This is a genomic window from Sphingobium sp. R-21, assembly GCF_049913335.1.
GTDB lineage: Bacteria > Pseudomonadota > Alphaproteobacteria > Sphingomonadales > Sphingomonadaceae > Sphingobium.
In genome coordinates this window covers 2,438,025-2,485,000 of sequence record NZ_CP184374.1, presented here as the reverse complement: position 1 = coordinate 2,485,000, position 46,976 = coordinate 2,438,025, and the positions used below count along the sequence as shown (strand labels likewise).

General features: G+C 64.0%; 43 protein-coding genes (1 of these 43 only partly in view). 26 read left to right on the top strand and 17 right to left on the bottom strand.

The window, feature by feature from the left end; translation table 11 throughout:
• Positions 1 to 4 precede the first annotated feature (4 nt).
• Together ACN9MX_RS11880 and ACN9MX_RS11875 are read left to right on the top strand one after the other, a co-directional pair.
• On the top strand, positions 5 to 304 hold the full coding sequence (locus tag ACN9MX_RS11880; RefSeq protein WP_363827272.1) for a hypothetical protein: 300 nt from the start codon (positions 5 to 7) through the stop codon (positions 302 to 304).
• The gene (locus ACN9MX_RS11875; protein ID WP_133654519.1) at positions 297 to 671 is read left to right on the top strand and encodes an acyl-CoA thioesterase; all 375 of its coding nucleotides are present in this window, start codon (positions 297 to 299) and stop codon (positions 669 to 671) included. The genes ACN9MX_RS11880 and ACN9MX_RS11875 overlap by 8 nt, the downstream gene beginning before the upstream one ends.
• A 94-nt stretch (positions 672 to 765) precedes the next feature.
• Here the strand turns inward: ACN9MX_RS11875 and ACN9MX_RS11870 are convergent, their stop codons facing one another.
• From ACN9MX_RS11870 to hisS, 4 genes are all read right to left on the bottom strand, one after another.
• Complete coding sequence (locus ACN9MX_RS11870) at positions 766 to 1,566, bottom strand: DUF4167 domain-containing protein (protein ID WP_363756444.1); 801 nt, start codon at positions 1,564 to 1,566, stop codon at positions 766 to 768.
• A 318-nt stretch (positions 1,567 to 1,884) separates the two neighbouring features.
• Positions 1,885 to 2,712, bottom strand: a complete 828-nt coding sequence (prmC, locus tag ACN9MX_RS11865) for a peptide chain release factor N(5)-glutamine methyltransferase (RefSeq protein ID WP_363827269.1) — start codon at positions 2,710 to 2,712, stop codon at positions 1,885 to 1,887.
• Between the two features lie 55 nt (positions 2,713 to 2,767).
• Complete coding sequence (gene prfA, locus ACN9MX_RS11860; protein ID WP_414714632.1) at positions 2,768 to 3,859, bottom strand: peptide chain release factor 1; 1,092 nt, start codon at positions 3,857 to 3,859, stop codon at positions 2,768 to 2,770.
• Positions 3,859 to 5,136, bottom strand: coding sequence for a histidine--tRNA ligase (gene hisS / locus ACN9MX_RS11855; protein WP_363827266.1), 1,278 nt, complete (start codon positions 5,134 to 5,136; stop codon positions 3,859 to 3,861). Before hisS ends, prfA begins: the two co-directional genes overlap by 1 nt.
• Positions 5,137 to 5,288: 152 nt before the next feature.
• On the opposite strand from hisS, the gene ACN9MX_RS11850 reads away from it, so the two are divergent.
• Both ACN9MX_RS11850 and ppa read left to right on the top strand, forming a co-directional pair.
• A complete protein-coding gene (locus ACN9MX_RS11850; protein ID WP_363827263.1) occupies positions 5,289 to 7,208 on the top strand; it encodes a M61 family metallopeptidase in 1,920 nt (639 codons plus the stop codon).
• Positions 7,209 to 7,251: 43 nt separating this feature from the next.
• Positions 7,252 to 7,785 carry an inorganic diphosphatase gene (gene ppa / locus ACN9MX_RS11845; RefSeq protein WP_363739777.1) on the top strand — a complete coding sequence of 178 codons (534 nt, stop codon included), beginning with the start codon at positions 7,252 to 7,254 and terminating at the stop codon, positions 7,783 to 7,785.
• A gap of 92 nt (positions 7,786 to 7,877) precedes the next feature.
• Here ppa and ACN9MX_RS11840 read toward each other — a convergent pair whose 3' ends face one another.
• Positions 7,878 to 9,341: a PLP-dependent aminotransferase family protein gene (locus tag ACN9MX_RS11840; RefSeq protein WP_363756446.1), complete on the bottom strand. Its 1,464-nt coding sequence runs from the start codon at positions 9,339 to 9,341 to the stop codon at positions 7,878 to 7,880.
• Between the two features lie 89 nt (positions 9,342 to 9,430).
• Here ACN9MX_RS11840 and ACN9MX_RS11835 point away from each other — a divergent pair, with 89 nt between their 5' ends.
• Both ACN9MX_RS11835 and ACN9MX_RS11830 read left to right on the top strand, forming a co-directional pair.
• Positions 9,431 to 10,033, top strand: coding sequence for a YczE/YyaS/YitT family protein (locus ACN9MX_RS11835; RefSeq protein ID WP_363827260.1), 603 nt, complete (start codon positions 9,431 to 9,433; stop codon positions 10,031 to 10,033).
• Between the two features lie 127 nt (positions 10,034 to 10,160).
• A complete protein-coding gene (locus ACN9MX_RS11830) occupies positions 10,161 to 10,667 on the top strand; it encodes a DUF1993 domain-containing protein (RefSeq protein WP_363827257.1) in 507 nt (168 codons plus the stop codon).
• A 25-nt stretch (positions 10,668 to 10,692) separates the two neighbouring features.
• On the opposite strand, the gene ACN9MX_RS11825 is transcribed toward ACN9MX_RS11830, so the two are convergent.
• On the bottom strand, positions 10,693 to 11,175 hold the full coding sequence (locus ACN9MX_RS11825; RefSeq protein ID WP_363739769.1) for a hypothetical protein: 483 nt from the start codon (positions 11,173 to 11,175) through the stop codon (positions 10,693 to 10,695).
• 85 nt (positions 11,176 to 11,260) lie between these two features.
• Here ACN9MX_RS11825 and gyrB point away from each other — a divergent pair, with 85 nt between their 5' ends.
• The 3 genes from gyrB to ACN9MX_RS11810 are packed head-to-tail and all read left to right on the top strand — an operon-like array spanning position 11,261 to position 14,853.
• A complete protein-coding gene (gyrB, locus tag ACN9MX_RS11820) occupies positions 11,261 to 13,768 on the top strand; it encodes a DNA topoisomerase (ATP-hydrolyzing) subunit B (protein WP_363827254.1) in 2,508 nt (835 codons plus the stop codon).
• A 4-nt stretch (positions 13,769 to 13,772) separates the two neighbouring features.
• Positions 13,773 to 14,327 carry a DNA-3-methyladenine glycosylase I gene (locus tag ACN9MX_RS11815; protein WP_363827252.1) on the top strand — a complete coding sequence of 185 codons (555 nt, stop codon included), beginning with the start codon at positions 13,773 to 13,775 and terminating at the stop codon, positions 14,325 to 14,327.
• 19 nt (positions 14,328 to 14,346) lie between these two features.
• Entirely contained in the window at positions 14,347 to 14,853 is a 507-nt protein-coding gene (locus ACN9MX_RS11810; RefSeq protein ID WP_363827289.1) for a membrane-like protein, read from the top strand.
• A gap of 156 nt (positions 14,854 to 15,009) precedes the next feature.
• On the opposite strand, the gene ACN9MX_RS11805 is transcribed toward ACN9MX_RS11810, so the two are convergent.
• Complete coding sequence (locus ACN9MX_RS11805) at positions 15,010 to 15,741, bottom strand: hypothetical protein (protein ID WP_363739763.1); 732 nt, start codon at positions 15,739 to 15,741, stop codon at positions 15,010 to 15,012.
• Positions 15,742 to 15,970: 229 nt separating this feature from the next.
• On the opposite strand from ACN9MX_RS11805, the gene ACN9MX_RS11800 reads away from it, so the two are divergent.
• From ACN9MX_RS11800 to ACN9MX_RS11775, 6 genes are all read left to right on the top strand, one after another.
• Entirely contained in the window at positions 15,971 to 16,420 is a 450-nt protein-coding gene (locus ACN9MX_RS11800) for a DUF3576 domain-containing protein (RefSeq protein WP_363739802.1), read from the top strand.
• A 111-nt stretch (positions 16,421 to 16,531) separates the two neighbouring features.
• The gene (gene leuS, locus ACN9MX_RS11795) at positions 16,532 to 19,048 is read left to right on the top strand and encodes a leucine--tRNA ligase (RefSeq protein ID WP_426387034.1); all 2,517 of its coding nucleotides are present in this window, start codon (positions 16,532 to 16,534) and stop codon (positions 19,046 to 19,048) included.
• A 103-nt stretch (positions 19,049 to 19,151) separates the two neighbouring features.
• Positions 19,152 to 19,646 carry an LPS assembly lipoprotein LptE gene (gene lptE, locus ACN9MX_RS11790; RefSeq protein ID WP_363739759.1) on the top strand — a complete coding sequence of 165 codons (495 nt, stop codon included), beginning with the start codon at positions 19,152 to 19,154 and terminating at the stop codon, positions 19,644 to 19,646.
• Positions 19,643 to 20,680 carry a DNA polymerase III subunit delta gene (holA, locus tag ACN9MX_RS11785; RefSeq protein ID WP_133654504.1) on the top strand — a complete coding sequence of 346 codons (1,038 nt, stop codon included), beginning with the start codon at positions 19,643 to 19,645 and terminating at the stop codon, positions 20,678 to 20,680. Before lptE ends, holA begins: the two co-directional genes overlap by 4 nt.
• Before the next feature lie 97 nt (positions 20,681 to 20,777).
• On the top strand, positions 20,778 to 21,182 hold the full coding sequence (msrB, locus tag ACN9MX_RS11780; protein WP_133654503.1) for a peptide-methionine (R)-S-oxide reductase MsrB: 405 nt from the start codon (positions 20,778 to 20,780) through the stop codon (positions 21,180 to 21,182).
• A gap of 171 nt (positions 21,183 to 21,353) precedes the next feature.
• Positions 21,354 to 23,444, top strand: coding sequence for a transglycosylase domain-containing protein (locus ACN9MX_RS11775; RefSeq protein ID WP_363827246.1), 2,091 nt, complete (start codon positions 21,354 to 21,356; stop codon positions 23,442 to 23,444).
• An 80-nt stretch (positions 23,445 to 23,524) separates the two neighbouring features.
• Here ACN9MX_RS11775 and ACN9MX_RS11770 read toward each other — a convergent pair whose 3' ends face one another.
• Positions 23,525 to 24,529, bottom strand: a complete 1,005-nt coding sequence (locus ACN9MX_RS11770; RefSeq protein WP_363827243.1) for an aspartyl protease family protein — start codon at positions 24,527 to 24,529, stop codon at positions 23,525 to 23,527.
• Positions 24,530 to 24,786: 257 nt separating this feature from the next.
• On the opposite strand from ACN9MX_RS11770, the gene rho reads away from it, so the two are divergent.
• Positions 24,787 to 26,043, top strand: coding sequence for a transcription termination factor Rho (gene rho, locus ACN9MX_RS11765; RefSeq protein WP_133654500.1), 1,257 nt, complete (start codon positions 24,787 to 24,789; stop codon positions 26,041 to 26,043).
• Positions 26,044 to 26,164: 121 nt separating this feature from the next.
• Positions 26,165 to 26,884 carry a YjbE family putative metal transport protein gene (locus tag ACN9MX_RS11760; protein WP_363739800.1) on the top strand — a complete coding sequence of 240 codons (720 nt, stop codon included), beginning with the start codon at positions 26,165 to 26,167 and terminating at the stop codon, positions 26,882 to 26,884.
• Between the two features lie 59 nt (positions 26,885 to 26,943).
• Here ACN9MX_RS11760 and ACN9MX_RS11755 read toward each other — a convergent pair whose 3' ends face one another.
• Both ACN9MX_RS11755 and ACN9MX_RS11750 read right to left on the bottom strand, forming a co-directional pair.
• Entirely contained in the window at positions 26,944 to 27,912 is a 969-nt protein-coding gene (locus tag ACN9MX_RS11755) for a quinone oxidoreductase family protein (RefSeq protein ID WP_363756460.1), read from the bottom strand.
• 13 nt (positions 27,913 to 27,925) lie between these two features.
• Entirely contained in the window at positions 27,926 to 28,624 is a 699-nt protein-coding gene (locus ACN9MX_RS11750; RefSeq protein WP_133654499.1) for a dienelactone hydrolase family protein, read from the bottom strand.
• 149 nt (positions 28,625 to 28,773) lie between these two features.
• On the opposite strand from ACN9MX_RS11750, the gene ACN9MX_RS11745 reads away from it, so the two are divergent.
• The 7 genes from ACN9MX_RS11745 to pepN all read left to right on the top strand — a co-directional run bounded on the left by ACN9MX_RS11745 (position 28,774) and on the right by pepN (position 37,261).
• Complete coding sequence (locus tag ACN9MX_RS11745) at positions 28,774 to 29,034, top strand: DUF6489 family protein (protein ID WP_133654498.1); 261 nt, start codon at positions 28,774 to 28,776, stop codon at positions 29,032 to 29,034.
• A gap of 19 nt (positions 29,035 to 29,053) precedes the next feature.
• Positions 29,054 to 30,337, top strand: coding sequence for a tRNA uridine-5-carboxymethylaminomethyl(34) synthesis GTPase MnmE (gene mnmE, locus ACN9MX_RS11740; RefSeq protein WP_363827286.1), 1,284 nt, complete (start codon positions 29,054 to 29,056; stop codon positions 30,335 to 30,337).
• 58 nt (positions 30,338 to 30,395) lie between these two features.
• Positions 30,396 to 32,246 carry a tRNA uridine-5-carboxymethylaminomethyl(34) synthesis enzyme MnmG gene (gene mnmG / locus ACN9MX_RS11735; protein ID WP_363827239.1) on the top strand — a complete coding sequence of 617 codons (1,851 nt, stop codon included), beginning with the start codon at positions 30,396 to 30,398 and terminating at the stop codon, positions 32,244 to 32,246.
• Entirely contained in the window at positions 32,243 to 32,881 is a 639-nt protein-coding gene (gene rsmG, locus ACN9MX_RS11730; protein ID WP_363827236.1) for a 16S rRNA (guanine(527)-N(7))-methyltransferase RsmG, read from the top strand. Before mnmG ends, rsmG begins: the two co-directional genes overlap by 4 nt.
• A complete protein-coding gene (locus ACN9MX_RS11725) occupies positions 32,878 to 33,660 on the top strand; it encodes a ParA family protein (protein WP_363739742.1) in 783 nt (260 codons plus the stop codon). Before rsmG ends, ACN9MX_RS11725 begins: the two co-directional genes overlap by 4 nt.
• A 14-nt stretch (positions 33,661 to 33,674) precedes the next feature.
• Positions 33,675 to 34,577, top strand: coding sequence for a ParB/RepB/Spo0J family partition protein (locus ACN9MX_RS11720; protein ID WP_414714633.1), 903 nt, complete (start codon positions 33,675 to 33,677; stop codon positions 34,575 to 34,577).
• An 86-nt stretch (positions 34,578 to 34,663) separates the two neighbouring features.
• A complete protein-coding gene (pepN, locus tag ACN9MX_RS11715; protein ID WP_363827234.1) occupies positions 34,664 to 37,261 on the top strand; it encodes an aminopeptidase N in 2,598 nt (865 codons plus the stop codon).
• A gap of 9 nt (positions 37,262 to 37,270) precedes the next feature.
• Here pepN and ACN9MX_RS11710 read toward each other — a convergent pair whose 3' ends face one another.
• From ACN9MX_RS11710 to ACN9MX_RS11695, 4 genes are read right to left on the bottom strand one after another with little or no spacing between them, the layout of a single operon-like run.
• Positions 37,271 to 37,885, bottom strand: coding sequence for an ABC-type transport auxiliary lipoprotein family protein (locus ACN9MX_RS11710; protein WP_426387033.1), 615 nt, complete (start codon positions 37,883 to 37,885; stop codon positions 37,271 to 37,273).
• 7 nt (positions 37,886 to 37,892) lie between these two features.
• Entirely contained in the window at positions 37,893 to 38,855 is a 963-nt protein-coding gene (locus tag ACN9MX_RS11705; protein WP_363739739.1) for an MlaD family protein, read from the bottom strand.
• A 3-nt stretch (positions 38,856 to 38,858) separates the two neighbouring features.
• A complete protein-coding gene (locus tag ACN9MX_RS11700) occupies positions 38,859 to 39,707 on the bottom strand; it encodes an ABC transporter ATP-binding protein (protein ID WP_363739738.1) in 849 nt (282 codons plus the stop codon).
• Positions 39,707 to 40,816 carry an MlaE family lipid ABC transporter permease subunit gene (locus ACN9MX_RS11695; RefSeq protein WP_363739796.1) on the bottom strand — a complete coding sequence of 370 codons (1,110 nt, stop codon included), beginning with the start codon at positions 40,814 to 40,816 and terminating at the stop codon, positions 39,707 to 39,709. The genes ACN9MX_RS11700 and ACN9MX_RS11695 overlap by 1 nt, the downstream gene beginning before the upstream one ends.
• 99 nt (positions 40,817 to 40,915) lie before the next feature.
• Here ACN9MX_RS11695 and ACN9MX_RS11690 point away from each other — a divergent pair, with 99 nt between their 5' ends.
• Positions 40,916 to 41,590 carry an HAD family hydrolase gene (locus tag ACN9MX_RS11690; protein WP_363739736.1) on the top strand — a complete coding sequence of 225 codons (675 nt, stop codon included), beginning with the start codon at positions 40,916 to 40,918 and terminating at the stop codon, positions 41,588 to 41,590.
• Between the two features lie 21 nt (positions 41,591 to 41,611).
• Here ACN9MX_RS11690 and ACN9MX_RS11685 read toward each other — a convergent pair whose 3' ends face one another.
• Positions 41,612 to 42,553, bottom strand: coding sequence for a 2-hydroxyacid dehydrogenase (locus ACN9MX_RS11685; RefSeq protein ID WP_363827233.1), 942 nt, complete (start codon positions 42,551 to 42,553; stop codon positions 41,612 to 41,614).
• Entirely contained in the window at positions 42,550 to 43,887 is a 1,338-nt protein-coding gene (locus tag ACN9MX_RS11680) for a cystathionine gamma-synthase family protein (RefSeq protein WP_363739733.1), read from the bottom strand. The genes ACN9MX_RS11685 and ACN9MX_RS11680 overlap by 4 nt, the downstream gene beginning before the upstream one ends.
• A 226-nt stretch (positions 43,888 to 44,113) precedes the next feature.
• On the opposite strand from ACN9MX_RS11680, the gene ACN9MX_RS11675 reads away from it, so the two are divergent.
• Positions 44,114 to 46,525, top strand: a complete 2,412-nt coding sequence (locus ACN9MX_RS11675; protein WP_363827283.1) for a ligase-associated DNA damage response DEXH box helicase — start codon at positions 44,114 to 44,116, stop codon at positions 46,523 to 46,525.
• 63 nt (positions 46,526 to 46,588) lie between these two features.
• Here ACN9MX_RS11675 and ACN9MX_RS11670 read toward each other — a convergent pair whose 3' ends face one another.
• Positions 46,589 to 46,976, bottom strand: partial view of a thiamine phosphate synthase gene (locus ACN9MX_RS11670; protein WP_363827227.1) — the 3' portion only. 173 nt of this gene lie beyond the right edge of the window; 388 of the gene's 561 nt are visible here — the last part of the coding sequence; the start codon falls outside the window, past its right edge; its stop codon occupies positions 46,589 to 46,591.

Genomic DNA, 46,976 nt, shown 5'->3' with positions numbered 1-46,976 from the left:
AGGGATGACGCGCAAACAAGGCCTTGATGATCCAGAGATCGCCAGGATCGCATGGGGACGATACCGGCGGCTCATGGGATGGATGACGCTGGGCGGTGCGCTGTGCGTGGGCGCGGCGCTGCTTTTGCTGCATATGTGGGCCGGTCCCATGCCGATCCACATGATCATCGCGACAGTATTGGGCGTCTGGTTGACGTTCATGCTGGGCACCGGCCTGATGGCCCTGGCGTTTCTGTCCAGCGGAACGGGGCATGACGAACAGGTGATTGACCGGATGAAAGAAGAGGGGCCAACCGATGACTGACGAAAGAGGCGAAGTGGTGTTGCGGGTGGTGCCTCACATCACCGACATCAATGCCAATGGGCATATTTTCGGCGGTTGGGTGCTCAGCCAGATGGACATAGCGGGCGGCATCGTCGCCACGCGAATCGCACAAGGGCCCGTCGCAACGGTAGCGATTGAGAGCATGACCTTCATCGCCCCGATCCTGCTGGGGGATATCGTATCGGTCTATGCCCAGGAGGAAAGGCGGGGGCGGACGTCCGTCGCCATCCGCATCGACGTCATCGCGACGCGGGGACGACAGGGAATGAAGGTCGAACTGACGAGCGGACTGTTCACCTTCGTCGCCCTGGATGGAAATCACCGGCCGCGTCCGCTGCCGGCCTGATCTCCAAGGCTGCACCGGAAGCAAAAGGGGGACAGCGCGACGGCACTGTCCCCCTTTTTGGTCTCATTTCCGCCCGATCAGGCAGGAGCGAGCCTTATTCGGCCGCCTCCGCCGCGGGCCGGGCACGGCGGGTCCGCTTGCGCGGTGTTTCCGCAGCAGGCTCCGCATCATTGTCGGCGCGAGCGATCGAGGGCGGCAAAACCGCCAGATCCAAACCGCCCTGGCCTTCTTCCTTTGCCGCCGCCTTGCGGGGGCGACCGCGACGCGCGCGCGGCGCCTCTGCCTCGGGCTGCGGTTCAGAAGCGGGTTCAGCCGCGCGGAACGGTTCAGGCGCCACTTCCGGCTGCCGCTGTTCCACGCTTTCCTCGAACGGCGCTTCTTCTACCGATGGACGCTCCCGGCGCCGTTCGTTGCGGTCGTTCCGGTCGTTGCGTTCATTGCGATCGCGGCGACCCCGGTCGTTCCGCCCCTCGCGATAATCGCGCTGCTCGTCCCGACGGCGATCGAAATCCTGCCCGCGGTCGCTCGCCTGATCGGCGCGCATATCCTCGCCCGCTTCCTCGCCGACATCGAAATCGTCGAAACCATCGTCGAAATTATCGTCCCGGGGACGGAACCGCTGCTGCTGCTCCTCCTGACGGGCGCGATTGTCGGCCAGCACGCGGAAATAATGGTCGGCAAATTGCAGATAATATTCCGCATTCACCCGATCGCCCGTCATCTGGGCATCGCGCGCCATATTCCTGTATTTTTCAAGAAGCTGGGCCGCATTGCCGCGAGCGCGGTTGTCGATCCGGTTGCCACTGTCACCGCCGCCCCGATTGCCACCGTTGGGCCGGCCATTATTGTTGTTCCGGCCGCGATTCCGGCGACCGGCCTGCCTGTTGTTGATCAAGAGCTGATCCTTGCGTTCACTTTGCCATCATTCACGGAAAAACACTGTTCTGTCGCCATCCTTCAACACGGCCTGGCCATCAGGCCGGATAAGGCTCCGCCAGGCAGGGGCCGAGCGATCGGCCTATGCCCTTGACCTGCCAGAGGCGCTTGCGCAGCAGCGCCATCGTGACTTTGAAGGAGCGGGAAAACGGCCTTTTCTTGTCGCGGCCCCACGGGGCAGATCCTCAGGATAGTGCCGTCCCTAAGCTCCATGTAGTGGCTTCCCGGCCATAAACCAAGCAATTTTCGCTTGTGCCGGCGCAAATCCTTTGCGCGGTCAGGCGGATCGCCCCAGGGTCGCGACCAGGCAGCGGTCATGGCCGGCCAGATCGTGGCGGACCGCAACGCTAAGTCCTTGATCAGCAAGCAGGGCAGAGACGCTGTGCCGCTGATCATAGCCGATCTCGATCGCGGCCATCCCGTCCCGCGCCAGCAGCCGGGGCAGCATCGGCGCGATCCGGCGATAGTCGTCCAGACCCTCCGCGCCCGCGAAAAGCGCGCTTTCAGGTTCATGCAGGACATCGCCCGACAGCGCGACGTCGCGGGCGATATAGGGCGGATTGATGAGGATCAGGTCGAACGGGCCGTCCATTCCCTCCGCCCAGTCACCCTGGCGGAAATCGGCCCGTGGGCTGAGGCCCAGATTGTCGGCATTGCACCTGGCAACCGCCAGCGCAGCGGGAGAAATGTCGATGCCCACGCCGCTTGCCTGCGGCCATTGGCTGAGCGCGGCGAGCAGCAGCGCACCGGAGCCGGTACCGAGATCAAGAATGCGGGCGGGGCTTCGCGCGCCGAAATGCCCGATCGCGGCCTCGATCAGCGTCTCGCTGTCGGGGCGCGGGATGAGGACATCGGGCGTGACGTGCAGGCTGATCGTCCAGAAATCGCGCACCCCGGTGATATAGGCGATCGGTTCGCCGGTCAGCCGCCGCTGGAGCAGCAATTCGAAAGCGGGTGGGACGCTGAGGTCGCGCTGCCGCATCAGCAGTTCGTTGCGATCGATCTCCAGCGCGTGGGCCAGAAGCAGTTCGGCATCGAGCCGCGGGGTGGCGCTGATGGAGGAGAGGCGCTCGGTTGCTTCTCGCAGGGCGGGGGCAGCCCCCATGTTCGTCATTTCCACGATCGCGGGAAAAACGCATGTCGCTTGGCGGAGCGCAGCGTCACGCCACGCCGTCCAACTGGGCGAGACGCGCGGCTTCATCCTCTGCCACCAGGGCGTCGATGACCTCCGACAGGCCCGGTCCTTCCAGGATTTCCGGCAAGCGGTGCAGTGTCAGGTTGATGCGGTGGTCCGTCACCCGTCCCTGCGGGAAATTATAGGTGCGGATGCGTTCGGAACGGTCGCCGGAACCGACCATCGCCTTGCGCGCGCCGGCCTGTTCGCTCTGGGCGCGTTCACGCTCCATCTCGTATAGGCGGGCGCGCAGCACCTGCATCGCCTTCGCCTTGTTCTTGTGCTGGGACCGCTCGTCCTGCTGCGTCACGACGATGCCGGAGGGCAAGTGCGTGATCCGCACTGCGGAATCGGTGGTGTTGACGTGCTGGCCGCCCGCGCCCGATGCGCGATAGATGTCGATCTTGAGGTCACCGTCAGCGATCTGGACGTCGACATCTTCCGGTTCCGGCAGCACGGCGACGGTCGCGGCCGAGGTGTGGATGCGCCCGCCGCTTTCGGTGGCGGGGACGCGCTGGACGCGGTGGACGCCGCTTTCGAATTTCAGCTTGGCGAACACGCCGATGCCGGTGACGCTGGCAACCACTTCCTTGAACCCCCCGACTTCGGAGGCGTTGGCGGAGATCATCTCCATCTTCCAGCCCTGCGCGTCGGCATAGCGCTGATACATGCGGAACAGGTCGCCCGCGAACAGCGCGGCTTCGTCTCCGCCAGTGCCTGCGCGGATTTCCAGCATGGCCGGACGGGCGTCGGCGGCATCCCTGGGCAGAAGCTGGAGCGCAAGGGCACGCTCGGCGTCGGGAAGCTTGCCCTTGATGAGCTGCATCTCCTCCTGCGCCATTTCGCGCATCAGCGGATCGGCGTCCGCATCCTCGCCGCCCGCCATATATTCAAGCGCGCTCAATTCCTGGCGCAGGCGACGGACCTCATGGGCAGCCTTGGCCACCGGCTCGATCTCGGCATATTCCTTGGACAGCCGCACGAACTCTTCCGGTGCGAGGTCGGCACGCGTCATCGACGCCTGCACCTCGTCCCGGCGCGCCTCGATCTGCGCGATGCGTTCGGCGGAGATGTGCATCAGAGCGCCGTCAGCTTCCCTATCAGGGCGTCCAAGGCAACGGCTTCCTGCTCGCCTGTGCCGAGATTGCGTAAAGCCGCCTCGCCCCGCGCCAGTTCATCATCGCCCAGAATCACGGCCCAGGCCGCACCCGATGCATTGGCCCGCTGCATCCGCTTCTTCATATTGCCGCGATAGCCCATGTCGCACGCGACGCCGGCGCGGCGCAGATCCGCAATGATGCCGGTGGCCCTGATCTCCGCGGCTTCGCCCATGGGGATGACCGCGACGGCCGGTCCGGCGATCTCCGGCGCATCCACCAGCATAGCCAGCCGCTCGATCCCCGCCGCCCATCCGACCGCCGGGGTCGAGGGGCCACCGAGATTCTCGATCAGCCCGTCATAGCGCCCGCCGCCCAGCACCGTGCCCTGCGCACCAAGACGATCGGTGATGAATTCAAACGCGGTATGACGGTAATAATCGAGGCCGCGCACCAGCCGGGCATTGCGCTCCCACGCCACGCCTGCCGCGTCGAGGCCCGCCGTCACCTTCTCGAAGAAGCTGCGCGCTTCGTCGGTCAGATAGGCGTCGATGTCCGGCGCGCTGTCCGCCACCGGCCGGTCGCGAGGATCCTTGCTGTCGAGGATGCGCAGCGGATTACGGTGCAGGCGATCGATGCTCTCTTCCGACAATTCGCCGCGATGCGCCTCGAAATGGGCGATCAGCGCGGCGCGCCAGGCTTCACGGCTCGGCCCGTCGCCGAGCGTGTTGAGATTGAGCGTCACGCCTTCCGACACGCCCAGCTCACGCAGCAACTGGTCGGCCAGCACCAGCAGTTCCACGTCCGCGCCCGGCTCGCCTGCGCCGATGATCTCCGCATCAAGCTGGTGGAACTGGCGGAACCGGCCCTTTTGCGGGCGTTCGTAACGGAACAGCGGACCGTGGGTCGCCACTTTAAGCGGCGCATATTGCTGCCAGCCTTCGGTGATATAGGCGCGGGAGATGCCGGCCGTGAATTCGGGGCGCAGCGTGATGCTGTCGCCGCCGCGATCCTCGAACGTGTACATTTCCTTGGAAACGACGTCCGTGCTTTCGCCCAGAGAGCGGGCGAACACCGCCGTCGATTCGAACACGGGCACTTCCACCCGCTGGAAGCCGTAGAGCCTGCGTACCCGGTCGAAGGTCGCGACCACATGGGCGAAACGTTCCTGGAACGCTTCGCTCGTGCCGCCCAGCATGTCCTGCGTGCCGCGCACCGGATTAGGGGTCTTTGGGCGCGGGGTTTCGATCTTGGCCATGGGGCAGCGCCTTTAACGATAAAGACGCATCAAGGAAACGCGCTTTTTTGTCGTAAAATATGTCAAGTAGAGTTGGGGGTGGACGAGAGCGGAATGGCTCGCCATTCTGTTGTTATACGGTCGTTCGACCGAGCGCTTTTTCGGAGATGTTCATGATCCGCAGCCTTGCTGCCGCCCTTTTCCTTTCCACGGCGATCGCAACCCCGCTCATCGCGCAGGATGCGATCCGCTCCAAACCCACGGCGCTGCCGGTCGACAATGCCGCGCCGACGCCCAAAGATGCGCCCTATCCGGGCGGCGCCATCCGGCTGGAGGTCGACGCCACCGACACGGTGCAGCGCATCTTCCGCGTCAAGGAAACCATCCCCGTCGTCCAGGGCGGGCCCATGACGTTGTTGATGCCGCAATGGCTGCCCGGCAATCACGCGCCGCGCGGGCAGATCGAGAAGCTGGACGGCCTCAGCTTCACCGCCGACGGCAAGCCGCTGGCATGGAAGCGCGACCCGCTCAACGTCTTCGGCTTCGTGATCGACGTTCCGCAGGGGACGAAACAGGTCGTCGCCTCCTTCCAGTTCCTTTCCGCCACCCAGCCCAATCAGGGCCGCGTCGTCGTCACGCCCAAGATGCTCAACATTCAGTGGGAGTCGGTGTCGCTCTATCCGGCGGGTTATTATACCCGCCAGATCCCGATCCAGGCGACCGTCACCTATCCCGATGGCTGGCAGGCAGCGACCGCGCTGCGCGGCAGGAAGACCGGATCGACCGTCGCCTATGAGACGATCGATTATGAAGCCTTGCAGGATTCGCCGGTGTTCGCCGGCCTCTATTTCAAGCCCGTCGACCTTGGCCATAATGTGACGCTCAACATCGTCGCGGACGATGCCGACGAGCTGGATGCCAAGCCCGACCAGATCGCCAAGCACAAGAAGCTGGTCGATGAAGCGGGCGCCCTTTTCGGTACCTATCATTTCGACCATTATGACTTCCTGTTCGCCATCACCGACGAAATGGGCGGCATCGGGCTGGAGCATCACCGCTCCTCCGAAAATCAGGTGGAACCGGGCTATTTCAAGAAATGGGGCGATGGCGATGCGCTGCTGGACCGCAACCTGCTGCCGCATGAATTCACCCATAGCTGGGACGGCAAGTTCCGCCGCCCCGACCTGCTGTGGACGCCCGATTTCAACGTGCCGATGCAGGACAATCTGCTCTGGGTCTATGAAGGGCAGACGCAATTCTGGGGCTATGTGCTCGGCGCCCGTTCGGGTCTGTTCAGCAAGCAGGAAACGCTCGACGCCTATGCCCATATCGCGGCCAGGCTGGACACGGCGCGGGGCCGCGAATGGCGGCCGATGGAAGACACCACCCATGACCCCATCATCTCCGCCCGGCGTCCCAAGGGTTGGTCGAGCTGGCAACGGTCGGAGGATTATTACAATGAGGGCCTGATGATCTGGCTGGAGGCGGACGCGATCATCCGCCAGCAGACCAGGGGCGCCAGGGGCCTCGACGATTTCGCCAGGGCTTTTTTCGGCATCAATCCCGGCGACTGGGGGCAGGTCGTCTATAATCGCGGGGATGTGATCAAGACGCTCAACGCGGTCGCGCCCTATGACTGGGCCGGTTTCTTCCAGAAATATGTCGACAGCACCACCAGGGAAACGCCCAAGGGCGGCTTCACCCTGGGCGGTTACAAGCTGGTCTATGGCGACACGCCGGGCGCCATCACGAAGGCGGCCGAAGGGTCGGGCAAGTTCACCGACCAGAGCTTCGGCATCGGCCTGATCGTCAAGAATGACGGGGAGATCAGCAATGTCGTCTGGGACAGCCCGGCCTTCAAGGCAGGCCTTGCCATCGGTTCCAGGATCGTCGCGATCAATGGCGACGAATATTCGGGCGACGTTTTCAAGGCGGCGATCAAGGCCGGAAAGCCGCTGCAGATCATACTTAAGCAGGACAAATATTATCGCACTTTGACCCTCGCATATTCAGGCGGCCTGCGCTATCCGCGCCTCGAAAAGACAGGAGAGGGTGAAGGCAGCCTGGACCGGCTGCTGAAACCGAAAACATAATCACCCGTAGCGCCAACGCGTATCGAAAAAGGCTTGAAGTCCCATGAATATCGAACTGATCCCGGTCGGCGACGATCCGCCCAACAGCCTGAATGTCATCATCGAGGTTCCGGTCGGCGGCGAGCCCGTCAAATATGAGTTCGACAAGGCTTCCGGCGCGCTGTTCGTGGACCGCATCCTGCATACGCCGATGCGCTATCCGGCCAATTACGGCTTCGTGCCGCACACCCTGTCGCCCGACGGCGATCCGCTGGACGCGCTGGTCATCGCCCGCTCGCCCTTCGTGCCCGGCTCGGTCGTGCGCGCCCGTCCCATCGCCGTGCTGAACCTGGAAGATGAAGCCGGCGGTGACGAGAAGCTGGTCTGCGTGCCCGACAACAAGACTTTTCCCTATTACCACAATGTGGGTGAAAAGGACGATCTGCCCGGCATCGTGATGGAGCAGATCGAACATTTCTTCACCCACTACAAGGATCTGGAAAAGCAGAAATGGGTGCGGATCGGCACCTGGGGCGGCGCGGAAGACGCCCGCCGCATCACGCTGGAGGCGATTGAACGCTACAAGGCGGGCAAATAAGCCGACTGGCTGCAGCTTCTGCGAAAAAAGGGCCGCGCGGACATTCCGCGCGGCCCTTTTTCCATATGTCCAGGGGAGGCGGTGATCTCAGGTCAGATGAGCCGATCCGCCTCCAGCGCGGCGGCCACCGAATCACGACCGCGCGGCGTGCGGGCATGAAGCCGCGCATCGGCTTCGGCCAACCGCTCCACGCCCATCGTCAACTGCTCCTCCGGCAGGGTGAAGGGCAGGCGCAGAAAGCGCTCGAATGCCCCGCTCACGCCAAAGCGCGGCCCCGGCGCGACACGCACCCCGTGGCTCTCGGCAATGGCGGCCAGCGCCGTCGCCTCCCCCCGCGGCAGTTCCGCCCATAGCGACAGGCCGCCGGCGGGGGATTCGGCACGCCAATGCGGCAGGTGCCGCTCGATCAGAGCCAGCAGATGGTCCCGGCGTCCGCGCAGCATCGCCGCCCGTGGACCAAGTCCTTCATCACCGTCGATCAAATGCGCGACGGCAAGCTGTTCCACCACCGGGCTGGCCATGTCCATCGTCGTGCGCAGGCGGCCCAGCGCCGCCACGGTCTGAGGATCGGCGCGAATCCACCCGACGCGCAATCCACCCCAGAAGATCTTGCTGGCAGAGCCCAGGGTGATGACCTGCCGTCCCGAAGGATCATGCACGGCGACCGGCGGCGGCGGCATATTGTCCAGGCCCATTGCCGCCATGGTCTCGTCGATGATCAGCGGCATGTGGCTGCGCGTCGCCGCCGCCACCAATGCGCGGCGGGTGGCCGGGTCCATGCTGCGCCCGGTCGGATTGTGGAAATCCGCGATGATATAGGCGAAACGCGGGCTGGTCTGGCGAAAGGCCGCCTCCATCGCGTCGATGTCCCATCCCTGCGCCGGCAGGCCGACCGGCACCGGCACGACATGGGCGCGCTGCAGGGCCTGGATCGCATTATGATAGGTTGGATGGTCGATCACCGCCCGGTCCCCCGGCCCCGCCAGCCAGTGCAGCAGCAGCGAAAGTCCCTGCTGTGCACCATTGGTGACGATGATCTGGTCGGGACTGGTCGGGCATCCGCGCCGCTCATAATAGGCCGCGATCGCCCGGCGCAACGGCGGCAGGCCCAAAGGATCATAGCCCAGTTCGCCCAGAAAGGCGGGCAAGGCCTCCACCGCCAATTGACAGGCGCGACCAACGCCAGGCGCAGCCGGCAGTGCGGCATGGGTCCAGTTCAGTATATCCACACCATCGGTCAGTTCGATCTCCGGCAGGGCCTGTTCCATCCGGCCGGGCGGCAGGCGCGTGACGCTCCCCGATCCCTGCCGGCTTTCAAGGAAGCCCTCGTCGCGGAGCCGGTCGAAGGCGGCGGCAATGGTCGTGCGGCTCAGCCCCAGCGCGGCGGCCAGTTCCCGTTCGCCGGGAAGACGGACGTTCAGGCCGACGCGCCCGTCCAGCACCAGCATCCGCAGCGCCTGCGCCAATTGGCGATAGGCCGGTTCGGCGCTGCCCTCTGCACGCCAGGCACCCAGCAGGCGAAGCAGGGAAGGGGGCCGCAGAAGAGAAGTGGACATGGCAAAGGCTTCCGATCCAGAGAACGAAGAGGCCAGTTATCCGATAATGGCTGTTTTGTAAAAGGCCATTTTGCTCGATGTGAAAAGCCATGATGATGCCGCGCCGCCTTTTCCAGCTTTTCTGGGGCCTCAACCTTTATGGCTTTGCCATGGCCGTGATGCTGCGCGCCAATCTCGGCCTTGATCCCTGGGATGTGCTGCATCAGGGGCTCGCGTCGCGGCTCGGCCTGAGCTTCGGCATGACGGTCAATCTGGTCGGCGCGGCGGTCCTGCTGTTGTGGTGGCCGTTGCGCCAGCGGCCGGGCCTGGGCACCCTCTGCAACATAGCGGTGATCGGGACGGCCGTGGACCTCAGCCTCATGATCCTGCCGACGCCGGACGGCTATGCCATGCGCTGCATCTGGCTGGCGTCGGGGATCGTCCTCAATGGCATTGCGGGTGGCGCCTATATCGGCGCGGGGCTGGGACCGGGACCGCGCGACGGATTGATGACCGGCTTCTGCCGCCGGACGGGATGGCCGGTCAAATGGGTGCGCACCAGCATCGAAATCGGCGTGCTGGCGATCGGATGGCTGATGGGCGGCACGGTTGGGCTCGGGACTTTGCTCTATGCGGCGACGATCGGCTGGATCGTCCACCATGCCCTGCCCTTCTTCACCATCGCGCCGCGGGAAGCGCCCGTCCTCCTCTGAACCCTTTGCCCCCTGACCGGCCGGCACGGAGACCCGCCGGCCGGTCCTTTTATTTCACCTGGGTATCGACAGCGGCACCAGCCGCCATATCTATGGCATCCTATCGGCACGATATGAGGAGAGCCTAGTGGCCACCGATCTATATGATCTGACCGTTCCCGCCTTCATCCGGGGTCTGCGCAACCTGTCCGCGATCCTGGACAAGGCCGCCGCCTATGCCCAGGAAAAGGGAATCGATCCGCTGACCCTGACCAGCGCGAGGCTGATCGAGGACATGGCGCCCCTCACCGCCCAGGTCCAATTCGCCAGCGACAGCGCCAAGGGCGCGATCATCCGCATCGGCCAACTTGACCCGCTGCCCATGCCCGACACCGAACAGAGCTTTGCCGAGTTGCAGCAGCGGATCGCCAAGACGATCGCTTTCCTCGAATCCGTGCCTCGCGAACGCATCGACGGGCAGGAGGATGCGCAGGTCGTGCTCAAGACCCCACGCGGCGATTTCCCCTTCACCGGCCGCAACCATGCGTTGGGCTTTGCGCTACCCAATTTCTATTTTCATGTGACAACCGCCTATGCCCTGCTGCGCCAGGCGGACGTGCCTCTGGGCAAGCTGGACTATCTGGGCGGCATCTAGGCGCAGAACCTCGACGCTCTCTTCCCTAGCCCGCGATCAGCCGGATCGCGGCGCTCGACACCCAGCCGCTGGGGCAGGGGCCGTCATAGGGCTGCTTGCGATCCGCCGGTTCAGCGACGCCGCAATCGATCGGCGCCGTCGCATTGTCGGCCGGGGGTTCGGGAGCCAGCACGATCCCCAGCCACTTCTGGTCGAGGCTGCGGGTGCAGATCCAGGCGCGGCTGCCCTCCGCCATCCGGGCGGTTTCCCGGGCGTCGGCAAAGGGCGCGGCACGCACCGACGCGCCCCTGGCGCCGACGCGCACCGCCTGGCCCATGGCGCCGCAGGCGTCGAGGCGCGGACCGTCCTCTCCGATGGTCACGGGGCGGACGAGATGCGATTCCAGCCGGGTATCGGGCATCTCGTCCCGCGGCGCACCCGCCAGGGAACTGTTGGGCAGTTCCTCCAGCACGTCGCTGCTCTTGGAGCAGGCGGCAAGCATCAGGGCCAGGGCTAGGATCATGCGCATAGGCGCGTGATAGACCTTGCTTCGGGCAGGCGATAGCCGCCATGTTTCGCTTTAGTTTGCTGGACCTTTTCCCTATATGCTCGGCATGAGCGAGGAAATTCAGAACAGCCCCAACAACAACGCCTATGGCGCCGACAGCATCAAGGTCCTGAAAGGTCTGGACGCCGTTCGCAAACGCCCGGGCATGTATATCGGCGACACCGACGACGGCTCGGGCCTGCACCACATGGTGTTCGAGGTCAGCGACAATGCAATAGACGAGGCGCTGGCCGGCCATTGCGACCGCATCCTCATCACGCTCAATCCCGACGGTTCAGTCAGCGTCGAGGATAATGGCCGCGGGATCCCCACCGACATCCACAAGGAAGAGGGCGTGTCGGCGGCAGAGGTGATCATGACCCAGCTCCACGCTGGCGGGAAGTTCGAGAATACCTCGGACGACAATGCCTACAAGGTGTCGGGCGGCCTGCATGGCGTCGGCGTTTCCGTGGTGAACGCGCTCAGCGAATATCTTGACCTCCATATCTGGCGGGACGGCAAGGAGCATTATATGCGCTTTGCCTATGGCGACGCCGTCGCTCCGCTCAAGGTGATCGGCGACGCGCCAGAAGGCAAGAAGGGCACGCGCGTGACCTTCCTTCCCTCGACCGAGAAAGTGCCCGGCGACGGCGGCACCTTCAAGAACCACACCGAATTCGATTTCGAGAAGCTGGAGCATCGCTATCGCGAACTCGCCTTCCTCAATTCGGGCGTGCGGCTGTTCCTGGTCGATGCACGGCATGAGGAGAAGAAAGAGATCGAGCTGTTCTATGAGGGCGGCATCGCGGCCTTCGTAAAGTGGCTGGACCGCAACAAGCAGCCGCTGATGCCCGATCCCATCGCCATTTCGGGCAGCCGCGACGACGTCACCATCGACGTCGCGCTGGAATGGAACGACAGCTATTATGAAAATGTCCTCTGTTTCACGAACAACATTCCGCAGCGGGACGGCGGCACGCACCTTGCCGCGTTCCGCGCGGCGTTGACGCGGACGCTCAACAATTATGCGGACAAATCGGGGCTGCTGAAAAAGGAAAAGGTCTCGCTGACCGGCGAAGACATGCGGGAGGGGCTTACCGCCATCGTGTCGGTGAAGCTGCCGGACCCCAAATTCTCCTCGCAGACCAAGGACAAGCTGGTTTCGTCCGAAGTGCGCCAGCCGCTGGAAAGCCTGATGGCGGACAAGATGGCGGAGTGGCTGGAAGAAAACCCGCAGCATGGCCGCCTGATCGTGCAGAAGGTGATCGACGCCGCCGCCGCGCGCGAAGCCGCGAAGAAGGCGCGTGAACTCACCCGGCGTAAGGGCGTGATGGACATCGCGTCCCTGCCCGGCAAGCTGGCCGACTGTCAGGAGCGCGACCCCGCCAAGTCCGAACTCTTCCTGGTGGAGGGTGACTCGGCCGGCGGTTCGGCCAAGCAGGGACGAAACCGCCATAATCAGGCGATCCTGCCGCTGAAGGGCAAGATCCTGAACGTCGAGCGCGCCCGTTTCGACCGGATGCTGTCGTCCAAGGAGGTGGGCACGCTGATCCAGGCGATGGGCACGGGCATCCGCGATGATTTCAACCTGGAAAAGCTGCGCTACCACAAGATCGTCATCATGACCGACGCCGACGTCGATGGCGCGCACATCCGCACGCTGCTGCTGACCTTCTTCTACCGCCAGATGCCGCAGATCATCGAGGCGGGCCATCTCTATATCGCCCAGCCGCCCCTGTACAAGGCGACGCGGGGCCGGTCGGAGGTCTACCTCAAGAACGAAGCCGCGCTGGAACAGTATCTGGTCGACAATGGCGTTGAATCCATGGCGCTGGAAACGACCGGCGGCATGCGCTCAGGCGAAGACCTGCGCCACCTGATCGAACATGGCCGGCGGATGCGGGCGGTTATGCGTTATGTCCCGCGGCGCTACAATCCCGCAATCATCGAGGCGCTGGCGATCAACGCCGCGCTTGATCCGGAACTCAGCCAGGAGGCGCAGGCCGATCGCCTGGCCAACACCGTCCGCTGGATGGACGCGCAGGACGATGAAGGCAGGTGGAGCGGCCGGATCGCGGAGGAGGGCGGCTTTCATTTCGAGCGGCTGTGGCGCGGCGTCACCGACCACCATATGATCGAGGCAGGCTTCATCGGTTCGGCCGAAGCGCGCAAGCTGCACGCCATCGCGACCGAGGAAGCGGACAGCTATCGCACCGCCAGCCGGCTGGTCACGGCCAAGGCGGCAGCCGCCGCCGAGGATGCTGGAGAGGACGAACTACCGGTCGCGACCAAGGGTTCGACTGCGGTCACCCGACCCAGCGAATTGCTGGAGGCAATCCTCGCCGCCGGGCGCAAGGGACTGGCGATCCAGCGATATAAGGGCCTGGGCGAAATGAATGCGGAACAGCTTTGGGAAACCACGCTGGACCCCGATAATCGCTCCATGCTGCGGGTGGAGGTCGAGCAGGCTGACGTGGCCGACGAAATCTTCACCCGGCTGATGGGCGATGTGGTGGAACCGCGGCGCGAGTTCATCCAGGACAATGCGCTGAACGTCGCCAATCTGGACGTCTGATCCGATGGAGCAGGTCCGTTGCGGTTGGGCCGGGACGGACCCGCTCTATTGCGCCTATCATGACAGCGAATGGGGCGTTCCGGAACGCGATCCGCGGATGCTCTGGGAAACGCTCATGCTGGAGGGCTTCCAGGCGGGGCTGAGCTGGATCACCATATTGCGCAAGCGGGAAAGCTTTCGCGTTGCCTTTGCAGGCTTCGACCCAGACAGGGTCGCGGCATTCGGCGAGGATGATGTCGATCGGCTGATGGCCGACCCCGGCATCGTCCGGGCCCGCGCGAAGATCGAGGCGACGATCACGGGCGCTCGGATCTTCTGCGCGATGCGGGATGGGGGCGAGGATTTCTCGACCTATGCCTGGGGGTTCGTCGACGGCCAGCCGATCCGGAATGATGGCTTGACCTTCCCGGCCAGGACCGATCTTTCAGAGGCGATTTCCAGGGATCTCAAGCAGCGGGGCTTCAAATTTGTGGGGCCCACCATCGTTTATGCGTGGATGCAGGCGATCGGGATGGTGAACGATCATGCGCTGGATTGCTTCCGGCGGAATGAGGTCTGAAAAAGGCATGAGGCGGTTGCTGCCATTGGCCCTGGCCGTTGCGCTGGCGGGATGTGGCAAGGATGAGATGCCCGCGGCCAATGTCGCGCAATCTCATGCCTCCACACCAATCACCATGCCTGACCCGGCGCCGAACCAAGTTTCTGAGAATATTCCACAAAAGGTTCCACGTGGAACAGATGGAAGCGCGCCGGCCAACTCAGCGGAAGACTCTGCGGACGTCAGGCGTCCTGCGGAAAATGGCTATCGCGCTATCGGAACCGAGCCTTTCTGGGCGGTGACGGTGAAGGGCTCCACCGCCTTGCTGGAACGGCCCGACAAGGCGCCGGCCCGCTATGCGATATCGCGGAACGACGACGGGCGCGCCGTGCGGTTTATGGGCGAGGGTTTTTCGATGACCGTCACCGAAGGACCATGCAGCGATGGCATGAGCGATGCGGTCTGGTCTGACCGCGTAGCGCTCGCTTTCGGCGAAGGGACGCTGAATGGCTGTGGTGGCACACGCTATGATCAGGGTGAACCCTGAAGGCGCATCTTTGCCGATCGGCATGGGGAGCCCCGCCTGTCCTGCCCGAATGGAAGGGCGAGGTGCCAGAGGCCGGAACATAGTTCGGCTTAACCGGAATGAACAGCGGACACGGCAAAAGTCAGGGAAGGCAGGATACTGCCCATCCTGATCTTTTTAGAATTTGAAGATCGTGCCCAGATAAACGGCCTGCGCGTCCTGCCGATCATCGGTCATGGGCGTCAGCCGCCCGGCGAAGCTGTTATTATAGCGCACGCCCGCCGTGACGTTCAGGTTGCGCGTCAGCGAATAGGAGCTCGCCAGGTCCAGCGAATAATCCTTGTCCGCACTGGGGTTGCGGATCGTCGCGGCGGGTTCGCGGCGGCTCTCGATCAGCACCTTCGTGCTGAAACGATCCTTGCGCTCCTGATCCAGCGAGAAATTCCTGGCGCCTGCCATCGGCTCGACGGCGACCGGGTCCAGCTCCTTGCGACCGACGGTTTCGGGCAGGGCGAACTTGCGCCAGTTATGCGCGCTGTTGAGGCTGAAGGCGACCGGCGCGATATTCACCGCATCGATCGTCCGGCTAACCGCGACACGATCGTTCAGGTCGGCGGCACGGACCATGACGGTCACCGAACGCTGCCCGCTCAGCGATCCGCTGGTGGGGGTAAAGCGGAAATTCTGGCGACTCGCGGAGGCGGCGATCTTCGCATAAGCGGCCGCCAGGCGCGAATCCTTGGTCGTCGGTGTGAAGGAAGAAATACTGCCCAATGCGCCCAGCGAAACCGGGATTTCGGCGCGCATCCGCACGAGGTCGGTCGCGGCGCCGATCGCAGGAGACAGCATGAAGCCGGCCACGGCAACTGCCGAGCCTGCCAACGCCATATGTCCCCTTTTCAGGCCCATGATCCGAATCTCTTCCCCGCCGACTAGTTTTCTATCGTCCTTCATATAAGGAAGGCGCTGTAATTGGTAGAGCGCTACCCGTTTTTTGTCCGAGCTGTTGCACGGAACACACAGGACTCATTCCGGTTGCGCGGCGGGCCGTTGCCGCCATGTCCCGGAGTCCCCCTTGCCCATTGCCGCCGGTCCTCTATAGAAGCGAGGCATTTACTCGTTTGATGGGACAATAATGATGGTCCGCCGCTTTTCTTCGCGCCTTTCCTCCGGTCTGCTGCTGGCCGCACTCCTGCCGCTCGCCGCGTGCGGAGGCGGCGCCAAGGACCGCCCCAAGGCGGATCTCGCCGCATCGAAGGTGACGACCATCGGCGTCAACGCCTATCTGTGGCGCGCGAGCCTCGACACCCTGTCCTTCATGCCGATGGTGCAGACGGATTCGAACGGCGGCGTGATCGTCACCGACTGGTACGCCAATCCCAACAGCCCCAATGAACGGATGAAGCTGACCGTCTCGATCCTCGACCAAGATCTGCGCGCCGACGCGCTGCGCATCGCCGCCAGCCGTCAGGTCAGCCAGGGCGGCCAATGGGTCGACGCGCCAGTGCAGGCGGCGACGGTGCAGAAGCTGGAAGAGATCATCCTGACCAAGGCGCGCGACCTGCGCCGCATGGCGATCGCGGGCTGACCGCAACTTATATTCCATTCGGGCCGAGCCTGTCCAAGCCCTGTGCGTTTCTTCGGAATTACGGCCCTTCGACAGGCTCGGGGCGAACGGCAGTTGAGTTAAGGATCATCCATGCAAAGGCGCTTCAACCCGCTTGAGGCCGATGCCCGCTGGCAGGCCGTCTGGGACGAGAAGCAGACGTTCAGGGCGTCCGACAGCAGCGACAAGCCGCGTTCCTATGTGCTGGAGATGTTCCCCTATCCCTCCGGGCGCATCCATATCGGCCATGTCCGCAATTATTCGATGGGCGATGTGCTGGCGCGTTTCCGCCGGATGACGGGGCATGAGGTGCTCCACCCGATGGGCTGGGACGCCTTTGGCATGCCAGCTGAAAACGCCGCGATGGAGAAGAAGGTGCATCCGGGCGCCTGGACCCGCTCCAACATCGCGACGATGCGCGCGCAGCTCAAGAAGCTGGGCTTCGCGCTGGACTGGAGCCGGGAACTGGCGACATGCGAGCCGGATTATTACGGCCAGGAACAGGCGCTGTTCCTCGACATGCTCGAAGCCGGCCTGGTCTATCGCAAGGAATCCGCCGTCAACTGGGATCCGGTCGACATGACCGTGCTGGCGAACGAGCAGGTTATCGACGGCAAGGGCTGGCGGTCCGGCGCCCCGGTCGAAAAGCGCAAGCTGTCCCAATGGTTCCTCAAGATCACACAGTTCGCGGATGATCTGCTGGCCGGCCTCAAGACGCTCGACCAGTGGCCCGACAAGGTGAAGCTGATGCAGGAAAACTGGATCGGCAAGTCGGTGGGATTGCAGTTCCGCTTCAAGCTGGATGCGCCAGTGGGTGGAATCGGGGAGCTGGAGGTTTTCTCGACCCGGCCTGACACGATCTTCGGCGCCAGCTTTGCGGCCGTCGCAGCGGATCACCCGATCGCATTGGCGCTGGCGGAAAAGGATGCGGTGCTCGCCGCCTTCGCGGAGGAATGCCGCCAGACCGGCACGGCCGCTGCCGAGATCGAAACCCAGGAGAAGAAGGGATACGACACCGGCCTGTCGGTGATCCACCCCTTCACCGGGCACAAGCTGCCGCTGTTCGTGGCGAATTTCGTGCTGATGGACTATGGCACCGGCGCCGTCATGGCGGTTCCGGCCCATGACCAGCGCGATCTCGACTTCGCGCGCAAATATATGCTGCCGGTCGAGCGCGTCGTCGCGGCCGAGGGCGATGAGCAGAAGGGCATTGGCGAGGAGGCCTATGTCGGCCCCGGCAGACTGGTGAATTCCGGCTTCCTCGACGGCCTGGGCGTCGAGGAAGCGAAGGCGGAAGTGATCCGCCGCGCCGAAGAGGGCGGCTGGGGCACCGGCACCACCGTCTTCCGGCTGAGGGACTGGGGCGTTTCGCGCCAGCGTTATTGGGGCACGCCGATCCCGGTCATCCATTGCGAGGATTGCGGTCCCGTGGGCGTGCCCAAGGACCAGCTTCCCGTGGTGCTGCCCGAGGATGTCGGCTTCGACGTTCCGGGCAATCCGCTGGACCGGCATCCGACCTGGAAGCATGTCGATTGCCCCCGATGCGGCAAGGCGGCGCAGCGTGAGACCGACACGCTGGACACCTTCGCGGATTCAAGCTGGTATTTCATCCGCTTCGCCAGCCAGCCGAAGGACAGGCCGTTCGACCGGGAAACCGTGGAGAAGTGGCTCCCCGTCGGCCAATATATCGGCGGCGTGGAACATGCGATCCTGCACCTGCTCTATGCGCGCTTCTGGACCCGCGCGCTCCAGCATATGGGGCAGTTGGGCTTTGCCGAACCCTTCACCGGCCTCTTCACCCAGGGCATGGTGACGCATGAGACCTACAAATCGCCCGACGGCGCCTGGCTCGCCCCGCAGGATGTGGAGCGGCAGGGCGACAAGGTCGTGATGATCGACGGCGGCGCCTCCGTTACGGTCGGCCGTGTCGAGAAAATGTCCAAGTCGAAGAAGAATGTCGTCGATCCCGATGACATCATCGCCCAATATGGCGCCGACGCGGTCCGCTGGTTCATGCTGTCCGACAGCCCGCCGGAGCGCGACCTGCCCTGGACCGAAGCCGGCATCGAAGGCTCCTGGCGCTTCGTCAACCGCCTGTGGCGCCTGTTCGGGGAGGCCGACAAGGTCGCCGACGGAGCGGACAAGGCGCTGGACCGCAAGCTGCACCAGACCATCGACGGCGTGGCGAAGGATATCGAGGCACTGTCCTTCAACAAGGCGGTGGCGAAAATCTACGAACTCACCAATGCGGTCGAAAAGGCGAAGCCATCGGCCAGCCGCAGCGCGGCGATCCGGGCGCTGGCCCTGCTGGTCGCGCCGATGACGCCACATCTCGCCGAGGAGGCGTGGGCGGACATGGGCGAGGAGGGACTGATCGCGGAAGCCGGCTGGCCCGCCGTCGATCCCGCGCTGCTGGTGGAGGATGAGGTCACCATCGCCTGTCAGGTCATGGGCAAGCTGCGCGACACCATCACCGTGCCCAAGGGCACGGCGAAGGAGGAACTGGAGCGCCTCGCCCTGGCCGCGCCCAATGTGGTGAGGACTCTGGACGGTGCTACGCCGAAGAAGGTGATTGTGGTGCCGGACCGTCTGGTGAATCTGGTCGTCTGAACTCCAGGCATCGGTTCGGGCCCCGCCTGTCGAAGCCCTGCGCTTCTCCCTGGGAGAGCACAGCCCTTCGACAAGCCCGGGGCCAACGGGTATAGGATTGCGCATGAAGCCTTTATTGCCGCTGCTCTTGCTTGCCTCCCTCTCCGCCTGCGGGTTGCGTCCCGTCTATGGCGGAGGCAGCCATGGCGCGGTTGCGCAGGCGCTGGGCCATGTCGAGGTGCAGCCGATCCAGGGCAAGGGCGGCTGGCTGGTGCGCAACGCGCTGAACGACCGGCTGGCGGCGATGACCGGCACCGGACCCAGCTACAAGCTGGTGGTGAAGCTGGACGATGACATCAGTGGCTTCGGCCTGCGTTCCGACGCCGCCGTCACGCGTGAGCGGCGGACCCTGCGCGCGCGCTACCAGCTTATCGACGGCGCCACCGGCGCGCAGGTTCTGGACGATACCGCCGGATCGGACGTTGGCATTGACGTCGTCTCCAGCGAATATGCGACGATCGCGGCGGAAGACACGGCGCTCGAACGGCTGTCCCAGACCATCGCGGACCAGATCATTGCCCGGCTCGCCCGTTTCGCAACGCGGGACAGGTCGCGTTGAAGGCCAATCGGGGCCAGATCGAAAAGGCGCTCGACGCAGCAGGCCAGGGGTCGGCCGCCGACTGCCGCTTCTTCCTGCTCTATGGCCCCGACGAAGCGGGTAGCACGGCACTCGCCCGACGGCTGGAGCGCTCCATGGGGCCGGACGCCGAGCGGATCGACCTGGACGGGCAGACGCTGCGCGACGATCCGGCGCGGCTGGCGGATGAAGCGGCGTCCTTCTCCATGTTCGGGGACAAGCGCTGGATCCGCATCACGGGCATGGGGGAGGAATCGCTGCCTGCCCTCAACGCCCTGCTGGAGGCGGAGGCGGCCGGCAATCCCGTCATTGCCATAGCAGGCGCGCTCAAGGGCACCTCGAAGCTGCTCAAGCTCGTGCTGGACCACAAGCAGACCATGGCCTTCATCTCCTACCAACCCGACGCGCGGGAGGCGGAGCAGATCGCCATCGCGATCGCGCGGGAAGGGGGGCTGCGCCTTTCGTCCGAACTGGGTCGCCGCATCGCGGACTTGGCCAATGGCGACCGCGCATTGATGGCGGGCGAGGTGGAGAAGCTGATCCTCTATCTCGATGCCGCCCCGGATCGCCCGCGCGAGGCGACGGAGGAGGCGCTGAACGCGCTTTCCGCCGATAATCCCGACAGCGACGCCGGGCCGCTGGTGAACGCGGTCCTGGGCGGCGACCTGCGCGGCATGCATCGCGAACTGGGGCGCCTGGCGGAGGCGGGGACGGCGATGGCGGCCGTGCTGCGCCCGCTGCTGACCCGCGCCATGCTGCTTGCCAACATCCGCGCCGACTTCGATGACAGCGGCAGGCTGGAAGGCGCGATAGAGGCGGCGGGCAAGGCGGTGTTCTGGAAGGAAAAGGGCGTCGTCACGCGCCAGGTCCGCATATGGGACGCCGGCGGTATCGCCCGCGTCATCCAGCGCCTCGCCCAGGCCGAACGGGCGAGCCGGTCCGGCAGGGGCCTGGGCGATCTCATGGTCCGCCACGAACTGCTCGCCATCGCCCGCCAGGCAGCGCGGGATCGGTAGGATCTGTCATGTCCCCGGGAAGGCAGGAACATGACGGCGCTGCGCGAAGCCTTCCTAAGCGCTTGATCGGACGGCCACCGACCGCCATATTGCCGGCATGGACAAGCTCAACCTGACCGACGCCGAATGGCGCGAGCGCCTTTCCCCCGAACAATATCATATCCTGCGGGAGGGCGGCACGGAACGGGCCTTCACCGGCAAATATAACGGCAACAAGGCCGATGGCCGCTATTTCTGCGCCGGCTGCGGCACAGAATTGTTCGATGCCGAGGAAAAATATGACAGCGGATCGGGCTGGCCCAGCTTCACCGCCCCCGTCGATATCGACGCGGTGGACGAAATCCGCGACAACAGCCATGGCATGATCCGCACCGAGGTCCGCTGCGCAAAATGCGGCGGGCATCTGGGCCATGTCTTTCCCGACGGGCCGGGCGTCAACGGCCTGCGCTATTGCATGAACAGCGCGTCGCTGGATTTCCAGCCGCGTGACGACGCCGAATAACGGTTCATCGCCGGTACAGCGGACTTTCTCTTGAAACCCTGGGCGATTCTGGTCGATGGCATCACTGGCGGCCGGCAAATCGCGGAAAACACAAAGACGCTGGAGATTTTGCGCGGCCTGCACGGCTTTTCCACTGGCCGCCTTTCCGTTTAGCGCATATCCGGGCGAACCATGGCACGATCAGGCAAGAGCAGCGAACCGCGGGGCAGAGTGAAGACATGGCTGGTGCGGGGTCTGAAGATCGGCCTTGTCGGCGGCCTCAGCGCGCTTGTCGCGATCGTGGTGGCGGTGGTGATCGCCTATCAGTCGCTGCCCGACTATGAATCGCTGAAATCCTCGCCCAATGGCCAGATGATCCGCGTCCACGCCGCCGACGGCAGCGTCATCGTCTCCCTGGGCCCCAGCTTCGGCCGCTGGCTGAGCTACGATCAGATCCCGACGGTGATGGTCGATGCCATGGTCTCGACCGAGGACAAGCGCTTTTATCTTCATCCCGGCGTCGATCCCATCGGCATGGCCCGTGCCGCCTGGGTAGCGCTGGAACGTCGCGGCAGCGGGCGGCGCTGGCAGGGCGCGTCCACCATCACCCAGCAGGTGACGCGCAACATCTTCCTCAACAACAGCTACAGCTGGGGCCGCAAGGTCCGGGAGATGGTCCTGGCCCTCGCGCTGGAGCGCAAATTCTCCAAGCGGCAGATCCTCGAGCTTTACCTCAACAAGGTCTATTTCGGCGGCGGCGCCTATGGCATCGACGCTGCCAGCCGGAAATTCTTCGGCCATCCCGCCACCAGCCTCGACCTTCCCGAAGCCGCGATCGTCGCCGGTCTGGTGAAGGCACCCTCCAGCTATTCCCCGACCGCCGACGCCGACGCCGCCAGGGGCCGGGCGGGCGTGGTGCTGGAACTGATGGAGGAAAACGGCAAGATCAGCGCGGCGGAGCGCGCCAATGCCGGCCTGGAAGCCGTCAAGATGGCCCCAGAACCGCCGCAGAACAGCGTTCGCTACTTCACCGACTGGGCACTGCCCCAGCTCGACACGCTGATCGACGAACCCAATGAGCCGCTGGAGGTCTATACCACCATCGACCTCGGCATGCAGAAGGCCGCGACCGCTGCGATCCAGGCCAATGTGCCTACGGGAACGCAGGGCGCCCTGGTCTCGCTGGACCGCGATGGCGCGGTACGGGCGATGGTCGGCGGACTGGACTATGTGAGTTCCAACTACAACCGCGCCACCACCGCGACGCGCCAGCCGGGGTCGGCGTGGAAGATCTTCGTCTACATGGCCGCGCTGGAGGCGGGCTATACGCCCGATACCGGTATCACCGACAGTCCGGTCGACATCAACGGGTGGAAACCGCGCAACAGCAACGGCCGCTTCTCCGGCGACATCGATATCCGCACCGCCTTCGCCTATTCGGTCAACACCGTGGCGGCGAAGCTGGGCGTGGAGGTGGGCTTCCCCACCGTGGCGGACATGGCGCGGCGCTTTGGCATCACCACGCCGATCAACACCCATCCCTCCATGGTGCTGGGCACGTCGGACGTGCGCCTGATCGACATGACTCGCGCCTTCGCCTCGATCGCGCGCAAGGGCGTGGCCGTGACTCCCTATGGCATCACCAGGGTGACGACCTCCGAAGGCCGCGTCCTCTACGAGCATCAGGATGACACCAGCCGGGTACTGGTCGCGCCCTGGGTCGCGGCGGGCATGACCGACCTGATGCAGACCGCCGTCAGCACCGGCACCGGCAGGGCGGCGCAGATCGGCCGCCCCGTCGCCGGCAAGACCGGCACCACCAGCAGCAACAAGGACGGGTGGTTCCTGGGCTTTTCCAGCGGCATCACCACCGGGGTCTGGATGGGCCGCGACGATGCGCACGCCGTCGGCGTTCTCCAGGGCGGCCGGGCACCCGCGCGTGCCTTTGCCGACTATATGAAGGTCGCCGTCGCGAAACGCCCGGTCGAACAGTTCGAAACCCAGGTGACTTTGCCCGAATGGCAGCTCGAACCGGATAACGAGGCCTATTATGGCCAACCCGACGGCGGGACCGAAGGCGGCATGATGGTCGATGAAAACGGATTGCCGATCGAGCGGGGACAACAGCCGCCCCAGGATGAGGCCCAGCCTGAAGACGGCCAGCAGGCCGCGCCCAATCCCGCCGACCGCCCGCAGCCGCCCCGTTTGGACCAGCAGTGGATCGACAATGTGCTGGGCCGCAACCGGCAGCAGCAGCAGCAACAACGCCAGAATGCGCCCTGATTGCGGCGCGGCATGCGTCTGCAAGGCCAGGGTTGCGCTACCGTAAAAAGCACCCCTGGGCGGTTTTCGGGGAAATCGCTCTAGCCTGCGGCCCTCTGCGCCGTCGCAAAGCGTTTCTGGTCGAGCAGCCCCGTGTCCGGCAGCAGGAAGTCGACCTTCCCCCGCCCGAAATCGATCGCGACCCGGTCGAACAACTTCAGCGCGTCGATGCCGAGCAGCAGCGCAGGCTTGTCCTGAAGCTCCAGTTCCGCGAAGGGCTGGGCATCGGCGAACATCACCGGCATCGCCCTGAGCATGACTTGCCCCATCCGCACCCGTTCGATCAGTCCCGCCTGGCCGAACAACGTCTCCCCGGTCACGCTGGTCAACGACACCAGCTTCAGCGGAGGCGCCTTCTTCTTGCGCAGCAGCCTGTTCATCAGCGCCATGTTGCCGACGCTGATCGATGTGCCGGTGTCGAGGATGATGCTGACCTTCATTCCGTTCACGTCGGAATCGAGCAGGATCAACTGCCCCTTTCGCCGCCGCGCCTCGACCACGATGACGTTGGGATCGCGCAAGCTCCGCTGGCTGCTGCTGATTTCCATCCGTCCTGTGCGAAAATTCATCAGCAGCCGCTTGGCATGGAGGCCGTCCAGACCCAGAAGGCCGGCAGCGCCGATATGCTCCCCCTCCAGCACGGGCGCCTCGATATCGTCCACTACGGTCTTGCCGAAGACCAGGCGCGGAACCGAAACGGTGTCCACCTCGGCCCGGCCGGTCATGCTGATCACCGTCACCCGCTCCCGCAGGGGCAGGGCGAGCCGTTCGGCCAAAGCGCGGGAAATGACCGTGCGTTGCGATCCGGTATCGACGACGAAGTTCCACGGACCCCTGCCGTCGATCTGGATGGGGATGGTGATGCGCGCGTCGTCGCTCGCAACGGTGCGGATCACGGCCGGCGGATCATCCGGGTCCAGAGCAGGACGGTCCTGCGCAACTGGGGCAGGACTGATGGCAGGAGGAGGACTCATGGGGGCAGGGCTGGCAAGCGCAGGACTGGCGATCACCATCGCCATGCCCAGAGCGGCGCGCCAGCGTCCCATCTCCCGTTCCTCCTTATTTTATCCCTGTATAGCATGGCCGCGCCGGTTCCGCCCATCCCATTTCATTGGCGGCAGGGCGCATATTCCCAATTTACCGCTCGCCCATGGCTCAGCCACCTTGACTTGGGCCATGTCGGATCGCTAAACGCCAAACATTCTATCCCGCCCGTCCGGCGCGGGTTCTCCCGAGTCATGAGCCGGGTCAGCCTTCCCCAATTTTACTTCCTCTGTTTCTCATTCCATCGGACTTCACGCGAATGCACCTCAAGGATCTCAAGAAAAAAGCGCCCGCCGAACTCGTGACCATGGCGGAGGAGCTGGGCGTCGAAGGCGCGTCGACCCTGCGCAAGCAGGACCTGATGTTCGCCATCCTCAAGGTCGAGGCCGATAATGGCGAACAGATCATGGGCGAGGGCACGATCGAGGTGCTGCCCGATGGCTTCGGCTTCTTGCGCAGCCCGGAGGCGAATTTCCTGGCCGGCCCGGACGACATCTATGTCTCGCCCAACCAGGTCCGCAAATTCGGCCTGCGCACCGGCGACACGGTCGAGGGCGAAATCCGCGCGCCCAAGGATGGCGAGCGTTATTTCGCGCTGACCAAGCTCATCTCGGTCAATTTCGACGATCCCGAAGTCGTCCGCCATCGCGTCAATTTCGACAATCTGACGCCGCTCTATCCGACCCAGAAGCTGGTTCTGGACACGCTCGACCCGACGATCAAGGACAAGTCGGCCCGGGTCATCGACATCGTTTCGCCGCAGGGCAAGGGCCAGCGCGCCCTGATCGTGGCGCCGCCGCGCACCGGCAAGACCGTCCTGCTCCAGAACATCGCCAAGGCGATCACCGACAACCATCCCGAAGTCTTCCTGATCGTCCTCCTGATCGACGAGCGTCCGGAAGAAGTCACCGACATGCAGCGCAGCGTGAAGGGGGAGGTCGTTTCCTCGACCTTCGACGAACCGGCACAGCGCCATGTCCAGGTCGCCGAAATGGTGATCGAGAAGGCCAAGCGTCTCGTGGAACACAAGAAGGACGTGGTGATCCTGCTCGACTCGATCACGCGTCTGGGCCGCGCCTACAACACCGTCGTGCCCTCGTCGGGCAAGGTGCTGACCGGCGGCGTGGATGCCAATGCGCTCCAGCGCCCCAAGCGCTTCTTCGGCGCCGCGCGCAATATCGAGGAGGGCGGCTCGCTCTCCATCATCGCCACCGCGCTGATCGACACCGGCAGCCGCATGGACGAAGTCATCTTCGAAGAGTTCAAGGGCACCGGCAACTCGGAAATCGTGCTGGACCGCAAGGTGGCGGACAAGCGCATCTTCCCGGCGCTCGACGTCGGCAAGTCGGGCACCCGCAAGGAAGAGTTGCTGGTCGACAAGGCCAAGCTCAGCAAGATGTGGGTGCTGCGCCGTATCCTGATGCAGATGGGCACCGTCGATGCGATGGAATTCCTGCTCGACAAGATGAAGGATTCCAAGACCAACGAGGATTTCTTCGACTCGATGAACCAGTAAGGGGCAGGGCGGTTGTGTCCCTGACGGACGCAGGTCGCCTTCGCTTCAAGCGCCATGTTTTTGGGGCCGTCGGACTTCGGTCTGGCGGCTCCGCTATTTTCAGGGGAACTGTCAGGCCGTGATGATCGACCTAATCGCAACCGCCGCAGCCGCGGCTCAGGGGATCGGCTCACCCGCCGATATCTGGGCCCATATCGTCAACGACTTCAGCAATATCGGCTCGCCCGCCGCGCTGGCGGCGTTCGGACAGGTGCTGATGATCGACGTGCTGCTGGCCGGGGACAATGCGATCGTCGTCGGCGCGCTGGCGGCGGGCCTCCCTGCGGAACAGCGCAAGAAGGTCATATTGATCGGCATCATCGCCGCGCTGGTCCTGCGCATCGGCTTCGCGCTGGTGGTGACGCAGCTGATGCAGATCGTCGGCCTGATCCTGGCGGGCGGGCTGCTGCTGCTCTGGGTCGCGTTCAAGATGTGGCGGGAACTGCACCCGAAACGGGGCGGCGACACCGCCGATACGAGCGACGACGACATATCCGGCCTGCGTCCTGCCAAAAGCTTTGCGGGCGCGGCCTGGGCAGTCGCGGTCGCGGACGTTTCCATGAGCCTCGACAATGTGCTGGCCGTGGCAGGCGCGGCGCGCGACCATCCGGGCATCCTGATCATCGGGCTTGTTCTTTCCGTGGCCCTGATGGGCATCGCGGCCAATATCATCGCCAAATATATCGAGCGTTTCCGCTGGATCGCCTATCTGGGCCTCGCCGTGATCATCTATGTCGCGATCAAGATGATCTATGACGGCTTCGTGGACCATCAGGTCGGCATATTGACGCTGTTCGCATAGTGCAGGCCGATCTGATCGGATCAGATCGGCCTACAGCTTGATCTTGCCGTGATGTCCCATCATGGGATCAGGACAGTGCTTCCCCTGGTTTGCCGCGCCTCCAGCGCGCGGTGCGCCTCTGCTGCATCGGCCAGGGCAAAACGCTGGCCGATGACGGTGTTCACCACCCCGCGCGCCATGCGGTCGAACAGTCTTTCGGCGGTTCGCGCCAACTCCTGGGGCGTAGCGACATAGTCATACAATGTAGGCCGCGTGACATAGAGCGACCCGCCCCGGCTGAGTTCCAGCAGGCTGATCGGCGGGACAGCGCCTGAAGCATTGCCATAGCTGACCATCATGCCGCGCCGCCTGAGAGAGGCGATGGACGCCGCCCAGCTATCCTTGCCCACGCCGTCATAGACAATATCGACGCCGCGCCCGCCGGTAAGCTCCCGCACGACGGACGCCAGGCCTTCAAGGGGTCCGGAGAGGCTGTGATCGGCTTCCACCGTCGCCGCCTTTTCCGGCGAACCGCAATGGGCGATCACGATCACGCCCTTGTCGCGCAGCCACGGCACCAGCACGGAGCCGACGCCGCCTGCCGCCGCATGAACCAGCGCGAACTGCCCTGGCTGCAGGGGCAGGATGTCCTCCGCCAGAAAGCAGCTGGTCATGCCCTTCAGCATCATGGCCGCCGCGTCCTGCGTCGTGACAACGTCCGGGATCCTGACCGCTTGGTCGGCCCTGACCATGCGGTGCGTGGCATAGGCGCCCAGTCCCACGGCACATCCCACCTTGTCCCCGACGGCAAAGCCGACCACCCCGGGGCCGATGGCGGCGACATGCCCCGCCCCTTCGGCCCCCAGGGGAGTTGGCAGCGGCGCGGAATAGAGGCCGCTGCGATAATAGGTGTCGATGAAGTTCAACCCCACGGCATCCTGCGCGATCAGCAATTCGCCTTCCCCCGGCAATCCGGGATCGAACGCCTCCCGCGCGATCACGTCTGGCCCGCCATGGCTGCGCGCCACCATCCGCCATGCCTGCGTCATGCCGGAATCCGATTCAGAGATGAGCGGCGAAGAAATCAGCGGTTCGACCGTCGGCCAGTTCCGCCGCCGCTTCATTGCGGCGCGCGCCCATTTCGGCGGCGAAACCATGATCCAGCCCTTCATAATCATGCAGGATCACATGGCGGTTGTCCTTCAGCCCTTCGTGCATCTTCTGCTGGACCTCGGGCGGGACAAAGCCGTCGGCAGTGGGGATATGCATCAGCACCGGCTTGCCTATGGCATGCTGTTCATTCAGCAACCCGTCAATGCCGACGCCATAATAGGCGACAAAGGCATCGCCGTCCGTACGGCAGGCCGACATGAACGCCAACCGTCCGCCCAGGCAATAGCCGACCAGACCGACCTTGGCATCTTGTCCCAGTTCCGCGCGGGCGGCCTTGATCGTCGCCTCAATGTCCCGAATGCCTTGATTCTGGTCGAATTTCTGGAAAAGGCCAAAGGCCGCCTGAAGATCCTCCGGAATATCGGCGTCGAGTTCGATATGCGGCTCCTCCCGCCAGAACAGGTCAGGCGCCAAAGCGAGATAGCCGGCCGCCGCCCAGCTATCGCATTTGCGGCGAATGCCTTCATTCACGCCGAAAATCTCCTGGATCACCACGATTGCGGCCTTGGGGGTTCCTTCCGGCCGGGCAACATAGACATCGAACCGGGCATCGCCCTCCAGCGTGGAAACGGGTGTGAATGCTGCCATGGGAAAATCCTTCCAATTCGTTCCGGGCCGCCATAATGGCGCTTGCAGGGCGAAGCGCAACCACCTCTGCCGTCAAAAAATTTGCGTTGCGCGCCCTTGTTGCGGCATGAGGCGTTGTAAAGGGCGGCCGCAGCAAGAGGTAGCAAGATATGAAGGTGAGCGTTGATGTCGACTGCACTCCTGCGGAGGCTCGGGCTTTCCTGGGGCTGCCGGATGTGACCCCCATTCACGAGAAATATGTAAAGACGATGCTGGACAGTTTCGATGGCGTAGCGAATGTCGAGCAGATGGAGACGCTGTTCAAAAGCTTTTCGCCACTTGGCGACGCCGGCATGCGCCTGTTCAAGCAGATGATGGACATTGGCCTGTCAGGAATGGCCGGTCAGAATGGCGACAAAAAGTCCGGCTGACCGATCTGCGACGGCGCCTGTGACGGACACCATCTATGCCCTGTCCAGCGGCGCTCCGCCCGCGGGCATCGGCGTCATCCGGATCAGCGGCCCCGCGGCGGGACAGGCGCTGCAGAGCATCGCCGGTCAGTTGCCGCCGCCCAGAAGGGCACGCCTGTCCTCCCTCCACGACCCGCGCGACGGCGCATTGCTCGACCGGGCGCTGACGCTGTGGTTTCCGGGGCCGAACACCGCTACCGGAGAAGATCTGGCCGAATTGCATTGCCATGGCGGCCGCGCCGTCATCGCAGCCGTGGAGGACGCACTGGGTTCCCTGGCAACATTGCGCCGCGCCGAAGCGGGGGAGTTCACGCGGCGGGCCTTCACCAATGGCCGCATGGACCTAAACGCCGTGGAGGGCCTCGCCGACCTCCTCGCGGCAGAGACGCAGCAGCAGCGGCGGACGGCTCTCCTGATGGCGGAAGGTCATTTTTCGCAGCATGTGGAGGGCTGGCGACAGACATTGCTGAACCTTTCCGCAATGACCGAAGCGGCGCTTGATTTTTCCGACGAAGATGATGTCCCGGAAGAGAATATCGACCTGCAAATCCGCCGCGATATCAGTAATTTGGCATTGGACGTCGAAGCCGTGCTCGCATCCCCCTCTGCGGAAAGATTGCGCGACGGCGTTCGCGTGGTTCTGGCCGGTCCGCCCAATGCAGGGAAATCGACCCTGCTCAACCGCCTTGTAGGGCGCGATGCTGCCATTGTTTCCGACGTGGCGGGAACCACGCGCGACCGGATCGAGGTGCCTGCTGCTCTTGGCGGCAGCGCCTTTCTCTTCACCGACACGGCGGGCCTGCGCGATCGCACCAGCGACGCCATAGAGGCCATCGGCATGGACCGTGCGCGTGACGCACTGGCGGCGGCCGACATCATTCTCTGGCTCGGGCCGGCAGCGGATATCCCTCGGCCGGATGCGATAGTGATCGCCGCCCAATGCGATCGTACCAAGGGGGAGGATCGTCCTGGCCTTGAGCTGTCCGCTGTGACGGGGGAGGGGATGGATGCTCTGATATCCATTTTGCTGGACCGCGCCGCTGCTCTCTTGCCGGGTGAGGGGGATTACGCACTGCATCGGCGACAGCGCGATGCAGCGGCGTTGTTGCATGCGCATCTGACGCAGGCATATGGATCGGATGATCTGCTGATCGTGGCGGAGGAGTTGCGGCAGGCGCGCACGGCTATTGACCAGCTAACGGGGCGGGCCGGCACAGAAGACATGCTTGACCGCCTGTTCGCCGGCTTCTGCATCGGAAAATAGCCATGTTCCACGTGGAACAGTTTTGACCGGAGCGCCCCAATTCTGTTAAGGGGCGCGCATGCGAACAAGCTATGACGTGATCGTGGTCGGCGGCGGCCATGCGGGCTGCGAAGCGGCGAGCGCTGCGGCGCGAAAGGGCGCGTCCGTCGCCCTGCTGACCTTTGACAAGGCCACGGTCGGCGCCATGTCCTGCAACCCCGCCATCGGGGGCCTCGGCAAAGGCCATCTGGTGCGAGAGGTCGATGCGCTGGACGGGCTGATCGCCCGCGCTGCCGACGCCGCCGCGATCCACTATCGCATGCTCAACAGCAGCAAAGGCGCAGCAGTCCAGGGGCCGCGCATCCAGGCGGACCGCAAGCGCTATCGCGCCGAAATTCATCGACTGCTCGCCGCTCAGCCGGGACTTCATATTGTCGAGGGTGAGGCAGTCGGACTGCTGCTGACCATGGGCGCGATTGCGGGCCTGAGCCTCGCCGATGGAAGCACGCTTCATGCTCCCACAGTCGTGCTCGCGACCGGCACATTTCTGGGCGGCAAATTATTCCGTGGTGAAGAGGCGCTGACCGGCGGCCGCACAGGGGAGAGGGCGGCAACGGCCTTGGGAGTTCAGCTTCGCGCCCTGGACCTGCCAATCGGAAGGCTGAAGACAGGGACGCCGCCACGGCTGGATGGCCGGACCATCGATTGGGCCCGGCTGGAGGCGCAGCCATCGGATAGCGAAGGCTGGACTATGTCGGCCCTGTCAGCATCCCGCACATTGCCGCAACTCAGTTGCGCGATCACGCGCACCAATGACCGGACGCACGCAATCATCCGGGACGGTCTGGGTCGCTCGCCCCTGTTCAGCGGAGCGATCGAGGGGCGGGGTCCACGCTATTGCCCCTCCATCGAGGATAAGGTGACCCGCTTCGGCGACCGCGACGGACACCAGATATTTCTCGAACCGGAGGGGCTCGACGATCATCTCGTCTATCCCAACGGCATCAGCACTTCGCTGCCCGCCGATGTGCAACTGGAAATGGTAAGATCCATGACCGGACTGGAAAGGGCCGAGATCGTGGTGCCGGGCTATGCCGTGGAATATGACCATATTGATCCGCGCGCCCTGGACGCAACGTTGGAAGTTCACGCCATTTCAGGTCTCTTCTGCGCGGGGCAGATCAACGGCACGACCGGATATGAGGAAGCAGCGGCGCAGGGACTGATTGCCGGGATCAATGCGGCGGCCAAGGCGATGGCGGATGAACCGCTCATCCTCGATCGGGCAAGCAGTTATATTGGCGTAATGATCGACGATCTCGTCCTGCAGGGCGTCACCGAACCCTATCGCATGCTGACCGCCCGGGCCGAATATCGCCTGCGGCTGCGCGCCGACAATGCGGGAACCCGGCTGTCGAAAATCGGGTTCCGCCATTCCGTTTTGGGGCCGGAACGCTCAGCCCATTATATTCGGCGCGACCAGGACCGTGCCGCGGTGAACGAGGAACTGAGCCGTTCCTTTTCGGCAACGGAGATGGCGAAGTCCGGCGCGACGGTCCGGCAGGATGGCGCACGCAGGACCTTGTTCGAATGGGCACGTTTTCCGGAAGTCGGGCGCGCCCTGCTTTTCGATCTCGCACCCGTTCTGTCCCGAATAGCGCCTGACCTGCGCGACGAGATATTGGAGGACGCGCATTATGCGCCCTATCTCGAAAGGCAGGAGGCCGAGATAGCGGAAATGCGCCGCAATGAACGAGTGGTCATCCCGGCGGATTTTGATTTCGCCTCCATCGGCGGCCTGTCGACGGAAATGATCGAGCGGCTCAACCTTGCTCGCCCGGACACGCTGGCCGCCGCCGGGCGCATCCGCGGGATCACGCCTGCAGCCCTGGCAGCCGTTCTTGTTCACATCAGGCGGCGCGCCGCGTGACGGAAGAGGAAGCACGGCAATGGCTGCAAGTGCGTTTCGATGTTTCACGTGAAACATGGCAGCGCCTCGAACGCTATGTGGCCATCCTTCTGGAGGAGATGGGTCGCCAAAATCTCATTGCAGAATCGACCCGCCCCCAGATCTGGTCCCGCCATGTCGCTGATTCAGCACAATTGATTCCGCTCGCCGGGAACTGGCAGGGTCCGTGGGTCGACCTGGGATCGGGCGCCGGCCTGCCGGGCGTTGTCGTCGCCATCCTTTCCCAGACTCCCGTCCAGATGGTGGAATCCCGGCGCAAGCGGATCGACTTCCTCAATTCGGTCATCCAGGCCCTCGATCTTCCGAATGCGAGCGTCTTTGGCGGCCGCGTGGAAGCCGTGCCGCCCATGACGGCAGCGGTCATCAGCGCCCGTGCCTATGCGCCCTTACCCAAACTTATCGACTCGGCGGCACATCTGGCTGGCGAAAAAACGATATGGGTGCTGCCAAAAGGACGAAATGCGCAGAATGAACTGGAGGCCGCGACTCGATCATGGCAAGGTGTGTTCCACGTGGAACGCAGCGTGACCGATGCCGATAGTGCCATCATCGTCGCGCAGGCGATCCGATCCGCCAGGAGGAAAGCCCGAGGATGATCTGTATTGCGATAGCCAATCAGAAGGGGGGCGTCGGGAAGACCACCACCGCCATCAATCTGGCCACCGGGCTGGCCGCTACTGGACTGCGCGTCCTGCTGGTCGACCTTGATCCTCAGGGCAATGCATCGACCGGGCTTGGCGTCAATCAGGCCGATCGTGTCCAATCCAGCTACGACCTGCTGGTCGGCAATTGCGCGCTGGAAGATGCGATTATCAGCACCCGCGTGCCCAAGCTCGACATCGTCCCTGCCACGCAGGACCTTTCCGGCGCGGAAATCGAGTTGATCGAATATGAGGAGCGGACGCATCGTCTGGAACGGGTGCTCACAGAAGCACAACCAGGCCGCTGGGACATCTGCCTGATCGATTGCCCGCCATCGCTCGGCCTGCTGACCATCAACGCGATGGTCGCGGCGCAATCGCTGCTCGTCCCGTTGCAATGTGAGTTCTTCGCTTTGGAGGGACTGTCCCAGCTTCTTCAGACCGTCGAACGCATTCGTGGTCGTTTCAATCCCGGCCTGTCGATCATGGGCGTTGCGCTCACCATGTATGACCGACGCAATCGCCTGACAGATCAGGTGGCCGACGATGTGCGGGCATGCCTTGGCGACCTGGTATTTTCCACGGTCATCCCGCGCAATGTCCGATTGTCGGAGGCGCCCAGCCATGGCGTACCGGCGTTGATCTACGATTTCCGCTGCTCGGGATCGGAAGCCTATATGCGTCTGGCGCGTGAATTGATCGCGCGCCTGCCCCGGCAGGAGGTTGCTGCTTGAATAACGACAATGCAATGAAGTCGGCGAAGCGTCCCCATGGTCTTGGTCGCGGACTGTCCGCCCTGCTCGGCGATGTGGCGCGGGAAGAGCCTGTCGCGCCGACCTCTGTGATGCCGCCCTCCACCAAGGCGATCCAGAGCATTGAAGTGGCGCTTATACAGCCGCATCCGGAACAGCCCCGTCGCCATTTCGACGAAGGGGCGTTGCAGGAACTGGCCGAAAGCATCGGCAAGCGCGGCGTGATTCAACCGATCATCGTCCGTCCCCATGGCGGCGGCTTTCAGATCGTCGCGGGGGAACGCCGGTGGCGCGCCGCGCAGCGCGCTCAGCTTCATCGCATCCCCGCCATTGTGCGCGATTTCGACGAAGCAGAGACGCTGGAAATCGCGCTGATCGAGAATATCCAGCGCGAAGACCTGAACCCCATCGAGGAAGCGGAGGCCTATCGCAAGCTGATCGCCGAGTTTCAGCACAGCCAGGAAGCGCTCGGGCGCCTGGTCGGCAAGTCGCGCAGCCATGTCGCAAATCTGATGCGCCTGCTGGATCTGCCCCGGCCCGTCCAGCAGCAGGTGATCGAACAGAAACTCAGTATGGGCCATGCCCGCGCGCTCATCGGCGCGCCCGATTGCGAAAATCTTGCGCGCACCGTCGAAACCAGGGGCCTGTCCGTTCGCGATACCGAACAACTCGTCCGCCGCGCGAAGAAGGGCGATGACGCCCCCGGTCGCAGGCGTGGCGTCGCCATCAAGGAAAATGATCCGGACATCGCGGCGCTGGAACAGCATCTCGCCGACATATTGGGCGTAAAGGTCGATATAGACTATGCGCAGGGCGGCAGCGGCATACTCTCGCTGCATTATTCCACGCTCGACCAACTGGACATGCTATGTCAGCGCCTCTCGGGCGAGCGCATCTGACAGCCCGGTAAAAAGAACCGGTGCGCAGCCGCATTTAGCTGCGGCGGCCACTGGTCTTTTCGCCTTCAACTGCCTAGCCTGATCGCATGGCAGACAATTCATCCTCTCTCACAATAGCCCATGTCACCCGTCGTGAGGACTATCGGCCGCCGGACTGGCTGGTGCCTGAAATCGCGCTGGATTTCGACCTGGATGCCGCGTCCACGCGCGTCCATGCGACATTGTCGGTCACGCGGAACGGCGATCACGACCAGCCGCTGAAATTGGATGGCGACGGCCTCCTGCCGCTTGAAATCAGGGTCGACGGCGCGGTTCTTGCGACCAACCAGTGGTCCATGGAGGGCGGGACGCTGGTCATCGCACTTTCCGGTCCCTCCCATATCGTTGAAACGTTCGTGGAGATCGCCCCCCAGGACAACAGCAAGCTGATGGGGCTTTACGCCAGCGGCGGCCTGCTTTGCACCCAATGTGAGGCCGAGGGTTTCCGGCGCATCACCTTCTTTCCTGATCGGCCCGACATTCTGTCGCGCTATTCGGTGCGAATGGCGGCGGACAAGACGCTCTATCCGGTTCTGCTCGCCAATGGCGATCCGGTGGAGCAGGGGGAACTGCCCGATGGCCGGCACTGGGCCCGCTGGAACGATCCCTTTCCAAAGCCCTGCTACCTGTTCGCGCTGGTCGCGGGCGACCTGGCCTGCAATTCCGACCATTTCATCACGATGAGCGGGCGGGAAGTGCGGCTGGGCATCTGGGTCAGGGAAGCCGACCTGCCCCGCACCGCCCATGCCATGCAGGCGCTCAAGAACAGCATGGCATGGGACGAGCGGGTCTATGGCCGGGAATATGATCTGGACGTGTTCAACATCGTCGCCGTAGCCGATTTCAACTTCGGCGCGATGGAGAACAAGGGCCTCAACATCTTCAATTCGCGTTACATATTGGCCGATCCGGAAACCGCGACCGACATCGACTATGATGGTGTGGAAGGCGTTGTGGCGCATGAATATTTCCACAACTGGTCGGGCAATCGCGTCACGTGCCGCGACTGGTTCCAGCTCAGCCTGAAGGAAGGCTTCACCGTCTTTCGCGACCAGAATTTCTCCGCCGACATGGGGTCGCATGCGGTCAAGCGGATCGAGGACGTCCGTATCCTGCGCGCCGCGCAGTTCCAGGAGGACAGCGGACCGCTCGCCCATCCGGTTCGGCCAGAATCCTACATGGAAATCAGCAACTTCTACACTGCGACCATCTACAACAAGGGCGCGGAACTGATCCGCATGATGGCGCTGATGCTGGGGCCGGAGCGTTTTCGTGCCGGAACCGACCTCTACTTCAACCGGCATGACGGGGAAGCCGCAACCTGCGAGGATTTCGTCCTGGCTATGGAGGAGGGGGGTGAGATCGACCTCAGCCAGTTCCGCCTCTGGTATCAGCAGGCCGGCACGCCGCATGTCCGCGCCTTGCTCCACCATGATCCCGCTGCCCAGACCGTAACCTTGCTACTCGAACAAACGGTTCCACCGACTCCAGGGCAGCCCGAAAAGCGGCCCATGGCCATCCCTCTCCGCACCGCCCTTTTCGACCCGGAAACCGGCCGGAACCGGGGTGACGAGCTGCTGATGCTGAGGGAGACGCGCCAGAGCTTCACTTTCGAGGGCTGGACGACAGCGCCGATCCTGTCCATCAATCGCGGCTTTTCCGCGCCGGTCATTGTCGAAACCAACCGCAGCCAGGCCGATCTTGCCTTCCTGTCTGCTCATGACGACGATCCCTTCGCCCGGTACGAGGCCATGCAGCAACTGATGGTCAATGTGCTGGTCGGCCGCATTGGCGGGCAGGCGGTCGATGAAGAGGCGGTGATCGCCGCGATCCGCAACACCGCCGACGACCCGCTGCTGGACCCAGCCTTCGTCGCGGAGGCGATCCGCCTCCCAAGCGAAGCCTATCTGGGCGACCAGATGGCGGTGGTCGATCCCGACGCGATCCACGTCGCGCGCGATGCGCTGCAAAGGCGCATAGGTACCGAACTGGAGCCGCTCTGGCGCGACATTCACGCCAGGACCAAGGCCAATGCCTTCGCCCTGTCGTCAACCGCCAAGGGCGCGAGGAAGCTGCGTAACACGGCTCTTCTCTATCTGGCGGCTTCCGGTGCGACGGATGGTCCGGCTGTCGCCTTCGGCCAGTTCAGCGAGGCCGACAACATGACCGAACGGCAGGCGGCGCTCGCGACATTGGCGAACGGCACCAGCGCGGAACGGGAAGCAGCGCTCGACATCTTCTACAACCGCTACCGCGACGATGCGCTGACGCTCGACAAATGGTTCCAGACGCAGGCCTTCGCCTTCCATCCGGACACGGTCGACCTGGTCGAGGAACTGGGCAGGCACAGGGACTTCACCCTGACCAATCCCAACCGGGTAAGGGCGCTTTATGGTGCCTTCGCGGGCAACCAATGGGCCTTTCACCACCGTTCGGGCAAGGGCTACCGCTTGATCGCGGACTGCATCATCGCGCTCGACAAGCTCAATCCACAGACCGCCGCGCGCCTGGTGCCGCCGCTGGGGCGCTGGAAGCGCTTCGATGAAGGACGTTCGGCGCTCATGCGGGCGGAATTGCAGCGTATCCTGCTCCAACCCGGCCTCTCAAAGGACGTGACGGAACAGGTCAGCAAGAGCCTGGAGTAACGGAGATCCCTACCGCCCCGAAGCCTCCAGCCAGGCCGCGACATCGGCTGCGACCTTGTTGGCGGCGGCATTGAGGGGCGCTCCGACGCTGTTCGCGTCTATCTTGCCCCCGACCGGGGCCGTTGCGGTGAAGCGCTGCTTGGCGATGGCCGTGCCACCCGGTCCGGTCAGCATGGCGTCATAGGTCACGACCGCGCTGTTGCTCGCCTCATCCACGCCGAAATCGACCAGTTCGCCCATCAATCGCTGCCCGGCATCGGCGGAATATTGGCCGGGGTCGAGCACGATGCGATTGCTCGTCGCGGCGATGGTCTCGGCCAGCAGCTTCTGGAACAGATGGCGCGGCGTGTCGGCCCATTGCACCTTGGTCACATAGGCGACCGACGTAGGCGAGGTGATCACCGGAACACGCACCGTGTCCAGCATCTTGGGCGCTTCGGGATCGGCCACGGTGATGGCCGCGGCCGAAGACGCGCTGCGCAGCGTACCCGGCGCCACCTTCTGGGCGGCGTTCAGCGACAGCAGCCGCTCCGGCGGCTTGCCGCCGAAGGACACGCAACCGGCCAGCATGAGAGCACCGAGGGCCACCGGCATCAGGCCAAGTTTCCTGTGAAACATCATCATGTCCCTCTTATCGCTTGTAATCGGGCAATTTGGGCGATCCGACGATCGATCCCGCACCCTGCTGATCCAGTTTTTCGGCCACGCCCCGGAAGGAGCGCGACATTTCGCGCAGATCGCGAACGAGCTGGTTCACCTCCGGCATGGTCTGATTGCTGAAGGCGCGAACGCCCGGCTGCGCCTCTGCAATGGTCTTGTCGAGTGTGTCGATGCTGTGCGTCGCGGACTGGATGCTCTTGCGCAGGTCCGCCAGCAGCGGGCGGCCCTCATCATTCACCATGGCGTCAGTAGAAGCGGCCAGCTTGCCGATCTGCTCGGCCGCTATACCGGTGCGCTGCACGGCAATCCGGGCTTCGGCAAGGGTCGCCGCGATTTCCGGGCTGCGATCAGCCAGCGAGCCGGAAATCCGCTCCACATTGGCCAGGATGCTGGCGATCGATTGCTGGTTCTTGTCGTTCAGCAATTCCGTCAGCCGCTCGGTCAGGGTCGATAGCCGCTCGAGCAATTGCGGCGCATTGTTGAGCAGTTCGCCGAGCGCTCCCGGCTTGGTCGGGATCACCGGCACGCCGTCGGGGCAGGAGGCGAGGGGGTTTTCTGCCGGGCAGGTGATCGGCCGCGCGCCCTTGACCGCACCGTCCAGCACGATTTCCGACACGCCGGTAAAGCCCACCCCGGCAATGGTCGCGGTCGTCCCCTGCAGGACCGGCGTCCCTTCCTTCACCGAAATGCGCACCTTCACGAAGCCGGGATCACGCTTCCACAGTTCGATCTTCTCCACCTGTCCGGAGGGGACGCCGGAATAATTGACGCTCGATCCCTTTGCGAGGCCGTTCACCGACTGTTTGAAGAAGATGTCATATTCCATATTGTCGCCCTGGGAGAGGCGCGAGAACCAGAAAGCCGCGATCATGATCGCCGCCAGCAACAGCAGCGTGACCGTGCCCACCAGCACATGGTTGGAGCGGGTTTCCATATCCTATCGCCTCTTGTCCTTTTCGCGGGCAACCGCCGCCGTCGCGGCGCGCCCGCGCGGGCCGTTGAAATATTCCTGGATCCACGGGTGATCGGTGGCCAGCAGTTCGTCGATGGTGCCGACCGCCGTCACCTTCCTGTCGGCCAGCACCGCTACCCGGTCGCAGATCGAATAGAGCGTGTCGAGATCATGGGTAATGAGGAAGACCGTAAGTCCCAGCGTCTGCTGCAATTTTCGCGTCTGATTGTCGAACGCCGCGGCGCCGATCGGGTCCAGCCCGGCGGTGGGTTCGTCGAGGAACAGCAGATCCGGGTCCAGCGCCAGGGCTCGGGCCAGACCCGCGCGCTTCTTCATGCCACCCGATAGCTCGGCGGGATATTTGGGGCCGGCCTCAGCCGGCAGGCCGGTCATGCGAATCTTGTAGGCGGCAATCTCGTCCCGGAGCGTTGCACCGATATTCGGATAATATTCGCGAATCGGCACCTCGACATTTTCCGCCACGGTCAGCGTGGAGAACAGCGCGCCACCCTGAAAAAGCACGCCCCAGCGCTTGCGGATGGCCAGGGCTTCGTCATCCAGCCGACCGATCATGGATTCGCCGAAAACATGCACCTCGCCCTCGTCAGGCGTCTGGAGGCCGATGATGGATCGCATCAACACCGACTTACCCGTGCCCGATCCGCCGACCACGCCCAATATCTCGCCCTTGCGCACGTCGAGGTTCAGCCCCTCATGCACGACCTGATCGCCGAAGCTGTTGCGGAGATTGCGGACCGATATGGCGATGTCGTCACGCTCCAGCGCCTTTTCGACCCGCTCTTCTTCCGCGCTTATCGCTTCTTCGGGCGTCATCAGTTCCAGCCTACCCAGGTGAAGAAGACAGCGAAGAAGGAGTCGAGAACGATGACGAGGAAGATCGCCTGTACCACTGCCGCTGTCGTGCGCAGACCCACTTCCTCGGCATTGCCCTTTACCTGCATGCCCTGGAAACAGCCCGCCAGCGCGATGATGACCCCGAAGACGGGCGCCTTGATCAGGCCCACCCACAGGTCATGGATCGGCACCACCTCCCGCAGGCGCTGGACAAAGGTGATGGGCGGAATGTCGAGCGACACCGCACAGAGGAAGCCGCCGCCGATGATGGCGACGATGGACGAATAGAAACCCAGAAGCGGCATCATCACCACGACGGCCAGGGTCCGCGGCAGCACCAGCGCCTCCATGGGCGACACGCCGATGGTCCGCATGGCGTCCACTTCCTCGGTGAGCTTCATCGTCCCCAATTGCGCGGCGAAGGCTGAGCCGGAACGGCCCGCGACCATGATCGCCGTCATCAGCACGCCGAGTTCGCGGAAGGTGAGGCGGCCGACCAGGTTGATCGTCAGCATCTCCATGCCGAACTGGCGAAGCTGTACCGAGCCCTGCTGGGCAATGACGATGCCGATCAGGAAGCTCATGAGGCCGATGATGCCCAGCGCCGAGACGCCGACCACCTCGAAACGCTGGACCACCGCATTGATGCGGAAGCGTCTGGGATGACGGATGACGTTCCAGGTCGCGACCAGCGTGCCGCCGAAAAAGCCGAGCAGGCCGAGCAGGGTGCTGCCGGCATTGACCACAGCCTCACCGATCTGGCCCACGACCCGCTGCCAGGGCGGCACATAATCCGGTCGGATGTTTACCGGCTCGTCGACGCGGCCGACCGCCGCGATCAGCCTTTCCGCATCGCACCTGTCGCCTGTGATCCTGCAGTTCCAGCGCTTGATCGTGCGGTACAATATCCAGGCGCCGATCGTGTCCATATGCTCCACGTCGGACAGGTCGATGATGTCGACCGGCCCCTCCACGGCATCCAGCCGCTCGGGCAGATGGTGAAGACAGGCAATGGACAGATTGCCCGAAAGCCGAATGACCGTCTCGCCGTCGCGGACTTCCTGGGCAAGATCAGCGGCTTTGTTCATCAAGGCGGAGATGTGGTCCATTATCGGTTGCACGGCAAGCCGAAACGGCCCATCCGCACGGTCAAACGAAGGGACGCCCTAAAAAGTTTCGGACATGGCATGACGCACAGGCTTGCAATCTACGATATGGACCGGACGGTGACGTTCAGCGGCACCTATACCGGCTTTCTGCTTCATGTCGCCAAACGCATGGCGCCTTGGCGTCTGGCCTTGTTTCCAGCCGTGATCCTGCTGATGCTGGCCTATGTTCTGAAACTGATCACGCGTCAGCGACTGAAGGAACTGAATCAGGCGCTGATGATCGGCCCCAATGTCGAGCGTGCCCGGCTGATGCCCCATGTGGAAAGCTATGCGGCGAAGGTGATCGCGCATAATGTCCGTGCCGGTGCCCTGGCGCAGATCGCGAAGGACAGGGCGGATGGGTATCGGCTGGTGCTGGCCACGGCCTCCTATCGCCTTTATGTCGAACCGATCGCCCGCAGGCTGGGGTTCGACGCGGTGATCGCGACCGATCATCTGAGCCAGGATCTGCGCTATGTCCGCGCCAGGATCGCAGGCGAGAATTGCTATGACACGGGCAAGCTGCGGATGATCAAGGCGTGGATGGCAGCCGAGGCGATCGACCGCACGCAGGCGCATATCCGCGCCTATTCCGATCACGTCTCCGATGCGCCGATGCTGGAGTTCGCTGACTTGGCCATCGCCTCCAACCCTCATAAGCCGCTGGCGAAACTGGCGGCGGAACGGGGGTGGAAGCGGGTGGACTGGGCATAAGGGAAACCACGGGCGCCGCGATTATCGCTGCGCCTCCAGGACGGGTGAAACCAGCGGCTCCCCCGAAAAAAGCGCGGCAAGGTTCGCCAGCAGCAAATCCGTCATGCGTCCGACCGCCTCGCGGGTAGCGCCGCCCATATGCGGCGTCAGCACGACATTGGGCAATTCGGCCCAGCGCGCTGCCGGCGTGGGCTCTCTCTCGAACACGTCCAGCGCTGCCCCGCCAAGCCGTCCATCGCCCAGCGCCGCGATCAACGCATCCTCGTCCACCAACTGTCCCCGCGCGACATTCACCAGCAGCCCGTGCGGCCCCAATGCATCCATCACGCCCGCATCGATCATCCCGCGATTTTCCTCCGTCGCCCTGGCGGTGATCACCATGACGTCACTGTCGCGAGCGAGCACCTTCAGGTTCTCCGCCCTTGGCCAGGGCAGTTGCGGCTTTTCCCGCGGGCCCCACCAACCCACGTGCATACGCAACAGGTCGGCTCGCTCTGCCAGGGCGATGCCGATGCTGCCCATGCCGACGATCCCGATCCGCGCGCCCCCCATCGATCGGGTGAGCCTCTTCGTCCCCGCCGTCCATTGACCCGAACGCACCTGCCGGTCGCCCGCCAGTATCTGCCGCCTGTGCGCAAGGATCAGGCCCAGGGCATGATCCGCCACATCGGCCGCATTGGCGTCCGCCCCGTGGGTGACGGCCACGCCTCGCGCCCGCGCCCAATCAAGGTCGACCCCGTCATAGCCCACGGTGAAGCAGGCAATCAGCCGCAGCGCCGCCATCTGCTCCAGCATCGCGGGGTCAAGCCGGTATTCACCCGCCGTCACCAGCACTTCGGCTTCCGCCAGCCGCGCCCGCCCGCTCTCCTCCCACAGGGCCAAGGCCTCATAGCGGGGGGAAAGCGCATCCAGCAGCGGCGCCAACAGCGGCTGCCCCACCAGGATCAACGGCGTGGCCGTCATCCGCCGATCCCCTCCACCGCCCGCAAAGCCTGCGCGAAATCCGCGATCAGGTCGTCCGCATCCTCGCAGCCTATGGAGATGCGCACCATATTGTCACCAATCCCCAGCGCCTTCTTCCTTTCGGCGGGCACGGAGAGATGCGTCATGGCCGCCGGATGACTGGCCAGCGTTTCGGTTCCGCCCAGGCTGACGGCGAGCTTCGCGATCTTGAGCGCATCCAGGAAAGCAAAGGCCTCCGCCTCGCCCCCTTTCAGATAGAGCGAGAAGGTCGATCCCGCTCCCGTGCAGTGCCGGCGATAAATGTCCGCCTGCCGTTCCGTTTCGGGGAAGCCGAGATAGACGACCTTCTCCACCTGGGGCTGGTCCTTCAGCCAGGCGCAGACCTTCGCCGCATTCTCGCCCGCCCGGCCCATGCGCAGTTCCAGCGTCTCAAGGCTGCGCAGCAACATCCAGGCCGAATGCGGGTCCAGGATCGTGCCGATGGTGTTCCGCATCAACCGGATCATATTGATCAGCGCATTGGACCCCAGCACGCCGCCGGCGACCAGATCGCTATGCCCGCCCGCATATTTGGTGAGGCTGTAGATGACGAGATCGGCACCATGGCTCAGCGGATGCAGCCAGAGCGGCCCCAGAAATGTGTTGTCGATGGCGATGGGCGGGCGATATTCTTCGCCTGCGAAGGAAAAGTCGCGCCGCGCAACTACCGCCTCCAGATCGACGAGAACATTGGTCGGGTTGGCCGGACTTTCCAGATAGATCAGCGCCACGCGGCCCAACGCCCTGGCCCTCTCGATCACCGCGCCGATCTCCTCCTCCGTCGCGCCCGCCGGAAAGTCCAGCCACTGCACGCCGAATTTGCCGAGGATGCGGCCGATCAGCGATTCGGTCGCGGCATAGAGCGGTGCGGAATGCACGATCACATCGCCCGGCTGCACCAGCGCAAGCAGGGTGGTCGCGATCGCGGACATGCCGCTGGAAAACAGCAGGGCATCCTCCGCCTCTTCCCAGACCGACAGTCGGTCCTCGGCGATTTCCTGGTTCGGCCCGTTAAAGCGCGAATAGACGAGACCCTCGGCGCCACCGGGTCGGATTCCCGTTACACCTTCAAAATGCCGCTTGCCGGCCGCCGCGCTTTCGAAAGCGAAGGTGGACGTCAGGAAGATCGGCGGCTTCAGCGAGCCCTCGGACAGGGTCGGATCATAGCCATGGCCCATCATCAAGGTTGCGGGCTTCAGTTTGCGACCCTCGATCTCCATGATCGGTTGCTTGGGTCGGCGGCGGTTATGGGTAGGTTCCGCCCCAGTGAGGTCGGCTTCGGTTTCGCCGGTCATCGATGATCTCCTGCATGTCTGCGGCATCTGCTGCGCCGCTGTGATGAGGAGGAGTGTAACGCCTTTCGGGGGTGGGGAGCCAGAGCCGATTTGTTAGATTATTTCATGGAACCAAACTTAAATTACGGGCCACATGGTGCTCGGCAAAGGGGGAGCAGGGGAGCGTTCACGGCAAGGCCGCGTTGAACGGGATGACGTTCCTGTGTTCCCATCCTACATGTTCCTCATGAACCAACGCCTGTCCGAACCGCTGGAGCGATGGTTCGCCGCACGAGGGTGGACGCCCCGCCGCCACCAGCTCGACATGCTGACTGCGGCCCGATCCGGCGCTCACGCGCTGCTGGTGGCGCCTACCGGCGCGGGCAAGACGCTGGCCGGTTTCCTGCCGACCCTTTCCGACCTAATCGAGAATCCGACGGAGGGTCTCCATACCCTCTATGTCTCGCCGCTCAAGGCATTGGCGGTGGATGTGCGCCGCAATCTCCTGACGCCCATAGAGGAGATGGGCCTGCCAATCCGCGTGGAGACCCGCACGGGCGACACGCCGTCCGACCGCAAGGCACGCCAGCGCGCCCGCCCGCCGCAGATCCTGCTCACCACGCCGGAGTCGCTTTCGCTGCTGCTGAGCTATCCCGACAGCTTCCTCATGTTCGCGAACCTGAAGACGGTAATCATCGATGAGGTTCACGCCTTCGCCACCCAGAAGCGGGGTGACATCCTCAATCTTTCCCTCTCCCGCCTCCAGAGCATCAATCCCGGCCTTCGCCGCGTCGCGCTGTCCGCCACCGTCGCGGATGTCGATGCCTATCGGGCCTGGCTGGCGCCCGATGGCGATATTGGCACCGTCACCCCGGTCATGGGCGAAGCGGGCGCCGACCCCCATGTCACCATCCTCATTCCCGAAGGACGCATTCCCTGGTCCGGTCATTCCGGCAAATATGCCGCACGGCAGGTGATGGAAGAGATCGAGCGCCGCGCCACGACATTGGTCTTCTGCAACACTCGCGGCCTGGCGGAACTGATCTTCCAGGAACTCTGGTCGGTGAACGAGGCGAACCTGCCCATCGCCATTCATCATGGCAGCCTTTCCATCGAGGCGCGGCGCAAGGTGGAGGCAGCGATGGCAGCCGGCAAGCTGCGCGCGCTCGTCGCCACGGCCTCGCTCGATCTGGGCGTCGATTGGGGCAATGTGGATTGTGTCATCCAGATGGGCGCGCCGAAGGGCAGTTCGCGCCTGCTCCAGCGCATCGGCCGGGCCAATCACCGTCTCGACATGGCGTCGGAAGCCATACTCATTCCCGGTAACCGCTTCGAATATCTGGAAGCCCGCGCCGCTCTGGATGCGGTGGAGTCGGGCGAACGAGACGCCGATGATTTTCGTCCGGGCAGCCTCGATGTCCTTGCCCAGCATGTGATGGGCCTTGCCTGCGCCGCGCCGTTCCGCGCGGAAGAGTTGCTGGCGGAAGTGCGATCGGCCACGCCCTATAGTGCGTTAACGGACGAAGCCTTCGCCAATGTCCTTCATTTTATCGAGGGCGGCGGCTATGCCCTGCGCGCCTATGACCGCTTCAAGCGGCTGACACTCGGTCCCGACGGCCTGTGGCGCGTCTCCCATCCCCGCTTCATCCAGCAGCACCGCCTCAACGCCGGCATCATCGTCGACCAGCCCGCGCTGGCCGTCCGCTTCGCCAATGGACGCAAGCTCGGCACGGTGGAGGAGGGGTTTGCCGCCGCCCTGAGCCCCGGCGACTGCTTCTTCTTTTCCGGGACGGCGCTGGAGGTGGTGCGCATGGACAGCGCCGACCTTATCGTCCGCGCCACGTCGAAGCGGGCGCGAATCCCCAGTTGGGGCGGCACCCGCATGGCCATGTCCACACGACTGGCCGACCGGGTGCGCCACTTCCTGGCCGAACCGGGCCAATGGTCGCGCTTTCCTGACGATGTGCGCGAATGGCTGGAAGTTCAGAAATATCGCTCTGCCTTGCCGGAACCGGGACAATTGCTGGTCGAGACCTTCCCGCATGAGGGCCGCCACTATCTGGTCTGCTACAGTTTCGAGGGCTGGAACGCGCACCAGTCGCTGGGCATGCTGCTGACGCGCCGCATGGATGCGCAAGGTTTGATGCCCATGGGCTTCGTCTCCAACGACTATGCGCTCGCCGTCTATGGGTTGAAGCCGATCACGGATCCGCAAAGCCTGTTTTCAGCCGACATCCTCGATCATGAATTCATCGAGTGGGTGGAACAATCCAGCCTGCTCAAGCGCGCCTTTCGGGACGTGGCCGTCATTGCCGGCCTGATCGAACGCCAGCACCCCGGCAAGCGCAAGACGGGGCGGCAGGTCACTTTCTCGACCGACCTCATCTACGACGTGCTGCGCAAATACCAGCCCGACCATCTGCTGTTGAAGGCCGCTTGGGCCGATGCGCGGGCGCGGATGACCGATGTGGGCCGATTGGGCGACCTGATCGACCGCGCTTCGGCCACCATGCTGCATATCGATCTCGACCGGGTAAGCCCGCTTGCTGTCCCGGTGCTGATCCTCATCGGACGCGAGCAGGTCGCGCAGCATGAGGTGGAGGACGCCCTGCTGATCGAAGCGGAAGCATTGGTGGCGGAGGCGATGCGTACGGACTGAAGGGACGAAGATCCCCGGTCACGACTGCATTCCTCCATTGGCTTGAGTGCGCCTTCACGGTTGTCAAAGCGACAGGCCGTCGATCGCCGCCCAGCCGGATGCACCGATGCCCGTCAACATCCCTTGATGTGCCGCGCGCACTCCACCCAGGGCGACCACCGGCATGGGGGCCAGTCGGGCCAGAGCCGCGAATCCCTTTCGCCCCAATATGGGTGAGCCGGGGTGGGAGCGCGTCGGGAAAAGTGGCGAGAGAAGGACGAAATCCGCCGAAAAATGCGCCGCTTGCACCATCTCCCGCCGGTCATGCACCGGTCTGCTGTGGAGCAGCGGCTTTGCCGCCCGGCGCCGGTCACGTCCATGCCAGCCATCGGCGTCCCAGGCCTGCGCCTGTATCGCCGTGCCGCCCAGCATCAGCACCAGTCGCCGGCTTCGGGCTATTTGGGCGATCCGG

What these genes read in the sequence shown, in the direction of transcription:
- ACN9MX_RS11750 (WP_133654499.1), bottom strand. Translation starts at nt 28,624, where the DNA reads ATGGCAGCATTCACACCCGTTTCCACGCTGGAGGGCGATGCCCGGTTC.
- ACN9MX_RS11690 (WP_363739736.1), top strand. Translation starts at nt 40,916, where the DNA reads ATGACGCACAGGCTTGCAATCTACGATATGGACCGGACGGTGACGTTC.
- hisS (WP_363827266.1), bottom strand. Translation starts at nt 5,136, where the DNA reads ATGGCCAAGATCGAAACCCCGCGCCCAAAGACCCCTAATCCGGTGCGC.
- ACN9MX_RS11705 (WP_363739739.1), bottom strand. Translation starts at nt 38,855, where the DNA reads ATGGAAACCCGCTCCAACCATGTGCTGGTGGGCACGGTCACGCTGCTG.
- lptE (WP_363739759.1), top strand. Translation starts at nt 19,152, where the DNA reads ATGAAGCCTTTATTGCCGCTGCTCTTGCTTGCCTCCCTCTCCGCCTGC.
- mnmG (WP_363827239.1), top strand. Translation starts at nt 30,396, where the DNA reads ATGCGAACAAGCTATGACGTGATCGTGGTCGGCGGCGGCCATGCGGGC.
- ACN9MX_RS11880 (WP_363827272.1), top strand. Translation starts at nt 5, where the DNA reads ATGACGCGCAAACAAGGCCTTGATGATCCAGAGATCGCCAGGATCGCA.
- ACN9MX_RS11695 (WP_363739796.1), bottom strand. Translation starts at nt 40,816, where the DNA reads ATGAACAAAGCCGCTGATCTTGCCCAGGAAGTCCGCGACGGCGAGACG.
- ACN9MX_RS11770 (WP_363827243.1), bottom strand. Translation starts at nt 24,529, where the DNA reads ATGGGACGCTGGCGCGCCGCTCTGGGCATGGCGATGGTGATCGCCAGT.
- ACN9MX_RS11835 (WP_363827260.1), top strand. Translation starts at nt 9,431, where the DNA reads ATGATGATGCCGCGCCGCCTTTTCCAGCTTTTCTGGGGCCTCAACCTT.
- leuS (WP_426387034.1), top strand. Translation starts at nt 16,532, where the DNA reads ATGCAAAGGCGCTTCAACCCGCTTGAGGCCGATGCCCGCTGGCAGGCC.
- gyrB (WP_363827254.1), top strand. Translation starts at nt 11,261, where the DNA reads ATGAGCGAGGAAATTCAGAACAGCCCCAACAACAACGCCTATGGCGCC.
- ACN9MX_RS11675 (WP_363827283.1), top strand. Translation starts at nt 44,114, where the DNA reads ATGAACCAACGCCTGTCCGAACCGCTGGAGCGATGGTTCGCCGCACGA.
- ACN9MX_RS11760 (WP_363739800.1), top strand. Translation starts at nt 26,165, where the DNA reads ATGATCGACCTAATCGCAACCGCCGCAGCCGCGGCTCAGGGGATCGGC.
- ACN9MX_RS11755 (WP_363756460.1), bottom strand. Translation starts at nt 27,912, where the DNA reads ATGACGCAGGCATGGCGGATGGTGGCGCGCAGCCATGGCGGGCCAGAC.
- ppa (WP_363739777.1), top strand. Translation starts at nt 7,252, where the DNA reads ATGAATATCGAACTGATCCCGGTCGGCGACGATCCGCCCAACAGCCTG.
- ACN9MX_RS11725 (WP_363739742.1), top strand. Translation starts at nt 32,878, where the DNA reads ATGATCTGTATTGCGATAGCCAATCAGAAGGGGGGCGTCGGGAAGACC.
- ACN9MX_RS11775 (WP_363827246.1), top strand. Translation starts at nt 21,354, where the DNA reads ATGGCACGATCAGGCAAGAGCAGCGAACCGCGGGGCAGAGTGAAGACA.
- prfA (WP_414714632.1), bottom strand. Translation starts at nt 3,859, where the DNA reads ATGCACATCTCCGCCGAACGCATCGCGCAGATCGAGGCGCGCCGGGAC.
- ACN9MX_RS11710 (WP_426387033.1), bottom strand. Translation starts at nt 37,885, where the DNA reads ATGATGATGTTTCACAGGAAACTTGGCCTGATGCCGGTGGCCCTCGGT.
- ACN9MX_RS11825 (WP_363739769.1), bottom strand. Translation starts at nt 11,175, where the DNA reads ATGCGCATGATCCTAGCCCTGGCCCTGATGCTTGCCGCCTGCTCCAAG.
- rho (WP_133654500.1), top strand. Translation starts at nt 24,787, where the DNA reads ATGCACCTCAAGGATCTCAAGAAAAAAGCGCCCGCCGAACTCGTGACC.
- ACN9MX_RS11850 (WP_363827263.1), top strand. Translation starts at nt 5,289, where the DNA reads ATGATCCGCAGCCTTGCTGCCGCCCTTTTCCTTTCCACGGCGATCGCA.
- ACN9MX_RS11720 (WP_414714633.1), top strand. Translation starts at nt 33,675, where the DNA reads ATGAAGTCGGCGAAGCGTCCCCATGGTCTTGGTCGCGGACTGTCCGCC.
- pepN (WP_363827234.1), top strand. Translation starts at nt 34,664, where the DNA reads ATGGCAGACAATTCATCCTCTCTCACAATAGCCCATGTCACCCGTCGT.
- ACN9MX_RS11680 (WP_363739733.1), bottom strand. Translation starts at nt 43,887, where the DNA reads ATGACCGGCGAAACCGAAGCCGACCTCACTGGGGCGGAACCTACCCAT.
- msrB (WP_133654503.1), top strand. Translation starts at nt 20,778, where the DNA reads ATGGACAAGCTCAACCTGACCGACGCCGAATGGCGCGAGCGCCTTTCC.
- ACN9MX_RS11800 (WP_363739802.1), top strand. Translation starts at nt 15,971, where the DNA reads ATGGTCCGCCGCTTTTCTTCGCGCCTTTCCTCCGGTCTGCTGCTGGCC.
- ACN9MX_RS11815 (WP_363827252.1), top strand. Translation starts at nt 13,773, where the DNA reads ATGGAGCAGGTCCGTTGCGGTTGGGCCGGGACGGACCCGCTCTATTGC.
- ACN9MX_RS11745 (WP_133654498.1), top strand. Translation starts at nt 28,774, where the DNA reads ATGAAGGTGAGCGTTGATGTCGACTGCACTCCTGCGGAGGCTCGGGCT.
- ACN9MX_RS11805 (WP_363739763.1), bottom strand. Translation starts at nt 15,741, where the DNA reads ATGGGCCTGAAAAGGGGACATATGGCGTTGGCAGGCTCGGCAGTTGCC.
- ACN9MX_RS11875 (WP_133654519.1), top strand. Translation starts at nt 297, where the DNA reads ATGACTGACGAAAGAGGCGAAGTGGTGTTGCGGGTGGTGCCTCACATC.
- ACN9MX_RS11700 (WP_363739738.1), bottom strand. Translation starts at nt 39,707, where the DNA reads ATGACGCCCGAAGAAGCGATAAGCGCGGAAGAAGAGCGGGTCGAAAAG.
- ACN9MX_RS11840 (WP_363756446.1), bottom strand. Translation starts at nt 9,341, where the DNA reads ATGTCCACTTCTCTTCTGCGGCCCCCTTCCCTGCTTCGCCTGCTGGGT.
- prmC (WP_363827269.1), bottom strand. Translation starts at nt 2,712, where the DNA reads ATGGGGGCTGCCCCCGCCCTGCGAGAAGCAACCGAGCGCCTCTCCTCC.
- ACN9MX_RS11685 (WP_363827233.1), bottom strand. Translation starts at nt 42,553, where the DNA reads ATGACGGCCACGCCGTTGATCCTGGTGGGGCAGCCGCTGTTGGCGCCG.